This window comes from Blautia sp. MSK.20.85, assembly GCF_013317245.1.
In the GTDB taxonomy this organism is placed as follows: Bacteria; Bacillota; Clostridia; order Lachnospirales; family Lachnospiraceae; genus Blautia_A.
The window spans coordinates 1-46,368 of record NZ_JAAIUN010000028.1 but is presented as its reverse complement, the minus strand read 5'-3'; the positions used below and the strand labels follow the sequence as shown (position 1 = coordinate 46,368).

Here is a 46,368-nt window from a genome sequence, read left to right as displayed (position 1 = left end):
TGTCAATGAGAAAGAAAAGGTTCGTAGTAAGTTTGCGTCCAATTAAGTATTTAGAAGAGCTTTTAGAAGCTTAAAAAGTAGAAAAAAATAGAATTTGCAGTTGCTAACCATTCATGCGTTTGTCGTGTATCTCCACAAAATACCTATTTCCAAACCCACTATTTTATGATATCATATAGCTTAACCTGCGGAAAATGGAGGTTATGCAACATGAATTATATTGAAGAAAAAATCATTCAGACAATAGATGAACACAGAGACGAGATCATAGCCTTTGCGAAGGATATCCAGAGTCATCCGGAGCCGGGGTTTTATGAGGAGAGAACAGCCGCACACGTAGCGGCTTTTTTGCGTGGTCTGGGACTTCGTGTACATGGAGGACTTGCACGCACAGGGGTCCGCGCAGAGTGGATGGAACAGGACGGACCGAATGTTACTATTATTGGAGAACTTGATGCCATCGGATGTAAGTCGCATCCGATGGCTGATCCCGTTAACGGGACAGCACATGCATGCGGACACCACGCACAGATTGCAGCCATGATCGGCGCAGCATTGGCACTGACCAATGAGGAGGTTCAAGCCTCTCTGTCTGGGTCCGTATCTTTTTTTGCCGTTCCGGCGGAAGAATACATTGATGCAGATAAACGTGCACGGCTCCGGAAAGAGGGAATCGGTTTTCCGGCATCCGGAAAAAGCGAGCTGATCCGGCTTGGAGAATTTGATCATTCGGATATTATTATGACCACACATGTACACATGATGCCGGTAGAAGAAGACTTTTATCTGGGGAATGCAGCCTGCAATGGATTTTCCGCAGAGCGTGTCACAGTAAGAGGAAAAGCGGCGCACGCAGCCATTGATCCCTGGGATGGAGTAAATGCTTTGAGCATTACTTCCAGTGCGATTCAGATGATGGGACTGATGCGGGAAACTTTCCGGGAGGAAGACCATGTGCGCCTTCATAACGTGATCCGAAAAGCCGGAGATGTGATCAATGCGGTTCCGGACGAAGCGGTGATCGAGACAAAAGTCCGTGCGGCATCCCTTGATGCGATACGCGCAACTCAGGAAAAAATGGACCGCGCTTATGACGGAGCTGCCTATGCATTTGGTGGAAAGATTGAAAGAGAACCGCTTCAGGGATATATGCCGATCCTGCACAGAGGTGCAGACAAAGTGATGGAGGAATCCGTAAAGCTTCTGGATGCGACATACCGGTGCTCAAAGCCGGCAGATTTTAACAATGCCTGTACCGATGTGGGAGATCTGACCCATCTGTTTCCTGTGCTGAATTTCACATTTGGAGGATTTGAGGGAAAACTTCACGGGGCAGATTTTCGGATCATAGATGAAGAACTGGCTTATATCAAACCAGCCAAACTTCTGGCACTGACTACGTATCACCTTCTCTGCGATCAGGCAAAAGAAGCAAAAAAAATCTGTCGGGAATTTAAACCGGTATTTAATAAAGAAACTTATTGTCAGTATATAAGGGATAATTTCCATGAGAATGAGTAGTTAACCGAATCGAGGAAGTTCCTGAGTGGGTGCAATAAGTAATCTTGCATCAAAGAAGTCCCCTGAGTGGGTGCAATAAGCAATCTTGCATCAAGAAATTTCCCTGCGGGGGATGGATATCCGCATGCCTCATAACTCAGATATTTGTAAACGCACAGAGCGATAAGTGTTGAGACAAGTGAGGTTCATATTTGAAAAAGAGATAGAAATATCTGTGTAATAGTAAATAGAAGGAGAGTTAAATGTCCGAAATTTCATTAGAACTCAAAAATATAAAAAAGAGCTTCCAGGAAGGGGAGGACGTCCTGGAAAGCATCTGTCTTACAGCAAAAAAAGGAGAATTTGTTACCTTGCTGGGGTCTTCCGGCTGTGGAAAAACCACCACACTGCGGATCATCGCAGGCTTGGAACAGCCAGATTCCGGACAGGTTTTTCTGAATGGAAAAGATGTGACATCCCTGGAACCGAACCAGCGTAATGTGAACACGGTTTTCCAGAACTATGCACTTTTTCCCCATATGAATGTTGCAGATAATATTGGTTACGGACTGAAACTGAAAAAAACATCGAAAGCGGAAATCAGCAGAAGGGTAAAAGAAATGCTGGAACTGGTTCAGCTTTCCGGATTTGAGAAGCGAAAGCCTTCAGAACTTTCCGGCGGTCAGCGTCAGCGTGTAGCCATTGCCAGAGCACTTGTGAACAATCCGGAAGTCCTTCTTCTGGATGAACCTCTTGGGGCATTGGATCTGCAGCTGAGGCGTGCCATGCAGCATGAGCTGAAACGCCTGCAGAAGAAACTGGGGATCACGTTTATCTATATCACTCACGACCAGGAAGAAGCTATCAATATGTCCGACACGATCGCAGTGATGAACCACGGCCGCTTTGAGCAGATCGGAACGCCGGATGAGATCTACAATCATCCGAAGACCAGCTATGTGGCAATGTTTGTGGGAAATGCAAATATCCTTACCGGTGTTGTGGAAAGCGTTGATCCAGAGAGAACAGATGGTGCTTCTGATCAGATCACAGTAAGAACGGATGCCGGAAAAGTCAAAGTATCGATGAACAACGTTAATATTACTGCCGAACCGGATAAAGGATATCTGCCCCAAAAAGGAGAAAAGGTCACCATCGCAGTAAGAAGTGAAAATATCCGATTTGAGGAAAATAAAGAAAATGCACAAGAAAGCACGCAGAATTACACACTAGAAAACACACAAAAGAGTGCACACGAATCTGCAGAAAAGAACACAGACAATAGCTGCTATGGCTTAATCGCCGAAGTTGTGGAAAAAACTTTCGCCGGCGGCCAGCTCCGTGTTGTTTTGAAAACCTCGGAAGGCCAGGAAATCGTGGCAAGTCGTTATGGCATTGATACAAACGTCAGCGTAGGAGAAAAGGTGCGCTGCTGTTTTCTTCCCACAGATGCCGTACTGGTGGACCAGGGAGGCACCAATGCGTAAGCGTGGTGCAGGCTCCGTATGGATGATCCTGCCGCTGTATCTTTTCACACTGATCTTCGTTGCGCTGCCCCTTCTGTATGTGATCGCACTGAGCTTTTTCACGGCAGACGGCGGCTATGGTGTGAACTGGAAATTTACACTGGATAACTATAAACAGATCCTGGAACCGGTATATCTACAGACTTTTACGGGATCTTTTCGCCTTGCCATCACCAGTACCCTGATCATCTGCCTGGTAGGTTACCCATTTGGGTATTTTATGGCAAAGCTTTCCGAGGGGAAAAAGAAGCTTGCCATGTTGTTCCTGATGCTGCCTTTCTGGGTGAATTCTCTGATCCGTCTGTACGGCTGGATCATCATTCTCCAGAAAAAGGGTCTTTTGAACTATCTGCTGATGAAACTTGGCATCATTCAGGAGCCTTTAAAAATCCTGTACAGCTATCCTGCCATTGTGATCGGTATGATCTATGTGTTGCTGCCGTTTATGGCTTTGTCCGTGTATTCCAGTGCGGAAAAACTGAACTGGTCACTGGTGGAGGCAGCCAGAGATCTGGGAGCCAGCAGATGGAAAGCTTTCTGGAGTGTTACCTTTAAGCTGACTTTGCCGGGACTTCTTTCCGGAGTGATCCTTACCTTTATTCCATCTATGGGCTTGTTTTTTATTGCGGATATCCTGGGCGGAAACAAGATCGTACTGGTTGGAAGCCTGATCCAGGAGCAGATGACAAGAGGAAATAACTGGCCTTTTGCCGCGGCACTGGCGGTAGTACTGATGATACTGACCACGCTGATGATCGTACTGTACAGGAAGATCACCAATGTGAAGGAACTGGAGGGAATCGGATGAAAAAGAACTCAAAACTTTCAGGACTGTACCTGGGAATCCTGTTTTTCCTTATGTATCTGCCCATTGGCGTGGTAGTGGTATTTTCGTTTAATGAAGCAAGACTTCCGGTGCGTTTTACCGGATTTTCCCTGAAATGGTATCAGGAACTGTTTCATGACAGAGATCTGATCCAGGCATTGAAAAACAGCCTGATTCTGGCTATATCCAGTTGCGGGGTATCTGCAGTGATCGGAACGCTGGGGGCTGTAGGACTTTCCAGGATCCACTGGAAAACAAAAGGGGTGATGGAGTACATTTCCATTCTGCCTCTGATGATCCCGGAGATCATTCTGGGAATGGTACTGATGGCATTTTTCTATATGCTGAACCTGCCATTTGGAATGCTGACACTTCTGATCGGACACACGGTTTTCTGCGTGCCCTATATTTTAATGGAAGTAAAAGCACGGCTTGTGGGAATGGACCCGTCCCTGGAAGAGGCAGCCAGAGATCTTGGCGCCGGTTCTTTCCGGGCATTCTGGGACATTACCCTGCCTCTGATCATGCCGGCTGTCATATCCGGCTCTCTGCTGGCTTTTGCCATGTCCATGGATGATGTGGTGATCAGCATTTTTGTGACCGGTCCGCGTGTATCCACGCTGCCGATAAAAGTTTACACACAGATGAAAACAGGCGTTACGCCGGAGATCAATGCACTTTGTACTATGATGCTGGGAGTGATCCTCCTTGTGCTGGCCGTGTATCTGATCATGGGAAAACGCGGGAAGGGGAATAAGAGAGATGAGCAATAAACTGATCGAGTTAAAAAATCTCACAAAAAATTTTGATGACCAGCAGGTGCTCCGGGGAATCAACCTGGATATCCACGAAAACGAATTCCTTACGCTTCTGGGACCCAGCGGCTGTGGAAAAACAACAACCTTGAGGATCATCGCAGGATTTGAGGAACCAAGCGGTGGAGAGGTGCTGTTTAACGGCATTGAGATCTCCAAGCTTCCTCCATATAAAAGGGAGATCAATACGGTATTCCAGAAATATGCGCTGTTTCCACATCTTAATGTTATGGACAATATCGGTTTCGGCCTGAATCTGAAAAAAGTAGATAAAACTGTCATTGAGCAGAAAGTCAAAAGAATGCTGAAGATGGTAGGTCTGGAAGGTTTCGAAAAAAGAGACGTCACCCTTCTTTCCGGCGGTCAGCAGCAGCGAGTTGCCATTGCCAGAGCTCTTGTCAATGAGCCGAAAGTCCTTCTTCTGGATGAGCCTCTTGGAGCTCTGGATGCCAAGATCCGTAAACAGATGCAGATCGAGCTGAAAAAGATCCAGAGAGAAGTAGGGATCACGTTCATCTATGTTACCCATGATCAGGAAGAGGCTCTCTCCATGTCCGATACAGTAGTTGTCATGAACAACGGTGAGATCCAGCAGATCGGAAGCCCGACAGACATCTACAATGAGCCGGAGAACCGTTTTGTGGCAGGTTTTATCGGAGAGTCCAATATTATAGAAGGAACGATGATCAAAGATTTCCTGGTGGAATTCGATGGTTTCCAGTTTGAATGTGTGGATAAGGGATTTGAGGACAACGAAGCCATTGAGGTAGTTCTCCGTCCGGAGGATCTGGATATTGTGGAACCGGATCAGGCCAAGATCAAAGGAACTGTACGGAACATTACGTTCAAAGGCGTGCATTATGAGATCCTGATCGAAACGGAACTTCGCACATACATGGTGCACACTACCGATTATGCGGCAGTGGGACGTGAAGTAGGACTGAAGTTTGGTCCTGAGGACATCCATGTTATGTGCAGAATGGGAGGATACTAATGAAACAGTTCAAACATCTGATCAAGCCGTACATCATCTGGGCTTCGATCCTGATCGTGGTACCACTGATCCTGATCGTACTTTATGCGTTTACCTCAGATGGAAATGAAGTTCTGACTTTACATTTTACATGGGCGAATTTTGCAAAATTCCTGGAAACTACTTATTTAAGTGTTATTTTGAAATCTTTTCGTCTGGGTATCCTGACCACATTGATCTGTCTTGTGTGCGGATATCCGCTGGCATATATTATTTCCAAATACTCCGAGAAGGTGCAGAGTTTTCTCATCCTTATGGTTACGATCCCCATGTGGATCAACATGCTCCTTCGTACTTATGCATGGATGAATATTCTTTCAGACAATGGTCTGGTGAACAACCTTCTGAAAATGCTGGGAATTTCACCGATCACCATGATGTATACAGATTTTTCGGTTATTGTGGGCCTTGTCTGTAACTTCATGCCGTTTATGATCATTCCGATCCATACTTCTTTAAGTAAAATGGATAAATCACTGATCGAGGCGGCCAACGACCTTGGGGCCAATCCATTCCAGACTTTCTGGAAAGTCACCTGGAAGCTTTCCATGCCAGGTGTGGTCAATGGTGTTATGATGGTATTCCTTCTGTCCATCTCAACTTTCGTTATTCCGAAGCTTCTTGGCGGTGGTCAGTACATGCTGATCGGTAACCTGATCGAGTCACAGTTTATTTCCGTAGGTGACTGGAACTTCGGAAGTGCCATTTCTCTGATCCTGGCAGTGATCATCCTGATCTTTATGAGCCTGATGAAGAAGATGGACACCCAGGACGATTAAAGGAGGCAGGAGATGAAAAGAAAAAATACCATATTTTCAAAATTATATGTAGTGCTGTGTCTGGCATTTTTTTACCTGCCGATCCTTGTGACTATGATTTTTTCCTTTAACTCGTCCAAGTCCCTGACCAGATTTACAGGATTTTCCCTGCGCTGGTACGGGGAGCTGATCAACAACATGGAGATCAGCAAGGCAGTTTATGTTTCTGTCACAGTGGCAATCCTGGCAACAATTATTTCCACAGTGCTGGGAACTATTACAGCCATCGGCCTTTCCAAATCCAGAAAAGTACTGAAGGAACTGGTACTTACCATCAATAACTTTCCGATCCTGAACCCGGAGATCGTAACAGCTATCGGTCTGATGCTTCTGTTTTCTTCTCTGGGAATGACGAAAGGTTATCTGACCATGCTGCTGGCACATATCGCGTTCTGTACGCCTTATGTAATTACCAGTGTATATCCGAAGGTGCGAAACCTGGACCCTAACCTGGCCAATGCGGCGATGGATCTTGGTGCAACGCCATATCAGGCCCTTACAAAAGTTATCGTGCCTATGATCAAAGAGGGAATTTTTGCGGGAGCGCTTCTGGCATTTACCATGTCCTTTGACGATTTCGTAATTTCCTATTTTGTTTCCGGAAATGGAGTAAAAAATATCTCCATCGTTGTATATAATATGACGAAGCGTATCAATCCGACGATCAATGCACTGTCAACGATCGTGATCGTGGTAATCGTCCTGGTGCTGCTGTTTGCAAATCTGATACTGCCGAAGCTTCAGGCTTCCACAGTAAAGAAGATGAATCCGAGAACAAGAAAGATCGTGGCAGTAGTTACCACAGTGGTTCTGGTGATCGGTTTTGGAAAATGGACGATCGTGAGCCAGGGAAGTCATGTACTCCGTGTATACAATGCCGGCGAATATATGGATCTGAGCCTGATCGACAAATTTGAAAAACAGTACAACTGTACTATTGTCTATGAGACATTTGAGTCCAATGAGATGATGTATACCAAACTTGCCAGTGGTGAGACCTACGATGTTCTGGTACCGTCCGATTATATGATCGAGAGGCTGATTAAGGAAGAATACCTTCAGTCTATTGACTGGAAAAAGATTCCAAATAAGAAGAATCTTCTCCCTGAAGTACAGAACAAGGACTATGATCCGGGCAACCGCTATTCCTGTCCGTATTTCTGGGGAACCGTGGGAATCCTTTACAATAAGAATGTAGTATCACAGGAAGATCTGGATAGAGAGGGCTGGAATGTTCTTACCGATGAGAAATATAAAGGAAATCTTTACATGTACGATTCCGAACGAGATTCCTTTATGATCGCCCTGAAAGCACTTGGATACTCCATGAATACCACAGATCTGGGCGAGATCCAGGAAGCCTATGAATGGCTGATCAACCAGCGTGATACCATGGACCCAATCTATGCAGGAGATGATGTCATCGACAATATGATTTCCGGAAACAAAGCAATGGCAGTGGTTTATTCCGGTGACGCTTCTTATATCATCAGTGAGAATCCGGATCTTGATTATTACACTCCAAAGCAGGGAACCAATACCTGGTATGATGCGATGGTCATCACCAAGGACTGTAATGAGGTAGATCTGGCTCATGAGTTCATCAATTTTATGCTGGATGATGAAAATGCTCTTTCCAATACCGAAGAAGTAGGATATACTTCTACTGTAAAGAGTGCGTTCGAGGAGATGAAAAACGGAACTTATGAGGGAATTGATTCCTATATTCCGCAGATCGACAACCCAAAGAATGAAATCTTCGGATACCAGAAGCCAAAGATCAAGCAGAAATTCGCAGAGCTTTGGACCAAGGTAAAAGCAAAATAACAAGACGTCAGAGAGAGACATGAAGGAGGTTCTATGAAAGCAAAAAAAGCAGCAGCGATCATGTTATGTGCGGCACTTGGAGCATCTATGGTAACAGGTGTCAGCGTCAGTGCAAAGGATAAAGATGAACTGGTACTTTACACATGGGACGGAATGGTTCCGCAGGAAGTGCTGGATGATTTTGAAAAAGAAACAGGAACCAAGGTTGTTTACTCTAACTTTGATACCGATGAGACTATGCTTGAGAAACTTTCCCAGGCAAAAGGCGGCGATTACGATGTGGTAATTGCAGATGATTACATTATCGACAGTGCGGTAAAAGAAGGACTTGTCCAGAAGATCGACAAGGATACTGTTACCAATTTCGGAAACATCAATCCGCTTTTCCAGGGACAGTTTTATGATCCGGATGACGAGTACACCGTACCATACGGTGCAGGAATCCCGCTGATCGTTTATGATCCGGATCAGGTAGATATCGACATCAAAGGATACAAAGATCTCTGGGATGAATCCCTGAAAGACAGCGTGGCGATCATCGGAAATTACCGTGTAATTGCCGGAATCACACAGCTTTCCATGGGTGAGAGCATGAATGAAGAGGATGTGGATGTGATTGCCAAGACCGGTGAGAAACTGAAGGAGCTTGCACCGAATATCCGTATGATCCAGGATGATAATACACAGAATGCACTTCTCAATGGAGAGGCAAGTGTGGCATTCCTCTACACATCCCAGGTAACACAGGCGCTGAAGGATAACCCGGACCTGAAGGTGGTTTATCCGGAGGAAGGTCTTGGATTTGGTATTCTTGGAACCTTTATCCCAAGTGAGGCACCGAATGCGGAGGCTGCCAATGAATTTATCAACTATATCCTGCAGCCGGAAGTAACTGCAAAATGCATCAATTCTGTAGGTTACTACAACACAAACAAGGCAGCAGATGATCTGGTAGATGAGAACCTGGTTGTGCCGGATGATGTGACTAAGGGCGAGATCGTGCAGAACGTAAGCCAGGAAGCAGAGCAGGAATACAATAAGATCTGGACAGAATTTAAAGCTGCCTGCGATTAAGGCGGACAGACCAGTAAGGGGGTTTTTCAGGTGGAAATATACAAAGGCACATCCGCTTTTTCCGGAATAGCCATTGGAAAAATACTGTATTACCACAGGGGCGAATACCAGATCCGTCAGTCTATGGTAGACAATGTAAAAAAAGAGCTGGATCGTCTGGACCATGCAAGGACAGCAGTAAAGACCCAGATCCAGCATATGTATAAAAACGGAGCACCCCTCCCAAAAGAGCAGGAGCTGACATTGAAACGTCAGCTGAAGCTCTTAAGCGGAGGCAGTTTCCAGCGGGCTGTAGAGAGCATGATCACAACAGAAAAGGTCAGTGCGGCTTATGCGGTTCAGACAACCAGAGATGAGCTTGCCAATGTATTTCGCAAGCTGGAAGACGAGGCTGTCAAGGAACAGATCGAAAATATCCGGGAGATCTCAGAACTTCTGATCGGCGCCATGGGTGGTTCCCATGCGCGGATCAATCTGGGAGATGAGCCGGTGATCCTTGCGGCAGAGCAGCTTTCCCCAAATGAACTTCTGGAGATGAACAAATCCAGCCTTCTGGCAATAGTCATGCATCAGGGATCAATCATTTCCCATGTATCGATTATGGCGAAATCCATGGCAGTGCCTACACTGGTGGAAGTGGAGATACAGAAGGAGTGGGACGGCCATATGGCTATTGTGGATGGATATACAGGAACTCTGTATATTGATCCGGAACCGGAACTTCTGAAAGAATATGAGATCCGCCACAGGGCAGATATGGAAGAACGGGAAGAACTCTTAAGACTTCGTAATCAGGAGGATATCACAGCCGATGGAAAACAGATCAAACTTCTGGCCAACATCGGAAATTTGGATGATCTGAATACGGTTCTTTATTACGGAGCTACAGGCATCGGTCTCCTTCGAAGTGAATTTCAGTATCTTGGAAGAGAAAATTATCCAAGAGAGAACGAGCTGTTCCGTGCTTATAAGAAGGTAGCGGAGGATATGGAAGGCCGTCCGGTTGTGATCCGTACCGTAGATCTGGGTGCAGACCGGCAGGCAGAATATATGGCCATCCCGGATGAAGTCAATCCTATGATGGGAAACCGCGGTATCCGACTTTGCCTTGACCGGAAAAAAATGTTCAAAGCCCAGCTTCGTGCCATTTACCGGGCAAGTGCCTATGGAAACATCAGTCTGATGTATCCGATGATCACATCGGAGGAAGAACTGGATGAGATCGAAAAACTGATCCAGGAGGTCAAAAAAGGCCTGGATGAGAAGAATATTCCCTACAAAAATATCCGTACCGGAATCATGATCGAAACACCGGCTGCAGTTATGATCAGTGAGGAACTGGGAAAACGTGTGGATTTCTTAAGCCTTGGAACCAATGACCTGACCCAGTATACCCTGGCTATGGACAGGCAGAATCTTCTTCTGAAAAACAAATACAATGACCATCATCCTGCGCTTGTGAAGATGATCCGGATGGTGACAGAAGCAGGACATAAATCCGGATGTAATGTTTACATATGTGGGGAGCTGGCAGCAGATTCCAATCTCACAGAGAAATTTATCCAGATGGGAGTAGATGGACTTTCTGTGGTTCCGGCATGTGTACTACCGGTACGAAAAGCAATCCGTGCGGCATATGCGGATGCGTCAAACAGGCCGGAAGAGCAATAGTATCTGAGATTATAGGAGATCCTTTTTCTGAAAAACAGAAATAAATAAAAATCCTGAGAATTTCTATGTTATATTTCGCATAGGATTCTCAGGATTTTTTGTATGATTACCATGCTGGAAATTCCAGGTGGATGTTTCAAATCCGCTTTGTTAAGTTATCGAAGTCCGAGAACACGTGCGGTTTCTGAAATAAATTCCGGTGTGGTACCACAGCATCCGCCGATGACAGAAGCTCCGTTTTCAACAAGTACCTTCATGTAACCTGCAAAATCAGCAGGTGTCATGCTGTAAACGGCATTACCAAGATCATCGATCTGCGGCATTCCCGCGTTCGGTTTGGCGATAACCGGAATGGAAACATTCTCTTTGATATTACGGACAACAGATACCAGCTGATCCGGACCAACAGAGCAGTTGATGCCGACTGCACTGGCACCGGCAGCTTCCAGGGACATAGCAGCCTCTACGGCATTGCCGCCGCTGAAGATACTTCCGTCTGCTTCTACAGTTACAGTACAGATGATCGGAAGGTCGCAGACACTCTGGCAGGCATCTACAGCAGCCAGTGTCTCTTCAATATTGATCATGGTTTCCGCTACGATCAGATCTACGCCAGCATCCCGGAGATAACCGATCTGCTCCTGATAGGTTTCAAAGGCTTTTTCGTAGGTCATATCACCGGCCGGGGCCATCATCTTACCGGTTGTGGTGATATCTCCCGCAACATAAACGCCCTCCGGTGTGATCTCTTTGGTGTAGCCGGCCAGGGTATGGTTGATCTGCTCAATCTGATCTTCCAGACCGTGCATGGTGAGATTGATGCGGTTTCCACCGAATGTAGGTGCATAAATAATATGGCTTCCTGCTTCAATATAAGCTTTCTGAAGGGACTGGATCACATCTTTGTGCTCAAGCACCCAGCTCTCTGTGCAGACACCTCTTGGCATTCCTGCTTTCATCAGGTTGGAACCGGTAGCACCATCCAGCAGCAGGACATGGTTCTCAGTCAGTTTCTGAAATTCCTGTTTTGTCATATGTTTATATCCTCCTTATGGCAGCCAATCACGGTTGGCAAAAAAAATAAGGCTCCTCCTGTAACTGCTGCACTCATTGCCGTGTATCTATTTTAACATAGGAGAGAAGAATAATAAAGACCTTGCGTAATAAATGGACGGATTGTATAATAGCCACTAGGCATATCACAGAGCGGAATAGAAATGTCCGCTTTACAGCTTTGGGAACAGAAACCAGAAGATACAGGTAAATAAAAAGAAAGGATTGTTTTGATGAAGGGACTTTATGATATTCACTGCCATATTCTGCCGGGGGTGGATGATGGCGCCAGGAATATGGAAGAAGCCTTATGGATGCTGAACAAGGAATATAAAGACGGAGTACGTCATGTGATTCTGACTCCTCATTTCCGATATGAGATGTTTGAACCACATATGAATATTGTAACGAGAGGTTTTATGCAACTGAGAAGAGAGATCGTAAATATTGGCCAGGGCGATATGCAGATTTATCTTGGATGTGAACTGCATTCCAGTATGGATATGGTGGAATGTCTGAAAAAGGGCAGGAGACTTACCATGGCCGGCTCCAGGTATGTACTTGTGGAATTTAGTAATAACGATGAAAAGAGCTATATTGAAGAACGGATCAGAAGTCTTTTGATGTACGGTTTTATTCCGATTATTGCACATGCGGAGAGATATAGTGCCACAAGAAATGATGTTCGTTTTCTTTCAGAGCTGAGAGAAGCCGGTGCTTATATTCAGATCAATGCGGACACTATCAGTGGACACAGCGGCTTCGGAGCAAAAATGTATGCAAAAAAGCTCATGAAACAGGGACTGCTGGATTTTGTGGGATCTGACGGACACAGGCAGAATGAGCGGATTCCGGAAATTGGAAGATGTGTGGAAAAAGTGGAAAAAACCATGGGGACGGAATACGCAAAAAAAATATTTATCAAAAATCCCCGTAAGATCACAGGGCGATAGGGAAAAAGTATTTATCGCAAAAGAGAAGAATTTGTGATATACTTTCACAGGAAAGCTTTTATACATATTATAATATAGAAGAAATAAGTCATCCGCAAAATGAAACGTATGATTTCAGAGTATTATAGCAATAAGAATAATAGCAGTAGTTGGATTGATAAAACAAAGGAGACTGGAAATATGTGTGGAATTGTAGGTTTTACAGGTAAGCATCAGGCAGCACCGATTTTACTGGACGGTCTTTCCAAACTGGAATACAGAGGATATGATTCTGCCGGTATTGCAGTGCGTGACGGAGAGAATGAGACAGAAGTCATCAAAGCAAAAGGGCGCCTTAAAGTTCTGATTGAAAAAACAAACGGAGGAGAATCTGTTCCGGGAACCTGTGGCATTGGCCATACAAGATGGGCAACACACGGGGAACCGTCAGAAACCAATGCACATCCTCATGTCAGCGACGATGGAAATGTGGTTGCCGTACACAACGGTATCATCGAAAACTATCAGGAACTGAAAGAAAAACTTCTTCGTAAAGGTTATACGTTTTATTCTGCAACAGATACGGAAGTTGCGGTAAATCTTGTAGATTATTATTATAAGAAATATGGAAAATCACCGGTTGAGGCAGTCAGCCATGCGATGGTACGCATCAGAGGTTCCTATGCACTCGCCATGATGTTCCGTGATTATCCGGGAGAGATTTTTGTAGCAAGAAAAGACAGCCCGATGATTCTGGGTGTGGGAGACGGGGAGTCTTATATTGCTTCCGATGTTCCGGCGATTCTGAAATATACAAGAAATGTTTATTATATTGGAAATCTGGAGATGGCTCATGTGAAAAGGGGAGAGATCACCTTTTACAATCTGGATGGCGAAGAAATTGAAAAAGAACCAAAGAAGATTGATTGGGATGCAGAAGCTGCTGAAAAGGCTGGATATGAGCACTTTATGATGAAAGAAATCCACGAGCAGCCGAAAGCGGTTTCCGATACCATCAATTCTGTTGTAAAAGATGGAAAGATTGACCTTTCCGGTGTGGGAATGGATGAAGAAACGATCCGGAATATCAGCCAGATTTATATTGTGGCCTGTGGATCTGCATACCATGTCGGCATGGCAGCTCAGTATGTTCTGGAAGATCTGGCGCGTATCCCGGTACGTGTGGAGCTTGCATCAGAGTTCCGTTATCGTAATCCAATTCTGGACAAAAACGGCCTTGCGATCATCGTCAGTCAATCCGGAGAGACAGCAGACAGCCTTGCGGCACTTCGTGAATGCAAAGCCAGAGGAATCCGTACCCTTGCCATTGTCAATGTAATTGGATCTTCCATTGCTAGGGAAGCAGATAATGTATTTTATACACTTGCCGGCCCGGAAATTTCTGTGGCTACCACAAAAGCTTACAGCACACAGCTGATTGCTTCCTATATTCTGGCTCTTCAGTTTGCAAAAACAAGAGAAGAAATTACAGAAGAACAGTGTGATGCATATATAAAAGAACTGCAGACACTTCCGGAGAAAATTGAGAAAATTCTTGAGGATAAGGAACGTCTCCAGTGGTTCGCATCCAAGCAGGCCAATGCCAAGGATATTTTCTTTATCGGAAGAGGAATTGATTATGCGATCAGCCTTGAGGGAAGCCTTAAAATGAAAGAAATCAGTTACATTCATTCAGAGGCCTATGCGGCAGGAGAACTGAAGCATGGAACAATTTCTCTGGTGGAGGACGGAACTCTTGTGATCGGCGTTCTTACCCAGCCGAGCCTCTATGAAAAAACAGTGAGCAATATGGTAGAGTGTAAGAGCCGTGGCGCTTATCTGATGGGGCTTACCACATTTGGAAATTATAATATTGAGGACACTGCGGACTTTACCGTTTATATCCCGAAAACAGATCCGCATTTTGCCACTTCACTGGCTGTAATTCCGTTACAGCTTCTGGGCTATTATGTAAGTGTAAATAAGGGTCTTGATGTAGATAAGCCAAGAAACCTTGCAAAAAGTGTTACTGTAGAATAATTTCCTTACCAAGGAGGAGTGCATATGAAAAAAATAGGAAAACATATTCCGGGGCTGATTGTAATGCTGGTAGTTCTGGCAACTGCTGTTGTATTTGCAGGAATGCTCCTGAATATGAAAGTGATCCCGACAAAATTCATCGCAGTGATCAGTCTGGTTATGCTGATTCTGGTACTGATTGTCGGAGCACTTGTATGGAACACAGACAAAAAAATACGTTTTGTTCTGGGAGTATTGATTGCCGCTATTCTGGGTGCGGCGTTTATTCTTGGAAGCATGTATGTTTATCAGACCCATTCAGCACTTGCGGATATTTCCGGTGTGAATACAGAGGTCACGGAAGTTGGAATATATGTCCGTGCGGATGATTCTGCTGATTCGATAGCGGCAACTGCGGACTATGTATATGGTGTCCTTACAGATCTTGACCGTGAGAATTCCGATAAGGCTATTCAGGAGGTAGATTCTGAAGCCGGAAAAAGTGTCAAGGTTCAGGAATTTGCAGGGCTTACAGAGCTCGTTGACGGTCTTCTGAACGGACAGACAGGGGCCATCGTTCTGAACAGCGCTTATCTGAGCGTGATAGAGGAGATGGATGGATATTCAGATGTTTCATCCAGAATCCGTGAACTGACAGTAAAAAAAGTGGAAACAACCATTGAGCCGCAGCAGACGGAACAGAAATCTGAAGACAGCGCAGATAAAGGAACGGTTTATACAATCTTTATCAGCGGTATTGACAGCAGAAGCGGATTGGTTGCCAAGAGCAGAAGTGATTCCAACATTGTGGCAACTGTAAACACAGATACCCGCCAGGTTCTGCTGGTGTCTACACCACGTGATTATTTTGTGCCGCTTTCAATTTCCGGCGGACAGAAAGATAAGCTGACCCATGCGGGAATCTATGGCATTAATGTATGTATGGATACTCTGGGAATGCTTTACAATGAAGATATCAATTACTATTTCCGTATCAATTTTGCCGGATTTGAACAGCTGATTGATGCTCTTGGAGGCATTACGGTTTATTCTGATTATGAGTTTGATTCCAAGAACGAGTTGGGATATCACTTTAATCAGGGCGAGAATCAGATGAACGGAGAACAGGCACTGATTTTCAGCCGTGAACGTTACTCCTTCCAGGAGGGAGACCGCCAGCGCGGAAAGAATCAGATGGCCGTAATCAAGGGCGTAATCAATAAAGCGCTTTCTCCGGAACTCCTGAAAAATTATTCTTCCGTACTTTCCAGCATCCAGGGATGTTTTGAGACAAATATCTCCTATGAGGAAATTGCCGGTATTCTGCAGAAGCAGCTGAATAACGGGGGAGACTGGAATATTGTAAGCTACAGTGTAAATGGTACCGGTGACACACAGAAACCGTATTCCATGAGCCAGAAAGCGTATGTTATGATTCCTGATGAGTCTACTGTTCAGAAGGCTGAAGAGATGATGAAGAAGGTTCGTGACGGTGAGACTGTTTCCCAGGAGGAAGCAGATGCAGATGCATCTGCGGCCGCAGCTACGGCTACAGATACGCAGTCTGCCACTGCAGAAACTACAGACACAGCAGCACAGAATGCAACAGATACACAGGCAGCAGATAATGGTGCAGCACAGTAGTAAACGAAATAAAGCGTAGAAAAACCGCCAGGCGGTGCAACTGGTATTCAGAACTTATTCTGAACCAGTGTACCGCAGGCGGTTTTTAGTTTTTGATAAAATTATAGTTAAAGAATTTCTTTCAGATAACGCTCCAGGGCATCCTGCCATGTTGGAAGGGGCTGGAAACCGTTTCTTACAAGTTTGGACTTATCCAGGCGGCTGTTGAATGGTCGAACCGCTTTGGAAACACCATATTCTGCAGTAGTAACAGGAGAAACCTGTACGTTTTCATATTCTTTATGACCGAGGGCAGCAGCCTGACGGAAGATTTCTTTTGTGAAATCATACCAGCTGATGAAACCGCCCTCGTTGGTTGCATGATAATAGCCGTATTTTTCTGTCTCGATCATGTCTACCAGAAGACGGGCAAGGTCATAGGTGTAGGTTGGTGTACCGATCTGGTCACTGACTACGGTCAGTTTGTCGTGGGTTTTCCCTAAGTTTACCATGGTGCGGATAAAGTTCTTACCGTTTTTGCCGAATACCCAGGCAATACGTACGATAAAGAATTTATCAACAGTGCCGGATACTGCCAGCTCGCCGTCAAGCTTGGTCTGACCGTATACATTCTGGGGAGCGTAGTCTTTGCAGTCCGGATCCCATGGAGTGGTTCCCTGGCCGTCAAAAACATAGTCTGTGGAAATGTACATCATTTTGATGCCAAGCTCTTTACAGATGTCCGCAATGTTCTGGGTTCCCACAACATTGACAAGACGTACTTTTTCGCGGTTTTCCTCATCCTCTGCAGCATCTACGGCTGTCCATGCAGCACAGTGTACCACTGCATCCGGATTTACTTCGCGAATGGCTTTTGCTACTGCTTCTTTATCTGTGATATCCAGCTGGACATAAGGCATGGTGGTAACCGGAGTACCATCTGCAATGCCGCTGTAGGAAGGTGCAATGTCGCTTCCTACGCCTTCATGTCCACGGCTGGACAGTTCATTCATCACGTCATGGCCAAGCTGGCCGCCAACGCCTGTTACGAAAAATTTCATGCTTTAACCTCCTCGCGGTTTCCATACATTTTTTCGTAGTAATTCTGGTACTCACCGGAGATGATGGTTTCCCACCATTCCTTGTTGTCAAGGTACCATTTGATGGTCTTTTTGATTCCGTCTGCAAATTTTGTCTCCGGAAGCCAGCCAAGTTCGTTATGGATCTTGGTCGGGTCGATGGCATAACGCATGTCGTGGCCTTTACGGTCAGCTACGTGTGTGATCAGGCTTTCCGGTTTTCCAAGTTCCTTGCAGATCAGTTTTACGATGTCGATGTTCTTCATCTCATTGTGTCCGCCTACGTTGTAAACCTCACCTACACGTCCTTTGTGGATGATCAGATCGATGGCACGGCAGTGATCCTCAACATAGAGCCAGTCACGGACATTTTCACCTTTTCCGTAAACTGGAAGTGGTTTGTCGTTCAGAGCGTTGGCGATCATCAGCGGGATCAGTTTTTCCGGGAAGTGATATGGGCCGTAGTTGTTAGAGCAGCGGCTGATGGTCACTGGCAGGCCGTAAGTTCTGTGATATGCCAGAACAAGAAGGTCTGCGCCTGCTTTGGAAGAGCTGTAAGGGCTGCTTGTGTGGATCGGAGTTTCCTCTGTGAAGAAAAGGTCCGGTCTGTCAAGCGGAAGATCTCCGTAAACCTCATCTGTGGAAACCTGATGATAGCGCTGAATTCCGTATTTACGGCAGGCATCCATAAGGACTGCAGTACCTTTGATGTTGGTGTCAAGGAATACTTCCGGGTTCTCGATGGAACGATCTACGTGGCTCTCCGCTGCGAAGTTTACCACGATGTCCGGATGCTCTTCCTCGAAAAGCTTGTAAACAGCGTCACGGTCTGTGATGCTCTCCTTTACAAAGCGGAAGTTCGGTTTGTCCATAACCGGTGCAAGAGTGGAAAGGTTTCCTGCGTAAGTCAGGCAGTCCAGGCATACGATACGATAGTCCGGATGAGCCTCCATCATATGAAAAATAAAGTTGCTTCCGATAAATCCGGCACCGCCGGTAACAATGATTGTCATAAAAAATCTCCTTTATAATATGAATGATTGATCTTATGCGGATTCCGTCGGAACGGAGCTCGCCGGTAAATACAGTGTTAAAAAACAGATCGGCTCAGTGAAGAGCGTCCAGATATTTTCCGTCCAGAACATCCTTGAGATACTGACCGTACTGGTTTTTCTTAAGGATTTCGTAAACCTTGAGCACGTCCTCCTTTGTGATCCAGCCGTTTAAGTAAGCAATCTCCTCAAGGCATGCGATCTTGCGGTGCTGATGCTGCTCCATGGTCTTTACGAAGTTGGTTGCCTCTACAAGGCTTTCGTGTGTACCGGTATCCAGCCATGTGAAGCCCTGGCCCAGAAGCTCGACGTTCAGCTGTCCCTTCTCAAGATAGATACGGTTCAGGTCTGTGATCTCAAGCTCGCCTCTTGCGCTTGGCTTCAGGTTCTTTGCGTACTCTACAACCTTGTTGTCGTAGAAGTAGAGACCGGTGACACAGTAGTTGCTCTTTGGCTTTTCCGGTTTCTCTTCAATGGAAACTGCTTTTCCGTTCTGGTCGAATTCTACGATACCGAAACGCTCCGGATCATCCACATAGTATCCGAAAACAGTGGCTCCTTTGCCTGTTTCTGCGTTGTTTACAGCAGCTTTCAGGCGCTTTTTGAGGCCATGTCCTGCGAAAATATTGTCACCAAGGACCATACATACAGTGTCGTTGCCGATGAATTCCTCACCAATAATGAATGCCTGGGCAAGTCCGTCCGGGCTTGGCTGTACAGCATAGGTGAGGTTGACACCAAACTGATGGCCGTCACCGAGAAGCTCCTCAAATCTCGGGGTATCCTGCGGTGTGGAGATGATCAGGATATCACGGATGCCTGCATTCATAAGAACAGACATAGGATAGTAGATCATCGGTTTGTCAAAGATCGGCAGAAGTTGTTTGGAGGTCACCATGGTAAGCGGGTAAAGACGTGTTCCGGAGCCTCCGGCTAAAATAATTCCTTTCATATGTTTTCTCCTTTGCGTGATGATGTGCAGCATAAGTCGTGCCTGCACATAACTTTGTTACTGTAACTGTATTATAAAAGGTGACGTAAGGTTATCTTCAAGCGCTTTTTTCATATTTTTTATTTTTGGCTATTTTTCACAAATAAATACGCCGGCGTCCTTGGTAATGCGGAAGCCTTTGGCAGTTTTTCTAGCAGTGTAGGCCCGGAATTCCTTGTAACGGTCCAGGATATACTGATTCTGGTTGCCGTGGCAGGAGAGAACGTAGGAGATCAGCGGCTCCGCATCCTGGACCAGAAGGCAGTCTTCATAAGAAAGCCAATGAGCCTTTGGGAAAAAAGGCTCCAGGATACTTTGACCGTTTTCACGTCCGAACCGTTCATAAAGCCGGTCTGCGGAAAGCACTATCCGTTCATCAAAATCCTGCACCAGCTGGCTGACCTCCTGCATATGTGCCTTTCCGTAAGCACTGCAGAGAAATCTTCCGCCGGGAGCGAGGACACGGCGAACTTCTTTCAGGACGGAGGGAATATCATCGCAGTAAAAAAGCACGTGATTGGCGATCACCAGATCAAAGCTTTCGTCCTTGCAGGGGATTTTTCTGCAGTCAAAGGCCCGGAACGCAAACCGGGTATCCGAGGAACCGATGGCTCGTCTGGCATCGCGGAGCATACCGTTGGAAATATCGGAAAGTGTGATGGAGATATCCTCCGGCAGAAGGGAAAGGTTGTCGGTCCATAACGTTCCGTCCCCGCAGCCCAGCTCCAGAATACGAAGACCGGGCGAGATCCGGCATTGCTCAAAGATCCAGGGAAACCATCCCTGTTTGTTCTGGGAGTACAGACTGTGGAGATTGATCCTGGAGGAAATGTTGGTGGCATTCTGATACTGATTCTTGAGGCTTTTTTCCATGCCGGTCAGGTGGATCAGGTTCAGCATCTGGCTCCAGTCAATGGTGTGCTGTTCATTTATCACCTGTGCGGTATCCTGGATCGCTTTTTCCACCAGCTGCATTTGTTCGATCCGGTCATGGACCAGACGAAGCTGGATATTCAGAGAATTCAGCATGAAATGATAATCGGAATCACCGATGGTCATTTCACGGATGTCATCCAGGGAAAAGCCCAGATATTTCAGAAGGAGGATCTGCTGAAGCCTTGCAAAATCCTCGTCTGTATAAAAACGTGCGCCGGATTCGGTGACGAGAGAGGGTTTCAGGATATCCTGTTTATCATAATAGCGGACAGTACGCAGAGTTACATGTGCCATGCGTGCAAATTCGCCGGAGGAATAGTAGCCGTCTTTTTTCATAAAAAATAGATTCCTTTCTGAGGAAATAATAAACATCCTGCAATAGAAGTCATAAAAGAATTATAATTCAGATTCGGAAGCCGTACAAGAGAAAAACAATATTGACAAAATTCTGCTGGTTTGTTAGTATATCGTTTCGAAAAAAAGGAACCCCGGAATCATATTTCCGGGATAAGCGTTCGATATAAAAAGGAGTAATTTTTATGCGAAACCGTACTCTGGATATGGTAAAGGCGATCTGTGCTTATGCAGTTGTGCTTCTTCACGTCCATTTTCCGGGAAATGCCGGGATCATAGCCAATGTACTTGCCAGATTTGCAGTACCTGTGTTTTTTATGGTTTCCGGATATTTCTGCTTCCGTGGTGACGATACGGAATTTGTAAGAACCGGGAAAAAAGTCCGGCATGTTCTTAAACTGATGCTTGTGGCATTTCCGGTCTGCTGTCTGTGGGAGCTGATCCAGAACCACATCGACGGAGCAAGCCAGAAGGAATGGCTGGAAGCCCTGGTTTCGGGGGAACATATTCGCCAGTTTCTTCTATATAATAACAGCTCTCAGGTGAAATGGCATCTGTGGTTTCTCCCGGCACTGCTCTATTGTTATCTTCTTTTTGCCCTGGCAGCAAGATTCCGGATTTGTAAGCAGGCATATGTTCTGATACCGGTGCTTCTTCTGATCCATTTCGGAATGGAGGAATTTTCGACCTTCCTGTTCCCGGAAAAGCATTTCCGTGTTATGCAGTTTCGAAACTATCTGTTTACCGGATTTCCGTTTTTTATGTTGGGACATCTGATACACAGACATCAGGAAAAGCTGGAAGCCTGGTTTGCCGGAAAAAAAGTGTTTCTTTTGTATGGCATGGCAGCTGGCGGCGGGATCGCAAGTCTGCTGGAATACCGGTATTTTGGCAAACTGGAATTGTTTCTGGGTTCAGTATTTATGGCTGTTGGCCTTTTTCTCATTGCGATCATGGGAAAAAATCGGAAAGTGCCCGAGCTTCCGGTAGCCATCGGTCAGAAATATGCATTTTTTATTTATCTGTTCCATCTCTGTGTGGCGGATATCCTGAAGGATGTGGCTGTGGCAGTTGGAATTGAGAAAAATCTTTTATATCTGTGGATGAGACCGGTGATGGTCTGTGTTTTTGTGACTGCTGTGGCGGTAATGTATGGATATGGAATGAGGATCTGCCGGAAATAGAGGAGTTTATGGTATTTTCATATTTATGCGCTGTGATTTTGTACTAAAATATGCTAAAATATCCTTTATTGATAAGTCACAGCACTCCCCCGGAGGATGTGGGGAAAGCGACTGGAATATCCTGCTTCAGGGTGAAAAATACTGAGACGTGAAAGAAAAAGGAGATTTTTATGGATTTACAAAACAGAGCGGAGGCCGGCGGTGACGGACACGATGAGAGTGTACTGAATCCGGAGATGCCCAACGAAACAGATCTGACGAAGAAGGAACGCCGCCGGATCGAAAAAGAGAAACTGAAGGGAATGGGAACAGGTAAGAAGATTCAGTATATCTGGATGTATTATAAGATACATATGCTGTGCGTGCTTCTTGCCATTGGCGGAGTCTGTCTGGGAGTGAATATTTATCGTCACGCACAGATGAAGACGGTGCTTTCCATTGCAGTGGTGAATGCAGGGGATTTTGACGCTGAGAAGGTGGAAGAGGATGCCCTGAAGACACTGGGAACAGAGGATAAATATGCAGAAGTCAGTGTGGCACAGAATCTGATGACGGACGAGACAGGAGAGGATTTCGATTATTATGCCAGGATCGCATATGTGACGGAAATCCAGAGTGCTACCGTTGATGTCCTGATCATGCCGAAGGAACTCTATGAACATGAGAAGGACAGCGGAATGTATGCAGATCTCAGGGAAACGTTTGGAGATGAGGTATTTGAGTCTTTGGGCGCTGTGGATGATCAGCATCTGGAGCTTGACGGCAGCAGTAGTATTGCTCAGGAATTTGGCCTGAGATATGATCCGGTGTGCATCTGCCTTCCGGGTAATGTGAAGAATAAAGATAATGCATTGAAATGGATCCAGTCTGTTCTGAAATGATGAATCCATATGTCTGGCTGAGTACAGAGATAAATAAGGCCTCCGGTTCGTAATACAGGAACCGGAGGCCTTATTATATATGAATATTACAGTGTATCGTTACGTTTGATGTAGCCGGGCTCATCTGCAGGACGGATGATCTCCTTGGCATGTGTGATCTTGGCATGCTTGTCTACGACCAGATTTTCGATATGGACATTTTCACCGATGGTGCAGTCTGCAAGAACTACACAGTTCTTGATAACAGCGCCCTTTTTGATGGTACAGCCACGTCCGACAATAGAATTCTCTACAGTTCCCTCGATCATGGAGCCGTTGGAGATAACGGAGTTGGAAACATTAGCTGTGTCAAAATAATGGGTCGGGCAGGAGTTATTGGTGCGTGTATAGATCGGCCAGTTATCATGGAAAAGATCTGTTGCAGTTTTGTAGTCGATCAGATCCATATTTGCATCGTGATAGCTCTTGAAATCAGTGATCGATGCAAAATATCCGCGATGAGATATACCACGCACATCCAGCTCACCGTCTCTGCAGCCGGCATTGATCACGTCTGCAAGGGTATAAAGAGAGGAAATCTCTTTTGCCTTATGGATGAGGCTGATGAAAAGCTCCTTGCTCATTACGTAGGTATCCATGAAAATGTTGCGGTTCTTTGCATTGCCGTGGTTGTGCTCAATGGAGAGAACACCCTTCTGACGGTTCAGGTTCAGGATGTGGCAGTTCAGATAGTTCTCCTTGGCATTATCAACGGAATGATAAAGCATGGTCACATCTGCACCGGATTCGATATGGGCATCGATCAGCTTGGAATAGTCGGTGGTGTAGATCATGTAATTCGGAGCGATAACAACATACGGATAATGAACTGCTTCGATGCACTCCAGATTGGAGTAGTAGTTGTCGATATCGGTGTTATAGATATCGTTGACTCCGAAATGCTCTGAAAAGAGGAGTTGGAGATTACCGCTCTTGGAGTTGATGTTATAGTGACGTCCGGTTCCGAGATGTTCTACAAGAGAACGGGGTTTGTTCTTTACATAGACCTGAATGTACTCAATTCCGCTGTTGGTCATATTTGAGATCGGGAAGTCGATGACACGATATCTTCCGAGAAATGAAAAGGCGCCGATCGCACGGTAGTCCTGAAGCCCCTCCACATGGATATTTCTTTCTGAGGAATTCACGATTCCAAATGCTTTAAACATATTACTCAGCCCCCTTTACACGTTTTGATACAAGTTCGATGTGCTCACTGTCCTTGGAACCGACACGAGCATTGGTACCGATCACGACTCCGTCTGCAACGAGAGCACGCTGGACAACGGCACCTGCTTCAACAACAACACCCGGCATCAGGACACTGTCGATGATCTTGGCACCAGGACCGACCTTGACACCTGTGAAAAGTACGGAGTTGGTGATCTCACCTTCTACAACACAGCCCTGAGTGATGAAAGCAGTGTTGATCACAGCTGTATCACAGATATACTGTGGAAGAGAGGTAGCATCCTCAGTGTAGATTTTCCAGGTAGGATCGTTAAGATCCAGTTCACTGTTTGGACTGAGAAGATCCATGTTTGCCTCCCAGAGAGAATCGATGGTTCCTACATCCTTCCAGTAGCCTTTGAACTTGTAGGCGTAGAGTGCCTTGTCCTGTGCAAGGAGTGTAGGGATGATGTCTTTACCGAAATCGTGATTGGAATCAGGATTCTTGATATCAGCCAGCAGGAGCTTGCGCAGAAGCTTCCAGTTGAATATGTAGATACCCATGGAGGCAAGATTGCTCTTCGGGTGTTCCGGTTTCTCCTCAAATTCCACGATGCGGTCATCTTCACCGGTGTTCATGATACCGAAACGGCTGGCTTCCTTCATGGGAACCTCGATAACTGCAATAGTCGCATCTGCCTTATGCTGGATATGGTCATCAAGCATCTTTGCATAATTCATCTTATAGATGTGGTCACCGGAAAGGATCAGAAGGTATTCCGGGTTCTGTGAGTCGATGAAATCAATATTCTGAGAGATCGCATCAGCTGTTCCACGGTATACATCCAGACCGGCATCAGCCTTCTCACGTGGAGGAAGTACATAAACTCCGCTGTCCTTGGCATCAAGGCCCCAGCGGCCACCGGCTGCTACATAGCTGTTCAGTAAAACTGATTCATACTGTGTCAGTACACCTACGACATCAATGCCGCTGTTGGCACAGTTACTGAGCGGAAAATCCACGATGCGATACTTACCACCATAACCAACGGCTGGCTTGGCAACTTTATTCGTCAACTCGTGAAGACGACTTCCTCTTCCGCCGGCCAGAATCATTGCTAACATACTGTTTTGTTTCATGGCGAATCCTCACTTTCATTTCTTGTTTATTGTCAGAAGTGTTTTAACTTAAAAACAATAAACTTTGTTCATATTATACACCTTTTGGGATTGAAAATCCAGTTTTTTGTGCAAAAAAACGTTATTTTTGTGTTAAAATTTTGTGCGAATTTGAAAAAATTGACAGGTAATTTGTCGGAATAGAAAGAAACGGTCAAAGCCGGTCCTGAAATTCAGATAAAATGGTGAAAAAACATCCAGAATCCGGATTTGCTTGCGTAAGAAGAGGAAAAAGTGTATTCTGAAAAAAAGATTTTATTCGGACAAAAGTATCCGGCGAAGAACTATTTGGGAATAACAGAGGGAGAAAATAAGATGAAAGATGAAAAAATTTCCAACTATGTAAAGCTATGTGAAGACTGGGCAGATAAATTCATGAAAATGGATCAGGAAAATTTAAGAAAAAGAGTTCCGGAACTGAAGGAAGAAAATGGATTTCTTACCCTGATCCATTTCGGACGAAAATACGGGATCAGCCTGAATGATGGAAGCATCTGCAGTATGGATGGCCAGCAGGAGCCGGATACAACAGAAATGCTGAATATTTATACACTCCTCGGATATGCCAAAGAAGGAGCGTTTTTTATGAATAAATGGGTACCTTTTGCAGATCTTCGCAATGCAAGACCTTTTGCACCGGCATATAAGATCGGTGAGACCGATGTGTTTGGAGCTACGTTTTCCGGACATGAAAAAGAACTTCGGGAAGCATTCTGCAAACTTGGAGGAAAAGAACTCCCACAGGGAGATGTGGGCTATGAAATCAGAGCCTTTGAATGTATGCCAATGAGATTTTTTTTCTGGGAGAGAGATGAGGAGTTTGAAGCCCAGGGAAATATTCTTTTTGATTACAGCGCCACAGATTTTAATCATGTGGAAAGTGCGGTATCCATTGCAGATGCAGGGATCAGGCGTCTGGCGGAGCTGGCAGACTTACCAGTCAGAGGAAAGTCTTTTCGGATGAAATAAATACAGGATTGACGAAACGGAATGGATGTGGTAATGTATGTCTGAAATAGTTAGTCAAAACTAACATAAAGAAAGGTAGACATGCCATATGGGAAAATATCTGAAATCAGTGGGGAAAAACAGTCTTGATTTTCTGAAATATGTAGGCCCGGGGCTGCTTGTAACGGTGGGATTTATTGATCCGGGAAACTGGGCATCCAATATAGCTGCAGGTTCCGGCTATGGATACAGTCTTCTGTGGATGGTGACATTGTCTACGGTTATGCTGATTATTCTGCAGCATAATGCGGCTCATCTGGGAATTGTTACGGGCCTTTGTATTTCGGAAGCCGCCAGCCGCTATATGAATAAAACAGTAAAAAATATAGTACTCTGGACAGCGGTGGCAGCAGCGGTTGCGACAGCCATGGCAGAAATCCTGGGAGGTGCCATAGCTCTTGAGATGCTGTTTCATATTCCTGTCCGGGTGGGAAGTATGGTGATACTGCTGGCAGTACTGGTATGCCAGTTTACAAATGCCTATAAAAAAATTGAAAAACTGATTATATTGTTTGTTTCTCTGATTGGTTTTTCTTTTCTGGTTGAGATTGGTATATCAGATATTGACTGGCCGGCGGCAGTGTCAGGATGGGTGAAACCATATTTCCCGGAAAATTCCATGCCTGTGATTATGAGTGTCCTGGGAGCAGTTGTAATGCCGCACAATCTTTTCCTTCATTCCGAAGTAATTCAGAGCAGGCAGTGGAATCTGGAAGAGGAAGAGGTGATTCAGAAACAGCTGAAATATGAGTTTAAGGATACGCTTTTTTCCATGATTATTGGCTGGGCGATCAACAGTGCAATGATTCTGATGGCAGCGGCGACTTTTTACAGAAAAGGGGAAGGCGCAGTTAATGATCTGTCTGTGGCGGGAAATATGCTGACTCCGCTTCTGGGCAAAGGAGCCTCTGTGATTTTTGCCCTGGCACTTCTTCTGGCAGGTCTTTCTTCCAGTATTACAGCCGGAATGGCAGGCGGGACTATTTTTTCGGGAATTTTTAATAAACCATATGATATCAGTACAAAAGAAACCAGACAGGGTGTACTGATAACAATGGTTCCCGCTGCGCTGCTGATTCTTCTGGTCCGTTCACCTTTTGATGGACTGATCTATTCGCAGATGCTCCTGGGAATGCAGCTGCCCATCACTGTTTTTACACAGATATATCTTACATCGTCCACCAGAGTTATGGGAAAATATGCCAACAGTACCAGATTAAAGGTAACCTTATGGACGATTGCGGGAATTGTAACACTTTTAAATGCAGGATTGCTGGTTACATCTATATAAGCTGAGCAGACAGCGAAGCAGATTGCGAAAATCTGCTGGAATCATATGAAAAATATGGGAAAAACGGAGAACTATATGAAAAAATGTTTGCTATTGTTGTAAAAAGAGTATATTATTATTGCATAACTATGAAATTTTGGCGACCATTTTGATCTATCTGTGAGGTGTCACGACAGAAGTCTCTGTCAATTTCCCAGAAACATTTTTTTGTCAGTATGGACAGGAGAGAACCGGAAGCAGAAAAGTACAAGGGTCCTGGAGGTGTAAAAAAGTGGGCAAGAATGCGTCGGGAATGTATGTAATAGATGCAGATTATAATATAGTCAGCTATAACCATGCGGCAGAAATTATATACCCGGAGCTGAAAAAGGGAGAAAAGTGTTATCGATGTCTGATGCATGAAGAGAATCCATGTGCGGAATGCCCGGTTGTTAACGGTATTGAAGGTCCGAAGAACTATCTGGAAACGAAGCAAAAGGTTCTGAGATCCATTGATGCAGTGGAAATTCAGCTGGAGTCCGGAGAACTGGGACATGCGATGATATTTTCGGCGGCAGAAGCAACAGAAGAAACATACAGAGGAATTACCAATAATGGAGAGAATCCTCTGCTGCTGGGAATCATCAATGTGCTGGGCAAGGACTACAGCAATATTTATTCTGTAAACTGTGCCACACATGAAATACAGGTATTCCGTTTTCATAATCCTGTACTTGGTGGAGTAAGTGAAAGCCTGATCCGTGAGGAACCTTACGAAAAAGTAGTGGACATTTACATAGAAGATAATGTTGCGTCTGAGGATAAGACCAGAATGAGGCAGATGCTGGATTTTGACAAAATCTGTCAGCGTCTGAAAAAGGTTTCCCAGTTTATGATCCACTATAGGGTGAGAAGGGACGGAATTACACATTATTACTATGTAAAATGTGCAAGAATTGGGAAGGCAGATGATTTTGAGGCGATTGTTCTGGCTTTTGCCAATGAAGATATGGATATTCAACACAGTGAAATGGAATCAATTCTGGAACCAGGCGGACCATCGTCCAGAAGAAAGCTTCTTATAATAGAAGATAATGAACTGAACCGGAAACTTCTGGCAGAGCTCCTGGAAGACAGTTATGAAGTTATGACTGCGGTTAACGGAGAAGAGGGACTGAAGCTGCTGGGAGAAAATTACCGTGATATTTCTGCAATTCTTCTGGATGTGAGTATGCCAATCTGTGACGGATTTCAGTTTCTGGACAGAATCCGGGATGATGTAATGCTTTCTTCTGTTCCGGTAATTGTAATAACAGGAAGTAACCGCCCGGAAGATGAGGTTCGCTGTCTGGAACTGGGTGCCGTTGACTTTATCCGGAAGCCTTACAATGTCCGGATTGTGAAGGGAAAGATCAACAGTGTAATCAAGCTTCGGGAATCTGCGATTGTTTTGTCTGCACTGGAATACGATGAGCTGACGGGACTTTATATCCGCCAGGCATTTTTTCATCATGCAAAGACACTGATGCGTGTCAAAAATGACCAGAAGTTTCATGTGGTTGTGGCAGATGTCAAAAATTTCAAGTGGATTAATGGTACCTACGGAGAAAAAACAGGAGATCAGGTTCTGGCATATCTCGGAGATGCATACAAAAAACAGGTTCACAGTGGAATGGTAGCCAGATATGGTGGAGATCAGTTTGTAGCTATTGTATATGGAGATCTGAACCTTGCAGAAGAAAAGGTGGAAGCTGCTATTCACAGGATTGCAGAGAGGGCTCCCATTTCAAATCTGGCTGTGAATTATGGTATTTATGAAAATGTGGATAAGACATTACCGCTGACTTTGATCTGTGACAGGGCATTTCTTGCCATGAAGAGTATACAGAATGACTATGAGCATTCGTTTGCTTTTTATGATGAGGAGATGGGGCGGAAACATATCCGTGACAGGATGATGGAAAATGAGTTTGATGAAGCTATCCGCAATGAAGAATTTGTGGTTTATCTCCAGCCTAAATATAATGTAGTAACAGAAGAAATCGCAGGTGCGGAAGCACTTGTACGATGGAAGAAAAAAGATGGCTCTATGGTATCTCCAGGTGAATTTATTCCACTTTATGAGAAGGATGGATTGATTGTACGCCTGGATGAATATGTGTTTAATAAAGTATGTGAGATTCAGAAAACACTTATGAGGTCAGGGAAAAAGCTGATCCCTATTTCGGTGAATCTTTCCAGGGCAAGTATCCACTACGAAAATATGATTTTGCGTTATGTACATATTGTAGAGGAGAATGGTATTCCATTTTTCGCAGTGCCTATTGAACTTACAGAGACAGCAGATCTTTATAATGTGCAGATTAAGGAGCTTACAGAGAAGATGGTAAATGCCGGATTTGAACTTCATATGGATGATTTTGGATCCGGATATTCTTCCATGACAAGTTTAAACCAGCTGCCCTTTGATACGCTGAAACTGGACAAGAGCCTGATTGATTACATAGAAAATCCGAGAGGAAAAGAAGTGATCCGCCATACCATAGCCCTGGCACACAGTCTGGGAATGCAGGTACTTGCAGAAGGGGTGGAAACGGCCAGTCAGGTAAAAATTCTCCGGGAACTGGACTGTGATGAAATTCAGGGATTTTATTATTCCAGACCGGTACCGTGGGAAGAATTCTGCACAGATTTTATGGGAAAATAAAACAGAATTACAACACGCTGACAGTATTTAACTGGCAGCGTGTTTTTTGTTTTAAGAATTTGTAAGTTGCCATTTTATCGCTTTTGTATATATTTTTCCAAAAGATTAAGCACTGCATACAGTCCCATGGCAATAATACACAGGATCATAATGGACATAAGAACCCAGGTGAGTTTAAAAGTCTGGCTTCCATAGATGATAAGATATCCGAGACCTTTTCTGGCACCGATGAACTCGCCGATGATAACACCCACCAGACAGAGACCAATGTTTACTTTCATAACACTGATGATCAGAGGAAGGGAAGCTGGCAGAATGATTTTTGTCAGTTTTTCTTTTTTGTGGCCTCCCAGAGTTTCAATCAGTTTTAGTTTTTCCGGATCTGCCTGGCAGAAACCGGAGTACAGATTAATAACAGAACCAAAGATAGCCACGGACATGCCGGCAACTACAATGGTTCGCTCATTGGCACCCAGCCATACAATCAGAAGAGGTGCAAGGGCAGATTTCGGGAGACTGTTCAGTACCACAAGGTAAGGCTCCAGGATTCTGGAAGTCTTTGGAGAACACCAGAGAAGAATGGCAGTTCCCACGCCCAGGATTACAACAAAAAAGAAACTGACAAGAGTTTCTGTCAGAGTAACTCCAATATGGGAAAACAGAGACTGATCCCTGCACATGGAAAGAAAGGTTTTTCCGATGAGGGAAGGGCTGCTGAAAATAAAGGAATCAATCCATCCGCATCTGGTAGACATTTCCCAGAGTCCCATAAACAGGACAAAGAGAAGAATTCGTGCTGTGAAGATCAGACGTTTTTCTTTTTTATACTGTAAAAGATATTGTTTCTGATGTCTGGAAATTTCAGGCATTTTCGTTGAGCTCCTTCCATATGAGATTAAAATATTTTTTAAAATCCGGAGCATTTCGGGAAGAAAGCGGAGTACGGTTATTGATATTCAGATGGATGTCAACAATTTTCTGTACAGTGGCAGGGCGGGGAGAAAGAATCAGTACCCGGTCTGCCATGCTGATGGCCTCGGAGATATCGTGAGTAACCAGAATTGCAGGTTTGCCGGAATTTCGGAGAATTTTTCCAATGTCATCACTGACATTTAAGCGGGTCTGATAATCCAGCGCGGAAAATGGTTCGTCCAGAAGCAGAAGTTCCGGTTTCAACACAAGGGTCCGGATCAGGGCGGCACGTTGCCGCATACCGCCGGAAAGCTGAGAGGGCCTGGCATCCCGGAAACGGTCAAGACCATATATCCGGAGAAGTTCTTCGGCATGAGAAAGTTTTTCGGGAGTGAGTTCTTTACGGATTTCAAGGCCAAGGAGAATATTTTTGTAAATACTGCGCCACTCCAGAAGATGATCTTTCTGAAGCATGTATCCTACAGCGGTACTGCCGGCAGATACCGGCTTTTCATCCAGAGTAATGGAACCACATTCCGGGGCGAGAAGGCCGGCGATCAGATTGAGAAGTGTAGATTTGCCGCAGCCGGAGGGTCCTACAATGGACAGAAATTCGCCGGGCATCAGGTCAAAGGATATATGAGAAAGGGCAGGTGTCTCACCGGACAATGTGTGATAGGAAAGACACACATCCCGTACTTTCAGGATGGGATTCATGGATATTGCCTCCTTTTTGTAGATAATGGTATAATATTATCATATGTCTGAAACAGGAGAAGGCGCATGGCAGAAAAGGAGACGCCGGTGCCTGCCGCCAAACAGTCAGAGAGAAAGGAATTACAAACATTGAATAAAAGAAACTACCAGAAAGAGCTTGATAAACTGATCGAAAACATTCAGAAAGAGGGAAAAACGCCCAGACTTTTTCTTCACGCCTGCTGTGCACCCTGCAGCAGTTATGTGATGGAATATCTGTCGCAGTATTTTGAGATCACCATATTTTTTTATAATCCCAATATTGCACCGGAGGAGGAATATGCACACCGCGTGGCTGAGATTCGGCGTCTTATCGGGGAGATGGAGTTTGTCCATCCGGTAACTCTGGTGGAGGGACGGTATGACCCGAAGGAATTTTATGAGATGGCAAAAGGACTGGAGGATGTTCCGGAAGGAGGAGAGCGGTGCTTTAAGTGTTACCGTCTGCGGATGGAAGAGGCAGCGAAACTGGCGAAGGAGGGCGGATATGATTATTTCACCACAACCTTAAGCATCAGCCCGCTGAAAAATGCACAGAAGATCAATGAGATCGGTGAGGAGCTGGCAGAAATCTATAAAGTGCCACATCTGACTTCGGATTTCAAGAAAAAGAATGGCTACAAGCGTTCCATTGAGCTGTCCCACGAGCACGATCTGTACCGACAGAATTACTGCGGCTGTGTTTTTTCAAAAAGAGAAGCACAGGAAAGAGACAGAAAAAGAGTCCTGGAAAATTCCGGGGATTAAGAAGAAACAATACAGTTTCGTAAAAAGAAACAGGACGGGAAAAAATATCTCCCGTCCTGTATTTAGCATTATGCAAAATCATCAGGGTTATCACATGCTTCCTCATAGACTGCAGCATGGGCATGGGCCATATCCTGATAATAGTTACTGATTGCTTCAAACCAGTTACATATATCATCATTATGCATCAATTCAAGCAGCAGGTACATGAAATTGCAGACAATATAGGAAATCTGGTGGCGTTTGGACGGGGAGAGGCCGTTTACAAAATCATCAACCCGGTCACGGATATCATCTAAAGCATGCATGGATCTTTCCAGATCTGCAAGTAATTTCTTGTACAGAGTTTCATTGAAGTTTGTAAAATCAACATGAAAAACAGTACCTGTGCATAATTTTGAAGAGAAAACATTTTTGTTTTCATCATATACTCTTGCATCTAAAGAATGGTTTTTGTCATATTCGACAATCTTTTTCAGATTTTCGTATAATACGGGTACAAATTTTTGATCTTCCAGCATAGCCAGATAAATATATGGCATATCAGACAACCACCAGTGAAACAGTTTATCTGATATTATGCGATAATTCGGATCCTTCCATATATGAGGACATCCTCGCTTGATATTTTCGGAAATCATGACTTCCGTTGTACCGTCAAACTTAAACACATCTGAAAACAGGGCTTTTAAAATATATGTTACAGCAGCTTCTGAATTTATCATATTTTCATGTGCTGCATCTGAAAGAATACTCATATTAAATACCTCCGGTTTATCCATTTTATCCGTGGGGTTATTATATCAAAAAAATGCTCAGTATAAAATACTTATGGTATGTATAAGTATGAAAAACTTTGCATTTCCATAAAAATATGATACACTAACACAGAAAAGTGCAGACGTCCGGGAGGCGGATCTCATGTCCGCCCGGAGAAGACAGTTCTGCCGCAAAAAAGAAAAGTGAGGAAGAATATTATGGCACAGTTATGGGGAGGCCGTTTTACAAAAGAAACGGACAAGCTGGTTTACAATTTTAACGCATCGATTTCTTTTGACCAGAAGTTTTATAAACAGGATATCTGCGGAAGCAAGGCACATGTTGCCATGCTTGCAAAACAGGGAATCCTGACAGAGGAAGAAAAAGATCAGATCACAGAAGGGCTGGATGGAATCCTTAAAGATGTGGAAGAGGGCAAACTTGAGATCACATCCGAGTACGAGGATATCCACAGTTTCGTGGAGGCAAACCTGATCGACCGTATCGGAGACGCCGGAAAGAAACTCCACACAGGAAGAAGCCGTAATGACCAGGTGGCTCTGGATATGAAACTGTATGTCCGCGACGAGATCGATGAGACAGACAAAGAGCTGAAAGACCTTCTTCTTGCCCTGCAGAAGATCATGGAAGAGAATGTACACACCTACATGCCGGGATTTACCCATCTCCAGAAGGCACAGCCGGTAACTCTGGCTCACCATGTAGGCGCATATTTTGAGATGTTTAGGAGAGACCGTGACAGACTCTTTGATATCCGTAAGAGAATGAACACCTGTCCTCTTGGAGCCGGAGCACTGGCAGGAACCACTTATCCGCTGGATCGTGCTTATACCGCAGAGCTTCTTGGATTTGATGCTCCTACCAGAAACAGCATGGATTCCGTGTCTGACAGAGATTATGTGATCGAGCTCTTAAGCGCATTTTCTACCATTATGATGCACCTGAGCCGTTTTTCCGAGGAGATCATCCTGTGGAACTCCAACGAGTACCGTTTCGTTGAAATTGACGACGCATACAGCACAGGCAGCAGCATCATGCCGCAGAAAAAGAACCCGGATATCGCAGAGCTTGTCCGCGGAAAAACAGGCCGTGTCTATGGTGCACTGACATCTATCCTTACAACTATGAAGGGAATTCCCCTTGCATATAACAAAGACATGCAGGAAGATAAAGAGCTTACGTTCGATGCCATTGATACTGTAAAGGGATGTATCGCCCTGTTTACAGGTATGGTTTCCACCATGCAGTTCAATAAGGCAAATATGGAGGCAAGCGCAAAGAGAGGATTTACAAACGCAACAGATGCCGCAGATTATCTGGTAAACCATGGCGTACCGTTCCGTGATGCCCACGGTATCGTAGGAAGACTGGTTCTTCTCTGCCTGGATAAAGGAATCTCCCTGGATGAGCTTCCACTTTCCGAGTACAAAGAGATCAGCCCTGTTTTTGAGGAGGATATCTACGAGGCGATCAGTATGAAGACCTGTGTGGAGAAACGAGTAACTCTTGGTGCACCGGGACCATCTGTTATGGAGCAGGTGATCGCTCAGAATAAGGAATATCTTGAAAAAAATTAAGATAATGCTTGCATTTTCCGAAAAATTGGTATAGTATTTACAGAAAAGACAAATGTGTGCCATAGAGGGACACAAGATGAGGAGAGTTTTATTATGAGTGAAAAACTTAAAGTCGGCATTTTAGGTGCAACTGGAATGGTTGGTCAGAGATTCATTTCTCTTCTGGAGAATCACCCGTGGTTTGAGGTGGTTACTGTAGCAGCAAGCCCGAGAAGCGCAGGCAAGACCTACGAGGAGGCTGTAGGCGGCAGATGGAAAATGGATACTCCGATGCCGGAGGCAGTAAAGAAACTGGTCGTTATGGATATCCACGAGGTAGAGAAAGTTGCAGCTACTGTTGACTTTGTATTCTCCGCAGTTGATATGACGAAAGAAGAGATCAAGGCAATCGAGGAAGAGTATGCCAAGACAGAGACACCGGTTGTTTCCAACAACAGTGCACACCGCTGGACACCGGATGTTCCGATGGTAGTTCCGGAAATCAACCCGGAGCACTTCGATGTGATCGAGTTCCAGAAGAAACGTCTCGGAACAAAACGCGGATTCGTAGCTGTTAAGCCGAACTGCTCTATCCAGAGCTATGCTCCGGTACTTACCGCATGGAAAGAGTTTGAGCCATACGAAGTAGTAGCTACTACATATCAGGCTATTTCCGGAGCAGGAAAAACATTCAAAGACTGGCCGGAGATGGAGCACAACATCATTCCGTACATCGGCGGTGAGGAAGAGAAGAGCGAGAAAGAGCCGTTAAGACTCTGGGGGAAGATCGAGGACGGTGTGATCGTTCCGGCTACCACACCGGTGATCACATGCCAGTGCGTACGTGTTCCGGTTCTCAACGGACATACAGCAGCTGTATTCGTTAAATTCCGCAAGAAACCGACCAAAGAGCAGCTGATCCAGAAACTGGTAGAGTTCAAGGGACTTCCGCAGGAGCTTGAGCTTCCAAGCGCTCCGAAGCAGTTCATCCAGTATCTTGAGGAGGACAACCGTCCGCAGGTACAGATGGATGTAAACTATGAGAACGGAATGGGAGTATCTGTAGGACGTCTTCGTGAGGATACTGTTTACGATTACAAGTTTATCGGACTTTCTCACAACACTGTAAGAGGTGCTGCAGGCGGAGCTGTTCTCTGTGCAGAGACTCTGAAAGCCAAAGGATATATCCAGGCAAAATAATCTGGTAATTCTTCATAGAGATAAAAAATCAGCAGAAACGGGATATCGGGTTTTCCGGTGTCCTGTTTTTGCGTGTGTGGAAGGAACAAAAAGACATGCGTAAAAAAGTGATCACCACAGTTGTCACGTTTTCTACGACCACAGCTGCCATGAAGATGGAAAAAACGGCGAAGGAAGCAGAATTTCCGGGAAGACTGATCCCGATCCCGTCGGAGATCAGCGCCCAGTGCGGGCTGGCCTGGAAATGTGTGGAACAGTCCGAGGAAGAAGCGGAAGTTTTTCTGAAAGAAAAAGAACTGGCCTGGGATGGCATCTATCGTGTTTTAGCATAAAGTGGATATTGTTTGTTGCGTATAACAAACCAGAAATTTTTGGAAATTTTCGCATTTTTATTGTGAAATAAATGGTAAAGTGTTACAATATAACAAGCAGATTTCCGGAAAGCGTGTTACTGTGAACAAAGAAGCAGTAACAAAGTGCCACGCTTGCTAAAAAATATGTGGAGGTGCTATTTATGAACAGGGAGGATGTAGAGAAACTGTCAACCGCTGCGAAAGGTAAGATTAATTTACTGAACAGCAATTTCGGAAAATACTTTATGCGGGCGATCATGGCCGGATTTTTTATTGATGTGGCGATGATCTATAGTAATGTAGTAGGAAATGTATTTTCCAAAACATTCCCGGAATGGGGGAAATTCCTCGGAGCCCTGGTGTTCTCTATTGCGGTTCTTCTGATCGTAATGGTAGGAGGAGAGCTGTTTACCGGTAACAATCTGGTAATGGCATTTGGTGCGTATGACAAGAGCGTATCATGGAAAGACGTGGGCAAGGTCTGGGGAATCAGTTACATCGGCAACTTTGTGGGATGCCTGATCCTGGCTCTGATCTTTGTTGGTGCCGGAGCGTCCGGTACAGCAGATTACTTTGCGGGATTTATAAACGGAAAACTCAGTATTCCGGCAGGACAGATGTTTTTCCGTGCGGTGCTCTGTAATTTCTTTGTCTGTCTTGCAGTTCTCTGCGGCATTAAGCTGAAGAGTGAGTCAGGCAAATTCCTGATGATCACGATCTGTATTTCAGGTTTCGTTGTCAGCGGATTTGAGCACTGTATTGCAAATATGGGTATCTTTACAGTTGCATTCTGTATGGTGCCTGGATTGTCTGTCGGCGCTATGCTTAAGAGCATGGTGATCGTAACATTGGGAAATATAGTTGGCGGAGGCGTGCTTCTGGCATGGCCGCTTAGAAAGATGAGTGCAGATAAATAGTATGGCAAAGGCTTTATACATAGCGGAGAAGCCCAGCGTGGCACAGGAATTTGCGAAGGCTTTGAAGATCAACGGTCAGAGAAAAGACGGATATCTGGAATCAGCAGATTCCGTGGTGACCTGGTGTGTAGGACATCTGGTTACCATGAGTTATCCCGAAAAATATGATATCAAGTATAAAAGGTGGAGTTTTGATACCCTGCCTTTTTTGCCGCGCGAATTTAAATATGAAGTGATCCCCGGAGTCAAAAAGCAGTTTGAGATCGTAAAAGGATTGCTGAACCGGCCGGATGTGGAGACCATTTATGTGTGTACCGACTCCGGACGTGAGGGTGAATATATTTACCGTCTGGTAGCCCAGATGGCAGGAGTGAAGGGAAAAGTCCAGAAACGAGTGTGGATCGATTCCCAGACAGAAGAAGAAATTTTAAGAGGGATCCGGGAAGCAAAAGATATCTCGGAGTATGATAATCTGGCAGCGTCTGCCTATCTCCGCGCAAAGGAAGACTATCTTATGGGAATCAATTTTTCCAGGGTGCTGACCTTGCGTTACGGAAGCAGTGTGACCAATTATCTCCATTCCAAATATCAGGCCATTGCGGTAGGCCGTGTAATGACCTGTGTCCTTGGTATGGTAGTGCGTAGAGAGCGGGAGATCCGTGTCTTTGTGAAGACACCGTTTTACCGAGTCTTAAGCAGCATTGCCCTTGCAGGCGAAAGTTTTGACGGAGAGTGGAGGGCTGTGGAAGGCAGCCGTTATTTCCAGTCCCCGTATCTTTATAAAGAAAATGGTTTCAAGAAAAAAGAACATGCCCAGATGCTGATCGATCAGCTGATGGTGAACCAGCCCCTTTCCTGTACCGTGGAGAAAGTGGAGCGAAAAAAAGAAAACAAGAATCCGCCCCTTCTTTTTAACCTGGCGGAGCTTCAGAACGTCTGCTCCAAGCTCTTTAAGATCAGTCCGGATGAAACACTCCGGATCGTGCAGGAGCTTTATGAGAAGAAACTGGTGACGTATCCGAGAACGGATGCCAGAGTGTTGTCTACAGCAGTTGCCAAGGAGATATATAAGAATATTTCCGGCCTTCGAAATTATCAGCAGGCAGGAGCTGCGGCAGCAGAGGTTCTGGGAATGGAATCCTGGAAAAACATTGCGAAGACCAGGTATGTGAATGACAAGCAGATCACAGACCATTATGCCATTATTCCTACCGGCCAGGGGCTGAATGCACTGGGAAGTGTGTCTCTTACCGCACAGAGAGTGTATGAGACGATCGTGAGGAGGTTTTTATGTATTTTTTATCCTCCGGCTGTTTATCAGAAAGTGAGCCTTGTGACGAAACTGGACGGGGAATCATTCTTTTCCTCTTTTAAAGTTCTGAAAGAAGAAGGCTATCTGAAGATCGCCACGAACTCTTTTGCCCGGAAAAAAGCTTCCGACAGTGAGAAAGGCGGCAACGGGGAAGAGGAAGAAGCTTCCTGTGATACGGTGCTTCTGGAGGCGTTGCAGAAGCTGAAAAAGGGTGATATACTTCCTGTGAACGGTTTAAGTATCAAGGAAGGCGAGACTTCGCCTCCCAAACGATACAATTCCGGTTCCATGATCCTTGCCATGGAAAATGCGGGACAGCTGATCGAAGATGAAGAGCTTCGTGCCCAGATCAAGGGAAGCGGGATCGGCACCAGTGCCACTCGTGCGGAGATCCTGAAGAAACTTTTTAACATCAAATATCTGGCACTGAATAAGAAAACTCAGGTGATCACCCCCACACTTCTGGGGGAGATGATCTTTGATGTGGTAAACTGTTCTATCCGGCAGCTTCTGAACCCGGAGCTTACGGCAAGCTGGGAAAAAGGCCTCACCTACGTGTCAGAGGGAAGCATCACGGAACAGGAATATATGGACAAACTGGAACATTTTGTGCGGGTGCGGACCCAGCAGGTGGAAGCAAGCAATTATCAGTACAACCTGCGGCAGTTCTTTGACGCGGCCGCTGTAAATTACAGGAAGCCGGAGCGTGCTTCCAGACAGGGAGGAAAAAAATCATCATGATGAAAGATTTTACCATCAGCAATATGCTGGATCTGAATGAGACCATCGCAGCAGAGCTTTTTGAAGGAAAGACTTATCCGTGGGAGGTTCTTCCGGAGATCGGAGATTTTATCATTAAACTTGGAAAAACACTGGATCCTTCTGAATATGAGAAGAAAGGTGAAAATGTATGGATCGCAAAATCTGCTACTGTTGCGCCGACTGCAAGTATTACCGGACCGGCTATCATTGGTAGGGAGGCGGAGGTACGTCACTGTGCCTTTATCCGCGGCAAGGCCATTGTTGGCGAAGGCGCAGTTGTGGGAAACTCCACAGAGCTTAAGAATGCGGTGCTCTTTAATAAAGTGCAGGTTCCGCATTATAATTATGTTGGAGATGCAGTACTTGGGTATAAATCCCATATGGGAGCCGGATCGATTTGTTCTAATGTGAAATCGGATAAGAAGCTGGTTGTTGTGAAAGATGGGGATGAAAAGATCGAGACTGGTCTTAAGAAGTTTGGAGCAATGCTGGGAGACCATGTTGAGGTTGGATGTGGTTCCGTGCTGAATCCTGGTACTGTGATCGGACGGAATTCCAATATTTATCCGCTGTCACCGGTAAGGGGATGCGTTCCGGCGGATTCCATTTATAAAAATGCGAAAGAAATTGTGAAGAAAAAATAGTTTTTCTTTGTTTTTTGAAATAAGTTCTGCTTGGTAAGCAGTGGAAGGTTCGAGGAGGGGAAGCACTCACAGTTGCGAAGGCCGTCTCCCCTCCTCGAGCCGTCTCCCCTCCTGGCCACGCAGGGAAGCCGCACTTTTTTGAGAGTGTGGCTTTTTTTGATGGGGCGATGGATGCGACGGTATTGTTTGCGAGAGGCTGTGCCGATCGGGTGAGAGGGGGACGGAAGGCGGCCTGCGTAGCAGGCCTGTTCCTGGATTGATGAATGAATAGTTTGACTTTTAGATGTGGTAAAACAGAACATACAATTATAATCGGCACAGTGATAAATGGGTGATAGAAGTGGAATACAGGACCGAACCAGGAGTGTTACATTATGAAGGGGCCTGGCCGAATTGCGTGCCCGGAAAGAGGGGTGCCTGAGGGGAGAAAAACGGGCTTCGCAACTCTGAGTGCTTTCTCCCCTCAGAACTCCCCACTGGAAAAGTGCAGAACTGAAATCTCAAAACTTTTCACATACAACACGCACATCCATATAAGATAATAAGAAAAAAAGAATTAAGACAGAAATAAAATCTGTCGAAGTATCACCAGTCCCATAATATGGACTGGATAAAACCAGTAAAAGAAATATTTCGCCGCTTTTCCGTGGATAAATCCCCTCTCCCCATTGTACAGGTTAATGGACAGAAAGGCGAAACAGGCTCTCCATTCATAGTAAAGCCAGCAGCTTCCAAGGATCGCCTGCCCGGGCTTATCGTTTCGCATATAGTACATGATCAGGAGAAAAATATATCCCCGCCATCCGTAATCTGCTTTCAGAAAAATGGAAACAACAAGCAGTCCCAGGATACAGAGAAGCTGTATCAAGCGCTTATCCTTAAAATATTCGATGGCACAAAACGCCAGGTATCCCAGGAAAAGCGTGAAAAACACATTCTGTCTTTCATAATGCAGTGTGTTTGTGAACATCAGGTTCCAGGGAATCTCTGAGATCAGAGCAAAAAGAAGGAGATTCCGTCCATAGCGGAAACGGCTCCTGGTATGCCGGAAACCTTCCAGCAGGAGAAAGCAGAAGATGGGAAAAGCCACTCTGCCGATATCGCGGAAAATAAGATACACACTGTATTCCCTTCCGAGGAGCGTAAACAGGACTTTCTGTGCAGGCGGATACATACTTAAAATCACAGCTCCGATATGATCGATCAGCATGGTGATGATCGCAATCATCTTCAGGGCGCTTCCGCTGAGGATACGGTATTTTTCTGGAAAAACAGAATCCACAGATGCATTCATGAAAAATATACCTCCAGGGTTAAACTTGATAATATATTATCACATACATAGAATAGTTGCCAGAAATATTTGACAGTTAGGCATGCAATACTGCCAGAATAACTTCCAATATTATGCGTTTTATGGCAAAAATTTATCAAATATGACTGGACGAAACAAAGGTTTTGTGAGAAAATAGCCGTAGGGTGTTATCGAACTTTTTTTCTCAATAACATCGGTCAATCTATACTTGAAAGGAGTTTTAAAATGATTTATTCACGCGAAGTAGAAGAAATGTGTCCAGTGGCACAGGGCGTACATCATGGTGCCGCTCCGATCCCGGAAGAAGCAAAATGGGTTCAGGCAAAAGAAGTAAAGGATATCTCCGGATTCACACACGGTGTAGGCTGGTGTGCTCCACAGCAGGGTGCCTGTAAGCTGTCCCTTAACGTAAAAGAGGGAATCATCCAGGAGGCACTTGTTGAGACAATCGGATGTTCAGGAATGACTCATTCTGCTGCTATGGCTGCTGAGATCCTTCCAGGACTTACTGTAATGGAGGCACTGAACACAGACCTTGTATGTGATGCAATCAATACAGCTATGAGAGAGCTTTTCCTTCAGATCGTTTACGGACGTTCCCAGTCTGCATTCTCCGAGGATGGACTTGCAGTAGGAGCTGGTCTTGAGGACCTTGGAAAAGGACTTCGTTCTCAGGTTGGTACAATGTATGGAACTCTGAAAAAAGGACCTCGTTACCTTGAGATGGCTGAGGGTTATGTTACAGGTATCGCTCTTGATGAGGACGATGAGATCATCGGATACCAGTTCGTAAGCCTTGGAAAAATGACTGACTTCATTAAGAAAGGTGATGACCCGAACACAGCATGGGAGAAAGCAAAAGGTCAGTACGGCCGTGTTGCAGATGCTGTTAAGATCATCGACCCAAGAAAAGAGTAATTACACTTCGTAAGGTAAAAATATCAGGAGGTTACAGGAAATGGCTTTATTTGAATCATATGAGAGACGAATTGACAAGATCAATTCTGTTTTAAACAGCTATGGAATCGCTTCTATCGAAGAAGCTGAGAAAATCACTAAAGACGCAGGTCTGAACGTTTACGATCAGATCAAAGGCATTCAGCCGATCTGCTTCGAGAACGCTTGCTGGGCTTACACAGTAGGTGCAGCAATCGCAATCAAAAAAGGCTGCAGAAGAGCCGCTGACGCAGCAGCAGCTATTGGAGAAGGCCTTCAGGCATTCTGTATCCCAGGATCCGTTGCAGACACACGTAAAGTAGGTCTTGGACATGGAAACCTTGGAAAAATGCTTCTTGAGGAAGAGACAGACTGCTTCTGCTTCCTTGCAGGACATGAGTCTTTCGCAGCAGCTGAGGGTGCTATCGGTATCGCCGAGAAAGCAAACAAAGTTCGTAAAAAACCTCTTCGTGTTATCCTGAACGGTCTTGGAAAAGACGCAGCTCAGATCATCTCCCGTATCAACGGCTTTACATACGTAGAGACAGAGTATGATCCATATAAGAACGAGGTTAAAGAAGTATTCCGTAAATCCTATTCAGAGGGACTTCGTGCAAAAGTTAACTGCTACGGCGCTAACAGCGTTCCGGAAGGTGTTGCTATCATGTGGAAAGAGGGTGTTGACGTTTCCATCACAGGAAACTCCACAAACCCAACTCGTTTCCAGCATCCAGTAGCAGGAACATACAAAAAAGAGTGCAACGAGAAAGGTAAAAAATACTTCTCCGTTGCTTCCGGCGGTGGTACAGGACGTACACTTCACCCGGATAACATGGCAGCAGGTCCTGCTTCCTACGGTATGACTGATACACTTGGACGTATGCATTCTGACGCTCAGTTCGCAGGATCTTCTTCCGTACCGGCTCACGTAGAGATGATGGGTCTCATCGGCGCTGGAAACAACCCGATGGTTGGTATGACAGTAGCAGTAGCTGTTTCCGTACAGGAAGCTGCTGACGCTGGCAAATTCTAATATAAGCATAGCTTAAAATAGCGAAAAAGCCGTAAACTCAAGGGTTTGCGGCTTTTTTACGTTTGCCTGAAAATTAGAACAAAACACTCTGAAAAAATGATAAATTTGACGGGTAGCTAACAAGTAGCTTACACGTAGCTAACAACGGTAGCTTACAAATTATTCGCTGGGGATCTCTGGCCAGGTGATCATATTCATAGCTGTACGCAGGTCTTCGATGGTCCTGTGAGTGTATACTTTTTCCGTGATATCCTGGATTTCATGACCAACGATTAACTTTAGGACATATTCGTTTATGTTGGATTCCTTTGCCTTGGTAATAAAGGTGTGCCGGGTGTCGTGAGGCTTGTGGGTCATATTCAGGCGTGACATAACCTTTTTGAAACGGTTTCTGTACTTGTCATATGTAAGATGAGTTCCCTGCTGCCCATCCGGATCATTGAAAAGATATTCACTGTGCATAGAAGTGGCCTGATTGTAATTGCGGCGAACCAGATCCATGATCTGTGGGTGAATAGGAACGGTACGATTCTTTCCGGCATCTGTTTTCAGTCCACCGATAAAAGTCATATTTTCAAAGTCAATATCTGCAATTTTCAGGACAGCCAGTTCCTGTGGCCGCCAGCCAGAATATATTCCGATCAGAACCATATTTGCAAAAGGAATTTCAAGATGGGACCAGAGAGACAATATTTCCTGATCAGAAAAAGGAACACGGATGATTTTGGGCTTAGGCTGCTGCACACCATCACAGAGTTGGGCATAGTCTTTAGTTACAATTTCATGTTTCATGGCATATCGGTACATAAGATTGAATAAGCTTTTCATTCGTGCTTTTGTGCTGTCACCGACCTGAGCATTTCGAATAGTTGTTTCCAGATGCTCAACCCGGATATCTTTCATTTTGATATTGTATAGTGGAGCACAGTGCTTATATGCAGAAGTAATAGTACGGACACTGGAAGGACCACCCAGGGTAGGGAAATGTACATCAGACCATGCTTCGTAGACATCGCTAAAAGTGGGTTCTTTGGCAAATAAATCGTAGGGACTTTCGTTATATCGGGTAAGAGCTTCCAAAGCTTCTTTTCTGGTGCTAAAGTATCCGACAGCTTTTTTGACTTGTTTGGACTGATTGGTTTTTGTGTTGATTTCCCATCCGGTTGTTTTACTGGCTGCCCAGGGCTTACGTCTCTTTCCGGGAAGTTTATAAACAGATCCGAAACCATTTGGTAACTTCATAAATATCATCCTCCTTGTAAATATGGGTACAAAAATAACAGCCAGCGAACGAGTGTTTCGCTTGCAAGGCTGCTTCGAAGATGATACAATATTTTTGCGAAATCGGTAGCATCTTCGGAAGCTACGTGCCGGTTCCTGTTGGCGCAGGGGCCGGTTTTTAGTTTATAAATCAAGTAATTGTTTTTTCTTTAACTGAAATTCGGATTCTGTGATAATTCCCTCATCCAATAATTTTTTGTATTTAACTATTTCGTCAGCGGCTGATATATTTTGAGAATCAGAGTTCTTGGTAGAATTCATTGCTGAATGGATGGATGAAATTAAATCATTACCTTTGTTTTTATAGGCACTTATTGTAAGAATATCTTTTCCAGTAACGATTGTTATGAAATCACCAGTGAATTTTTTATTAAGTGAAATATCATTGATCATATCAGGCATTATAACAATTACATCATTAGAAAACATAGATTTATGAGCTATCATAATTCTTCGATCAGTGATAGCAAATGCAACCTGTGCGGAATTCTTATTTTCTAAAAAGACACCAGCGGAATAAAGAACGTTTTCGTCAGAAGATAAAGACTCTTCTATTAAAGAAAAACCTTTAATCATAGACTTAGTTAATTTTACACCGTTTGAAGCAAACTCTACCATTTCTTTTGCAGTTTTCATATTATTTCCTCCCTTGAAAGTATAATATCCATAAATAATACGATATTCATTATGGAAAATCTCTTGTTTAGATTATAAAGTATTAATTCCTATTACAGCCAACTGCGGAATAAAATAGATTATATAGTTATCCACTGCAACATACTGCCCGTACTTGGAGCGGTAGCAGTCAATCACTTCAGTGAGATAATCCTCCGGTACGTCCAGGTGCTCAGCCATTTCATGAAGATTCCGGCAGCGGGCCTCATAAGCATTGATGATCCCGATTAGCCCCACACGGAGGTTGTAGCCATAAAGTCTGGCCCGGTATTCCTGCTTTCGGTTCATGACATCAGTTGACTGATCCAGAATATTACCTGTGGTAGTATAGTGGTGGCCAAGTTCCTCAGCCAGAATACAGGACTTTTCTGCCTGAGTTTTAATTCCTTTTCTGATAGCTACAGTTCCATCACAATATAACCCCTTTATTCTTTCAGTTTCAAATGGATAATCTATAACATCTATACCGTCCCTGCAGGCGGTATCTAGTAATTTTTCGTATGTATTCAATTCAAAACCTCCCGCTCGTGTCACGACAAACGCATGAGTAAATAAATTGTGAACACACCCCTTTTCTAGTAAAATAAAAGAAAAAGGGGTGTTATTTATGCAGGAATTATTA

The 46,368-nt window shown here is 44.8% G+C and carries 40 protein-coding genes; 26 read left to right on the top strand and 14 right to left on the bottom strand.

Features of this window, described 5'->3' with window-relative positions; genetic code table 11:
- Window positions 1-210: 210 nt before the first annotated feature.
- From G5B12_RS13420 to ptsP, 9 genes are all read left to right on the top strand, one after another.
- Window positions 211-1,521, top strand: coding sequence for a peptidase dimerization domain-containing protein (locus G5B12_RS13420; protein WP_174088470.1), 1,311 nt, complete (start codon window positions 211-213; stop codon window positions 1,519-1,521).
- Window positions 1,522-1,763: 242 nt separating this feature from the next.
- Window positions 1,764-2,987 carry an ABC transporter ATP-binding protein gene (locus G5B12_RS13415; RefSeq protein WP_021976524.1) on the top strand — a complete coding sequence of 408 codons (1,224 nt, stop codon included), beginning with the start codon at window positions 1,764-1,766 and terminating at the stop codon, window positions 2,985-2,987.
- Window positions 2,980-3,834: an ABC transporter permease gene (locus G5B12_RS13410; RefSeq protein WP_021976525.1), complete on the top strand. Its 855-nt coding sequence runs from the start codon at window positions 2,980-2,982 to the stop codon at window positions 3,832-3,834. The genes G5B12_RS13415 and G5B12_RS13410 overlap by 8 nt, the downstream gene beginning before the upstream one ends.
- A complete protein-coding gene (locus G5B12_RS13405; RefSeq protein ID WP_148448856.1) occupies window positions 3,831-4,625 on the top strand; it encodes an ABC transporter permease in 795 nt (264 codons plus the stop codon). Before G5B12_RS13410 ends, G5B12_RS13405 begins: the two co-directional genes overlap by 4 nt.
- On the top strand, window positions 4,615-5,661 hold the full coding sequence (gene potA / locus G5B12_RS13400) for a spermidine/putrescine ABC transporter ATP-binding protein (protein ID WP_148448854.1): 1,047 nt from the start codon (window positions 4,615-4,617) through the stop codon (window positions 5,659-5,661). Before G5B12_RS13405 ends, potA begins: the two co-directional genes overlap by 11 nt.
- Window positions 5,661-6,479, top strand: coding sequence for an ABC transporter permease (locus G5B12_RS13395; protein WP_021976528.1), 819 nt, complete (start codon window positions 5,661-5,663; stop codon window positions 6,477-6,479). The genes potA and G5B12_RS13395 overlap by 1 nt, the downstream gene beginning before the upstream one ends.
- Window positions 6,480-6,491: 12 nt before the next feature.
- Window positions 6,492-8,345 carry an extracellular solute-binding protein gene (locus G5B12_RS13390; RefSeq protein ID WP_174088469.1) on the top strand — a complete coding sequence of 618 codons (1,854 nt, stop codon included), beginning with the start codon at window positions 6,492-6,494 and terminating at the stop codon, window positions 8,343-8,345.
- Window positions 8,346-8,378: 33 nt separating this feature from the next.
- A complete protein-coding gene (locus G5B12_RS13385; protein ID WP_148448851.1) occupies window positions 8,379-9,419 on the top strand; it encodes a polyamine ABC transporter substrate-binding protein in 1,041 nt (346 codons plus the stop codon).
- A 30-nt stretch (window positions 9,420-9,449) separates the two neighbouring features.
- Window positions 9,450-11,090: a phosphoenolpyruvate--protein phosphotransferase gene (ptsP, locus tag G5B12_RS13380; RefSeq protein ID WP_174088468.1), complete on the top strand. Its 1,641-nt coding sequence runs from the start codon at window positions 9,450-9,452 to the stop codon at window positions 11,088-11,090.
- A 155-nt stretch (window positions 11,091-11,245) separates the two neighbouring features.
- Here ptsP and G5B12_RS13375 read toward each other — a convergent pair whose 3' ends face one another.
- Window positions 11,246-12,124: a homocysteine S-methyltransferase family protein gene (locus G5B12_RS13375; RefSeq protein ID WP_118062648.1), complete on the bottom strand. Its 879-nt coding sequence runs from the start codon at window positions 12,122-12,124 to the stop codon at window positions 11,246-11,248.
- Between the two features lie 252 nt (window positions 12,125-12,376).
- Between G5B12_RS13375 and G5B12_RS13370 the strand changes: the two genes are divergently transcribed.
- From G5B12_RS13370 to G5B12_RS13360, 3 genes are all read left to right on the top strand, one after another.
- The gene (locus G5B12_RS13370) at window positions 12,377-13,096 is read left to right on the top strand and encodes a CpsB/CapC family capsule biosynthesis tyrosine phosphatase (protein ID WP_148448845.1); all 720 of its coding nucleotides are present in this window, start codon (window positions 12,377-12,379) and stop codon (window positions 13,094-13,096) included.
- 180 nt (window positions 13,097-13,276) lie between these two features.
- Entirely contained in the window at window positions 13,277-15,115 is a 1,839-nt protein-coding gene (gene glmS, locus G5B12_RS13365; RefSeq protein ID WP_173772467.1) for a glutamine--fructose-6-phosphate transaminase (isomerizing), read from the top strand.
- Window positions 15,116-15,139: 24 nt separating this feature from the next.
- Entirely contained in the window at window positions 15,140-16,738 is a 1,599-nt protein-coding gene (locus G5B12_RS13360; protein ID WP_173762575.1) for an LCP family protein, read from the top strand.
- A 107-nt stretch (window positions 16,739-16,845) separates the two neighbouring features.
- On the opposite strand, the gene rfbD is transcribed toward G5B12_RS13360, so the two are convergent.
- The 4 genes from rfbD to G5B12_RS13340 form a co-directional block, all read right to left on the bottom strand.
- The gene (gene rfbD / locus G5B12_RS13355) at window positions 16,846-17,778 is read right to left on the bottom strand and encodes a dTDP-4-dehydrorhamnose reductase (protein WP_173762576.1); all 933 of its coding nucleotides are present in this window, start codon (window positions 17,776-17,778) and stop codon (window positions 16,846-16,848) included.
- Entirely contained in the window at window positions 17,775-18,809 is a 1,035-nt protein-coding gene (gene rfbB / locus G5B12_RS13350) for a dTDP-glucose 4,6-dehydratase (protein ID WP_015525710.1), read from the bottom strand. Before rfbB ends, rfbD begins: the two co-directional genes overlap by 4 nt.
- Before the next feature lie 94 nt (window positions 18,810-18,903).
- Window positions 18,904-19,800 carry a glucose-1-phosphate thymidylyltransferase RfbA gene (rfbA, locus tag G5B12_RS13345; protein WP_118170718.1) on the bottom strand — a complete coding sequence of 299 codons (897 nt, stop codon included), beginning with the start codon at window positions 19,798-19,800 and terminating at the stop codon, window positions 18,904-18,906.
- 129 nt (window positions 19,801-19,929) lie between these two features.
- A complete protein-coding gene (locus tag G5B12_RS13340) occupies window positions 19,930-21,111 on the bottom strand; it encodes a MerR family transcriptional regulator (RefSeq protein WP_174088467.1) in 1,182 nt (393 codons plus the stop codon).
- A gap of 203 nt (window positions 21,112-21,314) precedes the next feature.
- Here G5B12_RS13340 and G5B12_RS13335 point away from each other — a divergent pair, with 203 nt between their 5' ends.
- Both G5B12_RS13335 and G5B12_RS13330 read left to right on the top strand, forming a co-directional pair.
- The gene (locus tag G5B12_RS13335) at window positions 21,315-22,313 is read left to right on the top strand and encodes an acyltransferase (protein ID WP_173746260.1); all 999 of its coding nucleotides are present in this window, start codon (window positions 21,315-21,317) and stop codon (window positions 22,311-22,313) included.
- Window positions 22,314-22,483: 170 nt separating this feature from the next.
- Complete coding sequence (locus tag G5B12_RS13330; protein WP_173746258.1) at window positions 22,484-23,194, top strand: hypothetical protein; 711 nt, start codon at window positions 22,484-22,486, stop codon at window positions 23,192-23,194.
- Window positions 23,195-23,280: 86 nt separating this feature from the next.
- On the opposite strand, the gene glgD is transcribed toward G5B12_RS13330, so the two are convergent.
- Together glgD and G5B12_RS13320 are read right to left on the bottom strand one after the other, a co-directional pair.
- On the bottom strand, window positions 23,281-24,402 hold the full coding sequence (glgD, locus tag G5B12_RS13325; protein WP_118514924.1) for a glucose-1-phosphate adenylyltransferase subunit GlgD: 1,122 nt from the start codon (window positions 24,400-24,402) through the stop codon (window positions 23,281-23,283).
- A 1-nt stretch (window position 24,403) separates the two neighbouring features.
- Window positions 24,404-25,543, bottom strand: a complete 1,140-nt coding sequence (locus tag G5B12_RS13320) for a glucose-1-phosphate adenylyltransferase (RefSeq protein ID WP_059086314.1) — start codon at window positions 25,541-25,543, stop codon at window positions 24,404-24,406.
- A 354-nt stretch (window positions 25,544-25,897) separates the two neighbouring features.
- Between G5B12_RS13320 and G5B12_RS13315 the strand changes: the two genes are divergently transcribed.
- The 3 genes from G5B12_RS13315 to G5B12_RS13305 all read left to right on the top strand — a co-directional run bounded on the left by G5B12_RS13315 (window position 25,898) and on the right by G5B12_RS13305 (window position 30,567).
- Window positions 25,898-26,551, top strand: a complete 654-nt coding sequence (locus G5B12_RS13315; RefSeq protein ID WP_174088466.1) for a DUF3786 domain-containing protein — start codon at window positions 25,898-25,900, stop codon at window positions 26,549-26,551.
- 88 nt (window positions 26,552-26,639) lie between these two features.
- A complete protein-coding gene (locus tag G5B12_RS13310) occupies window positions 26,640-27,881 on the top strand; it encodes an Nramp family divalent metal transporter (protein ID WP_118071117.1) in 1,242 nt (413 codons plus the stop codon).
- 271 nt (window positions 27,882-28,152) lie between these two features.
- Complete coding sequence (locus G5B12_RS13305) at window positions 28,153-30,567, top strand: putative bifunctional diguanylate cyclase/phosphodiesterase (protein ID WP_330597722.1); 2,415 nt, start codon at window positions 28,153-28,155, stop codon at window positions 30,565-30,567.
- 74 nt (window positions 30,568-30,641) lie between these two features.
- Here G5B12_RS13305 and G5B12_RS13300 read toward each other — a convergent pair whose 3' ends face one another.
- Window positions 30,642-31,436: an ABC transporter permease gene (locus tag G5B12_RS13300; RefSeq protein WP_118071118.1), complete on the bottom strand. Its 795-nt coding sequence runs from the start codon at window positions 31,434-31,436 to the stop codon at window positions 30,642-30,644.
- On the bottom strand, window positions 31,429-32,196 hold the full coding sequence (locus tag G5B12_RS13295) for an ABC transporter ATP-binding protein (protein WP_021976251.1): 768 nt from the start codon (window positions 32,194-32,196) through the stop codon (window positions 31,429-31,431). Before G5B12_RS13295 ends, G5B12_RS13300 begins: the two co-directional genes overlap by 8 nt.
- 129 nt (window positions 32,197-32,325) lie before the next feature.
- On the opposite strand from G5B12_RS13295, the gene G5B12_RS13290 reads away from it, so the two are divergent.
- A complete protein-coding gene (locus G5B12_RS13290; RefSeq protein WP_174088472.1) occupies window positions 32,326-32,982 on the top strand; it encodes an epoxyqueuosine reductase QueH in 657 nt (218 codons plus the stop codon).
- 68 nt (window positions 32,983-33,050) lie between these two features.
- Here G5B12_RS13290 and G5B12_RS13285 read toward each other — a convergent pair whose 3' ends face one another.
- A complete protein-coding gene (locus G5B12_RS13285; protein ID WP_174088465.1) occupies window positions 33,051-33,740 on the bottom strand; it encodes a hypothetical protein in 690 nt (229 codons plus the stop codon).
- A gap of 219 nt (window positions 33,741-33,959) precedes the next feature.
- Between G5B12_RS13285 and argH the strand changes: the two genes are divergently transcribed.
- The 6 genes from argH (at window position 33,960) to G5B12_RS13255 (ending at window position 40,506) form a co-directional block, all read left to right on the top strand.
- Entirely contained in the window at window positions 33,960-35,339 is a 1,380-nt protein-coding gene (gene argH / locus G5B12_RS13280) for an argininosuccinate lyase (protein WP_021976248.1), read from the top strand.
- A 93-nt stretch (window positions 35,340-35,432) separates the two neighbouring features.
- A complete protein-coding gene (asd, locus tag G5B12_RS13275) occupies window positions 35,433-36,518 on the top strand; it encodes an aspartate-semialdehyde dehydrogenase (protein ID WP_118062638.1) in 1,086 nt (361 codons plus the stop codon).
- A 95-nt stretch (window positions 36,519-36,613) separates the two neighbouring features.
- Window positions 36,614-36,850 carry a DUF3343 domain-containing protein gene (locus tag G5B12_RS13270; protein WP_021975774.1) on the top strand — a complete coding sequence of 79 codons (237 nt, stop codon included), beginning with the start codon at window positions 36,614-36,616 and terminating at the stop codon, window positions 36,848-36,850.
- Window positions 36,851-37,032: 182 nt separating this feature from the next.
- Window positions 37,033-37,788, top strand: coding sequence for a formate/nitrite transporter family protein (locus tag G5B12_RS13265; RefSeq protein WP_021975775.1), 756 nt, complete (start codon window positions 37,033-37,035; stop codon window positions 37,786-37,788).
- A 1-nt stretch (window position 37,789) separates the two neighbouring features.
- Complete coding sequence (locus tag G5B12_RS13260) at window positions 37,790-39,841, top strand: DNA topoisomerase (protein ID WP_174088464.1); 2,052 nt, start codon at window positions 37,790-37,792, stop codon at window positions 39,839-39,841.
- Window positions 39,838-40,506, top strand: coding sequence for a UDP-N-acetylglucosamine pyrophosphorylase (locus G5B12_RS13255; RefSeq protein ID WP_118062636.1), 669 nt, complete (start codon window positions 39,838-39,840; stop codon window positions 40,504-40,506). Before G5B12_RS13260 ends, G5B12_RS13255 begins: the two co-directional genes overlap by 4 nt.
- Window positions 40,507-41,062: 556 nt before the next feature.
- Here G5B12_RS13255 and G5B12_RS13250 read toward each other — a convergent pair.
- Entirely contained in the window at window positions 41,063-41,800 is a 738-nt protein-coding gene (locus G5B12_RS13250) for a TraX family protein (RefSeq protein WP_118062635.1), read from the bottom strand.
- A gap of 246 nt (window positions 41,801-42,046) precedes the next feature.
- Here G5B12_RS13250 and G5B12_RS13245 point away from each other — a divergent pair, with 246 nt between their 5' ends.
- Both G5B12_RS13245 and G5B12_RS13240 read left to right on the top strand, forming a co-directional pair.
- Entirely contained in the window at window positions 42,047-42,739 is a 693-nt protein-coding gene (locus G5B12_RS13245; protein ID WP_118071121.1) for an iron-sulfur cluster assembly scaffold protein, read from the top strand.
- A gap of 40 nt (window positions 42,740-42,779) precedes the next feature.
- Window positions 42,780-43,790: a GGGtGRT protein gene (locus G5B12_RS13240; protein WP_015525727.1), complete on the top strand. Its 1,011-nt coding sequence runs from the start codon at window positions 42,780-42,782 to the stop codon at window positions 43,788-43,790.
- A gap of 159 nt (window positions 43,791-43,949) precedes the next feature.
- On the opposite strand, the gene G5B12_RS13235 is transcribed toward G5B12_RS13240, so the two are convergent.
- The 3 genes from G5B12_RS13235 to G5B12_RS13225 form a co-directional block, all read right to left on the bottom strand.
- The gene (locus tag G5B12_RS13235) at window positions 43,950-45,032 is read right to left on the bottom strand and encodes a tyrosine-type recombinase/integrase (RefSeq protein ID WP_174088463.1); all 1,083 of its coding nucleotides are present in this window, start codon (window positions 45,030-45,032) and stop codon (window positions 43,950-43,952) included.
- Window positions 45,033-45,194: 162 nt separating this feature from the next.
- Window positions 45,195-45,707: a PH domain-containing protein gene (locus tag G5B12_RS17575; protein ID WP_174088471.1), complete on the bottom strand. Its 513-nt coding sequence runs from the start codon at window positions 45,705-45,707 to the stop codon at window positions 45,195-45,197.
- 72 nt (window positions 45,708-45,779) lie between these two features.
- Window positions 45,780-46,256 (bottom strand): hypothetical protein, encoded by a 477-nt coding sequence (locus G5B12_RS13225; RefSeq protein WP_174088462.1) that lies wholly within the window; start codon window positions 46,254-46,256, stop codon window positions 45,780-45,782.
- Between the last annotated feature and the right edge of the window lie 112 nt (window positions 46,257-46,368).

Bases quoted from the DNA above. Each gene is read 5' to 3' on its own strand.
- G5B12_RS13420 (WP_174088470.1), top strand. From the start codon at position 211: ATGAATTATATTGAAGAAAAAATCATTCAGACAATAGATGAACACAGA.
- G5B12_RS13415 (WP_021976524.1), top strand. From the start codon at position 1,764: ATGTCCGAAATTTCATTAGAACTCAAAAATATAAAAAAGAGCTTCCAG.
- G5B12_RS13410 (WP_021976525.1), top strand. From the start codon at position 2,980: ATGCGTAAGCGTGGTGCAGGCTCCGTATGGATGATCCTGCCGCTGTAT.
- G5B12_RS13405 (WP_148448856.1), top strand. From the start codon at position 3,831: ATGAAAAAGAACTCAAAACTTTCAGGACTGTACCTGGGAATCCTGTTT.
- potA (WP_148448854.1), top strand. From the start codon at position 4,615: ATGAGCAATAAACTGATCGAGTTAAAAAATCTCACAAAAAATTTTGAT.
- G5B12_RS13395 (WP_021976528.1), top strand. From the start codon at position 5,661: ATGAAACAGTTCAAACATCTGATCAAGCCGTACATCATCTGGGCTTCG.
- G5B12_RS13390 (WP_174088469.1), top strand. From the start codon at position 6,492: ATGAAAAGAAAAAATACCATATTTTCAAAATTATATGTAGTGCTGTGT.
- G5B12_RS13385 (WP_148448851.1), top strand. From the start codon at position 8,379: ATGAAAGCAAAAAAAGCAGCAGCGATCATGTTATGTGCGGCACTTGGA.
- G5B12_RS13375 (WP_118062648.1), bottom strand. From the start codon at position 12,124: ATGACAAAACAGGAATTTCAGAAACTGACTGAGAACCATGTCCTGCTG.
- G5B12_RS13370 (WP_148448845.1), top strand. From the start codon at position 12,377: ATGAAGGGACTTTATGATATTCACTGCCATATTCTGCCGGGGGTGGAT.
- glmS (WP_173772467.1), top strand. From the start codon at position 13,277: ATGTGTGGAATTGTAGGTTTTACAGGTAAGCATCAGGCAGCACCGATT.
- G5B12_RS13360 (WP_173762575.1), top strand. From the start codon at position 15,140: ATGAAAAAAATAGGAAAACATATTCCGGGGCTGATTGTAATGCTGGTA.
- rfbD (WP_173762576.1), bottom strand. From the start codon at position 17,778: ATGAAATTTTTCGTAACAGGCGTTGGCGGCCAGCTTGGCCATGACGTG.
- rfbB (WP_015525710.1), bottom strand. From the start codon at position 18,809: ATGACAATCATTGTTACCGGCGGTGCCGGATTTATCGGAAGCAACTTT.
- rfbA (WP_118170718.1), bottom strand. From the start codon at position 19,800: ATGAAAGGAATTATTTTAGCCGGAGGCTCCGGAACACGTCTTTACCCG.
- G5B12_RS13340 (WP_174088467.1), bottom strand. From the start codon at position 21,111: ATGAAAAAAGACGGCTACTATTCCTCCGGCGAATTTGCACGCATGGCA.
- G5B12_RS13335 (WP_173746260.1), top strand. From the start codon at position 21,315: ATGCGAAACCGTACTCTGGATATGGTAAAGGCGATCTGTGCTTATGCA.
- G5B12_RS13330 (WP_173746258.1), top strand. From the start codon at position 22,484: ATGGATTTACAAAACAGAGCGGAGGCCGGCGGTGACGGACACGATGAG.
- glgD (WP_118514924.1), bottom strand. From the start codon at position 24,402: ATGTTTAAAGCATTTGGAATCGTGAATTCCTCAGAAAGAAATATCCAT.
- G5B12_RS13320 (WP_059086314.1), bottom strand. From the start codon at position 25,543: ATGAAACAAAACAGTATGTTAGCAATGATTCTGGCCGGCGGAAGAGGA.
- G5B12_RS13315 (WP_174088466.1), top strand. From the start codon at position 25,898: ATGAAAGATGAAAAAATTTCCAACTATGTAAAGCTATGTGAAGACTGG.
- G5B12_RS13310 (WP_118071117.1), top strand. From the start codon at position 26,640: ATGGGAAAATATCTGAAATCAGTGGGGAAAAACAGTCTTGATTTTCTG.
- G5B12_RS13300 (WP_118071118.1), bottom strand. From the start codon at position 31,436: ATGCCTGAAATTTCCAGACATCAGAAACAATATCTTTTACAGTATAAA.
- G5B12_RS13295 (WP_021976251.1), bottom strand. From the start codon at position 32,196: ATGAATCCCATCCTGAAAGTACGGGATGTGTGTCTTTCCTATCACACA.
- G5B12_RS13285 (WP_174088465.1), bottom strand. From the start codon at position 33,740: ATGAGTATTCTTTCAGATGCAGCACATGAAAATATGATAAATTCAGAA.
- argH (WP_021976248.1), top strand. From the start codon at position 33,960: ATGGCACAGTTATGGGGAGGCCGTTTTACAAAAGAAACGGACAAGCTG.
- asd (WP_118062638.1), top strand. From the start codon at position 35,433: ATGAGTGAAAAACTTAAAGTCGGCATTTTAGGTGCAACTGGAATGGTT.
- G5B12_RS13270 (WP_021975774.1), top strand. From the start codon at position 36,614: ATGCGTAAAAAAGTGATCACCACAGTTGTCACGTTTTCTACGACCACA.
- G5B12_RS13265 (WP_021975775.1), top strand. From the start codon at position 37,033: ATGAACAGGGAGGATGTAGAGAAACTGTCAACCGCTGCGAAAGGTAAG.
- G5B12_RS13260 (WP_174088464.1), top strand. From the start codon at position 37,790: ATGGCAAAGGCTTTATACATAGCGGAGAAGCCCAGCGTGGCACAGGAA.
- G5B12_RS13255 (WP_118062636.1), top strand. From the start codon at position 39,838: ATGATGAAAGATTTTACCATCAGCAATATGCTGGATCTGAATGAGACC.
- G5B12_RS13250 (WP_118062635.1), bottom strand. From the start codon at position 41,800: ATGAATGCATCTGTGGATTCTGTTTTTCCAGAAAAATACCGTATCCTC.
- G5B12_RS13245 (WP_118071121.1), top strand. From the start codon at position 42,047: ATGATTTATTCACGCGAAGTAGAAGAAATGTGTCCAGTGGCACAGGGC.
- G5B12_RS13240 (WP_015525727.1), top strand. From the start codon at position 42,780: ATGGCTTTATTTGAATCATATGAGAGACGAATTGACAAGATCAATTCT.
- G5B12_RS13235 (WP_174088463.1), bottom strand. From the start codon at position 45,032: ATGAAGTTACCAAATGGTTTCGGATCTGTTTATAAACTTCCCGGAAAG.
- G5B12_RS17575 (WP_174088471.1), bottom strand. From the start codon at position 45,707: ATGAAAACTGCAAAAGAAATGGTAGAGTTTGCTTCAAACGGTGTAAAA.